This window comes from Myroides sp. 1354 (assembly GCF_030324495.1).
Lineage (GTDB): Bacteria > Bacteroidota > Bacteroidia > Flavobacteriales > Flavobacteriaceae > Flavobacterium.
Genome location: NZ_JACAGN010000013.1, coordinates 1 through 57,671, shown reverse-complemented (window position 1 = coordinate 57,671; position 57,671 = coordinate 1). Strand labels below are relative to the sequence as shown.

Below are 57,671 nucleotides of genomic sequence, written 5' to 3'. Positions count from 1 at the left end.
CAACTTCTGTCTGATCGTTATTGATATAGGTAATCACCGCATTGGGAGGAATACTTCCCGTTACAGCTAAACTTTTGATTGTTCCGTCATAGACGAAAGTTCGAGGTAAGAATTGAATATCTTCTATCCCTTCAAATTCTGCCTTTCTAATTTCAAAATCTGCGGAAGTAAAGTCTGTCAGGTAATAGTTTGGTCCCCCAATTAAGGTACCGATAGTAATGGGGTAGAAACCAAGGTCTTCTCCCTCTTCTCTACCTAAACGACCTCGTGTAGCTTGGAAGTTTGTGTCATTAAACTGAAGCCCCACGCCTATGAATGATAGAATAGGGTCTGCACTACCATAGTATTTGTAGTGATTAGGATTAGCTATGATGGCAAGAGGAGCGGGTTTAATTTCAAATTGATCTCCTATAATGTTCAAGGAATAGTTTGGAGAGGACATCGAAAAAGAAACCACGCGGTAATAATAAAATCCAACATCTTCTCCACCTATTGTACCTAGTACTACTTCGCGAATTAAATCAATAGTATCATCAAATTTGAATCCCACAATTGAGTCATAGGTTATAATTGGAAAAGGTTGTCCATAAGTTTTCCATTGACCAGGAGTTGGATAAAGGTCTAACTGTGCTGGAGCAATCTCGAAGTTAGTCGTAATAAAATGAACGATATAGTTGTTAGAGTTAACAGTTAAATCATTTTGATGAATAGCATAAAACCCTACATTTTCACCTGGATCACGTAATAATTGACCTGTAATTATAGCGCTAGTATCACCATTTTTTAGTCCATTAACTTGGTAACTAAATGGTGGATCATCAAAACCATAATTTTTTGCATTTATACCATAAAATACGTTAGCAGCATTTAACTTGATATACAAATCACTACGTACAATAGTTAAGGTATTGTCGATAAAAATAATAGTATAATTGGAATTGCGTAAACTACCTTGTAAAAATCGATATATACCTACGTCTTCCCCTAGTTCTCTTGTAATATTTCCTGTTAAAGAACTTATTGTATCAGAAAATTTAAAACCTTCGGCAGTATAACTGTATTGCGGTTCTCTATCTCCATAAATTTTTGTTTGTGCATCTACTGTTATGATTAAAGGAGCTGGTGTTATACTAAACTTGGTGGGTACAAGATCAAAAATATAATTAGGCACTGGGGTAAGTGATCCTAATGTAATATCATACAGGCCTACGTTTTCACCAGGTAAACGATAAAGACTTCCACGAAGAGGAACTATATCTTCTGGGTTAATAAATCCTGTAATTGTATAGGTTAAAACAGGGTCAGCTTCTCCATATACTTTCGTTAGTGCATCAGGAATGATTGTTAATTTAGCAGGTTTTACTTGTACTTTTAGAGCTAAACGCTCGCTTTCACAACCGTTAGGGCTTCTCTGACTTACCCAATACGAAAAAGTTTGAACAGCATTAGTTGGAATTATTGGAGTAGTGGTAGTCCCTTGACCTCCTGTATGACTTGTATACCATACTAATACATTATTGGCTTCTATTCCAATATTGAAAGGCGTAGAAGAATCTCCATAGGTAAATGAAATTAAATTACTATCAACATTTGGTATAGGAATACTTTCTAGTCGAACGGTTACAGCTGTTCTTGTTGTACTTTCGCAGTTTTGAACGGTTTGGGATGCATAATAAGTTTTATTGTTAAGTAGTAAGGTTGACGTTGCTAAAGGCGTGTTATCTTGCGGTGTGTTATACCATTTGATTGAACTTCCTGTTACTTCTAAGTCTGAAATTGTCGAACGACTTCCAGAACAAAAGTATTGCTCCGCTTCAGCAGTTGGAGCTGCTGTATTTATTGTGGTAACAGTTATGGGAATCCTTGTTGATTCACATCCAGTGATCAAGTGATAACTAGAGGTGTAATAAGTAGTTCCACTAACTACTAGTGTATTGGCTGCTAAAGGTGTTGTTGAGGTTGCTGTAGAATACCAACGGGGCACATAGCCAATTTCTGTAGCGATTGGTATAGACGATAAGGTGGATGCTTGACATACTGTTTGCCTCTCATTTGTACTTGGAGGAATCGGAGTTAGAATAACTATTTCTATAGCATGCCGTTCTACTTTACAATCTCCGTTAATAAATTCTACGTAGTACGTTCCTGATTGATTGATTGTCGATATTTCAGTTGTGCTTGTTGGTGAGGCATACCATTTTGGTTGTCCACTACAATTGGACCGAAGTCGAATGGCTGTAACAGTGGTAGGTCCACAGAACATCGGGTTTTCAACTGTTACCTCATTTAGATCGAAAGAGGGAGTTGTTGTTTGTATTGAAGGTAATTCAAAGGTTTGGTGATAAAAAAAATAGGAAGCTTTATTGAATGGGAACACTAAGAGTGAACAACATACAAAAAGCAATCCTGTGAGCAGTGGTTTTATATTCATTACTTTGATTTTAGTTGGGTTGGTGTATAATTCTTCTTTAAGGGAATCCTGTTTTAAAATTAAGAAAAATATAACATAAATAAGTAATGAAAATATTTAAAAAAAAATAAAAAAAAAGAAATTTTATATGGATTATTTTATTTTTTAATTAAAAAAAAGGGTGAATGAAAACGATATTGAGGTTTATGATGAAATACAAGAGGTGTAAATAATGAAATAGAAGTAGTAAATAAAAAAGGGAAAGTACATTGTACTTTCCCTTTTTTATTCGTCTCAGAATTAAGATTATCCTCTTCTTTCTTTGATTTTTGCTTTTTTACCAGTAAGTTCTCTGAAGTAGAAAATACGAGCTCTACGAACTTTACCTCTTTGATTTAATTCGATTTTTTCTAAAGCAGGCATATTGATTGGGAAGATACGCTCTACACCAACGTTACCAGACATTTTACGGATAGTAAAAGTCTCAGTAGCACCTGAACCTCTTCTTTGGATAACTACTCCTTTAAAGAACTGTGTTCTTTTTTTGTCACCCTCTTTAATTTCGTAGTACACAGTGATTGTGTCTCCAGCTTTAAATGCTGGGAAGTCTTTTTTTGCAACTAATTCGTCTTGAACGAATTTCATTAAATCTGCCATTTCTGAAAAAAATAATTAATTAATTTAAACCAACATACACGGACCTCGCCAGAGGTTAGTTTAAAGCGAGTGCAAATATATGAAAAACCAATAAAATAATCCTAATTTTTTGGGCTAAATAATTGGAATATTGTTTATTACTAAATGAGAGAAACACAAAAAAAGCTTTGACTACCAAAATGAGACAAAACTAATTCAAAATGAGAGTCTTAGTTTTATTTATTTTTTTCTTCTAAAAGATCGGGTCTTCTTGTTTTAGTGTGTTCATAAGCCATGTCCTCTCTCCATTTGTCAATAGCAGCGAAATTACCACTTAGCAACACATCCGGAACTTTCCATCCTTTGTATTCAGAAGGTCTAGTATAAATAGGAGGAGCAAGTAAATTATCTTGAAAACTATCTGTTAAAGCTGAAGTTTCATCATTTAATACTCCAGGGATTAAGCGAATTAGAGCATCACATAGAATAACAGCTCCTAGTTCTCCACCCGATAATACGTAATCACCTATGGAAATTTCTTTCGTAATAAAATGGTCGCGTACACGTTGATCTACTCCTTTGTAATGCCCACATAAAATGATGATATTTTTTAACAAGGACATACTATTGGCCATGGATTGATTTAAGGTCTCTCCATCGGGAGACATATAAATAATCTCATCGTACTCGCGCTCTTCTTTTAATTTACTGATACAGCGATCAATTGGTTCAATGCTCATAACCATTCCAGCGCCACCTCCAAATTGATAATCGTCCACATTTTTGTGCTTATTGGTACTGTAATCACGTAAATTGTGGAAGTGTACTTCTACTAGTCCTTTGGCAATTGCTCGTTTTAAAATAGAAGCTTGAAAAGGACTTTCAATTAATTCGGGAACAACAGAAATGATGTCTATACGCATGGGTTCTAAATTTGTACAAAGGTACAATCCTATTTTGTACAATCCAATGCTTATCTCTGGATCAATCCAAGATCAAGGTGAATTTTTTACTCCAGACGAATGTGGTTTATCATTTATTTCTTGTAGAAATCATTTCTTTATTTGGATGGAAATAAAGGAGATGTTTACTTTTGTATTCATGAGTTTATCTAGAGCAAATGTATTGTTTATGGCTGCAGTTACAGGGTTAATTGTTGCTAATTTATATTATTGTCAACCCCTAATCCCCTTGATTGCCGATGAGTTTGGCGTGTCTGAAGCTTCGGCAGGGACATTGACATACCTCACTCAAGCGGGGTATGCAATAGGCATGTTTTTGATGATTCCTTTGGGTGATCGATTGGAGCGAAAAAAACAAATCACTATAACGACTATTTGTGCGATTATTGCTTTGGGGTTAACGGCAAGTGTGACGAATTTCTTTTGGCTACAAGTCATTAGTTTTATGTTGGGAGCGACTTCCATTATCCCTCAGTTGGTTCTGCCCATGGCAGCTAGTTTGGCGGGGGAAGAACAGAGAGGAAAAGTAATTGGAACAGTGGTGAGTGGTTTGTTAATTGGAATTTTATTTTCTCGTACTTTAAGTGGTTTTGTTGGCATATGGCTAGGGTGGAGAGGCATGTTTTGGATTGCAACTGCTATTTGTGTGCTACTTGTTGTGTTAATTCAATTCAGACTTCCTGTTAATAAACCTACCTATCAAGGAACAATTTCCAGTTTATATCGTTCGCTTTTTGTCTTAATTAAAGAACAACCTGTGCTCCGAGAAGCTACTTGGATTACGAGTTTGGCGTTTGCCCAATTTGGTGCTTTTTGGACGACAATGGTTTTATTGTTGCACAATCAGCCCTTTGGTTATGATAGTGCTTTAATTGGTTCTTTTGGATTGATTGGCGCTTGTGGCGCTTTTGCTGCCCCATTAGTTGGGAAAATTGGAGGAGCAGGTGGGGCTCAAAAATTAATTTTATATGGCATAAGTATGACATTTTTGAGTTTTGTTATTTTTGCACTATCTGCCACTTCTATTGTAGGAATTATTATCGGAATAGTCCTGATTGATTTGGGATTACAGACGATTCACGTATCCAATCAAACGCGTATTTATTCCTTGTTGCCTGAAGCACGCAATCGACTGAATACTGTCTATATGTCATTTAGTTTTCTCGGAACTGCTTTTGGCTCGGCTTTTGGTTTATATTTGTGGAAGTATTTTGGATGGGTAGGTGTCTGTGTAGGTGGCATGGCTTTGGCCTTTTTGTCACTCGTAATATACCTGCGTACCAATAAAAAGAATAGTAAAAATTAATAACATAAGAAGAATGGAAAACGGTATTTACGCAAAATTTAATACGTCAAAAGGCGAAATTTTAGTTAAACTAACTGAAGATAAAACACCTGGAACGGTAGGTAACTTTGTTGCATTAGCAGAAGGGAAATTAGAAAATTCAGCACGTCCACAAGGAAAACCTTACTATGATGGATTAAAGTTTCATAGAGTTATACCCGATTTTATGATTCAAGGTGGATGTCCTCAAGGAATTGGATCAGGTGGACCAGGTTACACATTTGATGATGAATTCGATGCTAGCTTGAAACACGACGGACCAGGAGTATTGTCTATGGCAAACGCAGGACCAGGCACAAATGGATCTCAATTCTTTATCACCCACGTAGCTACACCATGGTTAGACGGGAAACACACTGTTTTTGGTCACGTTGTTAAAGGACAAGATGTTGTTGACGCCATTGCACAAGATGATTTACTTGAGTCTATTGAAATTGTAAGAGAAGGTGAAGTAGCGCAAAAATGGAATGCAGTAGAAGCGTTTAGAACGTTTGAAGGAGCAAGAGAAAAAAGAATTGTTGAGCAGAAAAAAGCGGCAGAAGAAGCTTTAGAAAAAGTAGCTGCTGGTTTTGAACGTACAGAAAGCGGATTGCGTTACCAAATGATTGTAAATGGATCAGGTAAACAAGCTGAAAAAGGAAAAACAGTAGCGGTTCACTATAAAGGAGCGCTAGATAATGGAATGGAGTTTGACAACTCATACAAACGCAAAAAACCAATCGAGTTTCCTTTGGGAATGGGACATGTAATTGAAGGATGGGACGAAGGTATTGCTTTGTTAAAAGTGGGAGATAAAGCGCGTTTTGTTATTCCTCCTTACTTAGGATACGGAGAAAGAGGTGCAGGTGGAGTTATTCCTCCAAATGCAATTCTAGTATTTGACGTAGAATTAATGGACGTGAAGTAATAAAAAATAGGCTCCCAAACTGATGAGGTTTGGGAGTTTTTTATCTAATGTAATTCTTTATGAAAGAGAAAATCAATACGTGTTACGAAAAAATTAAGCCTTATGTTCATCATACACCCATTATGGAATCTGGGCATATAGAGAATTTTTTAGGAAGTGATTTGTATTTTAAATGCGAAAACTTTCAACGCGCTGGGGCTTTTAAAATGAGAGGGGCAACGAATGCAATATTGCATTTAACTACAGAGCAAAAAGAAAAAGGAGTAGTGACACATTCGTCTGGGAATTTTGCGCAAGCACTTGCTTTAGCAGCTCGTACGTTTGGAGTGAAATGTTATATTGTTATGCCCTTTAACGCACCGAATGTGAAAAAAGATGCTGTGGTGATGTATGGTGGAGAAATTGTTGAATGTGCACCGACGATGGAGTCTAGAGAACGGGTGTGTAATCAAGTGATTGAAGAAACAGGGGCGACATTTATTCATCCTTCGAATGAAATCAACGTAATTATTGGAAACAGCACGACTGCTAAGGAGTTGTTAGAAACAGAACCTGATTTAGATGCATTAATAGTTCCAGTTGGTGGTGGAGGTCTCTTGGCAGGAACAATTTTGGCTGCTCAAGCTTTTGGAAAGCAAGGAATTGAAGTCTATGCAGGAGAACCCTACGAAGTAGATGATGCCTTTCGCTCTTTAGAAAGTGGTAAAATTGAGTCTAATCTATCGGTTGATACCATTGCAGATGGTTTGCGTACTCAATTGGGAGATGTTAATTTCCCAATTATTCAAGAAGGAGTAAAAGCAATTATTCGCGTTCGCGAAAATGAAATTATCAGCGCCATGCGATTAATTTGGCAGCGTATGAAAATAATTGTAGAGCCTAGTAGTGCCGTAGCTTTGGCTGTTTTGATTAAAGAACGCCCTTTGTTTGAAGGCAAAAAAGTAGGAATTATTTTATCTGGAGGAAATGTCGATTTAGATAATTTACCCTTTTAAAAGGTTTAGTTTTAGGCTAAACCTTTTTTTATTGCATCAATCGAACAATTGTTGGTAGGTATCACTGTACTTTTTCTTTAAACGCTGTTTCGTCTTTTTTACCGCATCTATGGTAATTCCTAAAATATTAGCCGTTTCCTGATTGGTCAAATTTAAACGCTGTAGTAAAATAACACGTAAATTTGAATCCGTTAAATCTGGAAATGCCTTCATTAAATTTGCATAATATTCGGGTTGTTCTGTTTGAAAGGTTTTTTTAAAGACCAACCAACTTTCATCCGTCATCAAGTGAGAAGAAATGGTTTGTTCCAGTTTCATTCGTTCTGCTTGTGACTTTACACTCGTGGAATCTTTAATTTTATTTAATTCAACCTCTAGAATGTTGATTTGTTTGGTCTTTTCAGCTAAGTATTCTTTATAGGAATCTAATGAGTGATTGGTATCCTGCCATCTTTTTTCTGATTCAGCCATTTCTTGCTCAATCTTTTGAATATTTGATTCATACATAGATGCCTGTTTAGATAATTGTTTGCGATATACTTTATATACAAATATCAAGACACAGACAAGGGAAAAAGATAAAGAAATAAAAAGCAAGCGTTGGTAGTTGATTTTTTCATAGTGATAACGCTGTGATTCCAACTGCAGGTTGATGAGTTCTATCTCGGCGTCCCAATTGATTTGATCAATAGCTTTTTGCCCTTCTGTTTCACTAATATACTCATTAAGTGTAGTAAGGTTTCTTCTGTAAAGCAGTTCGCGTTTTTCATCTTTTTCTGCAATTGAAACCTCCAAAAGCAATTTCATGATGTCGTATTCAAAACCTTTGACATAGTTTAAGGTTTGTGTATAAGAAAAAGCTTCTAATGCTGTTTTTTTTGTGTTTTCAACATCGTTTTTATCCCAATACACTTGGGCAAGCGATAATAAAGCGAACATGGTATTCTTTTTGTCATCTACTTTTTTGGAAAGTGCAATATCTTCTTCTAGATAACTAATCGCTTTTTCCCAATTTTGTTTATTGTTTTCTATTACAGCTAAATCACCTAGTATTTTGGCATAACGCAAAAAATCTCCTTGACTTTCCGCTAGGTTTTTAGCTTGTATTAAATAAGGATAAGCTAAAGCTTCTTGCTTGTCTTTAATAGCAAAATTGCCTATAGCATTTAAAAGACTTGTATAATTGATGTTGTCTTTAGAGGTGAATTGAAGTGCTTTGGTTAGATAAGTAATTCCTTGTTTGTATTTTCCGATAGTGCCATAGAAGTAACCAATCTTTCGATAGATATCTGTTGGTTGAATCGTTATTTCTTCTGGATGATGATCCAAGACGTAGGCCACCTCACTATAGTAATTAGCTGCTTCTATGTAGTGATTATACGTATAATAGTAAAAGCCAATTTGGGTATTAAACCAATGGGTTAGATTCGGAAAATTTAGATTTTTTATTTGTACTTCTACTTCCTTCAACAAAAGGGTTGTCTGTTCGTTAAAAGCACCTAGTTCTTCTGCTTTAATTTGCGCTTTTTTAACTTTTGAAATGATGTTGAGAATATCCTTATTTAGTGGATGTTCACCAGATGATTGGGTGTGGACAATCTCCTCAAGCTTAATTACATCTTCTACTTTGTGTAATTCGGTAAGCAATTGATTGATATGGATAGAGGTGTTTTCTCTCGTATTGCTACAAGAATACAAGCATAATATAATAAGAAAGTATATTATTTTTTTCATAAATACTCTTTTTTGCGGAAGGAATAGGGAATATAGTTAAATTTTTATATGTCCACCCTTTTGTCCACCCTATTGTCCACCCCAAAGATAATGTTTTTTTAACAGAATGTTATATTTTGCTTAAGTTTTTGTATAGACACTTTATCGCTTCAAAAACAAGAAACAATTAAATCAATTATTAATCATTATTTACTCTATTAATTTATGAAGCAGAAATTACTCTTAACGTGGCTGTTCTTACTCAGCTTTTCGTTATCGATGTTCTCCCAGATCCAAATTGGCTCCGGTACATCAACTAATAATTTTATGCCCATCAATACGAATTGGGATTACAGTATCAGTCAACAAATTGTACTGAAATCAGAATATGCCAATGATGGAGGGGCAACAGGGGATATTACCAAAATAAGATGGTTTGTTACAACAAATTCAGCCAATAGTAATTTGTGGAACCAATGGGATGTTTATATTGGTCACACTAGTAAAACAAGTTTTACTGGTAGTTCCGATTGGATTGATTTAAATACAGGAACATTAGTCTACAGCGGAACGATTACTCCTGTTGATGGACAATGGATGGAAATCGTATTAACTACTCCATTTCCTTATAATGGAACAGATAACTTTTTTGTTACAGTAATTGATAAGAAGGTTGGATTTACTAGTAATTTTCCTGCATTTAGAAGCTATAATGCTCCAAATCAGGGATTATATGCCTATCAAGATGGTACGGTAATTAATACAACAAACTTAGGAGCAAATTCGAATAAAACTAGAACAAGTACAGTTCCTCAATTACAGCTAATAGGTGCTTTGAATCCATGTCAAAAACCGACGAATTTAGTTGTTTCTGGACTTACTTCAACTACTGCTACGGTAAACTGGGTGAATAATTCAGTTAGTATTCTATCACAAGAGTATGAGTTGCGTACGAATACAAATGTAGGGACTGCAACAGGAAGAGTTAGTTTTGGTTCTGTATCGAATGCGGAAGAACAAGTAGATTTGACTGCTCTGACACCTGACACACAATATTATTTCTATATCAAAACAAGTTGTGACGATGATTTTAATTCGCCTTGGGCTATGATTAACTTCAAAACCCTATGCGGAGCGGTAGATATTCCATATGTAATGACGATGGCATCCTCTTCTGTTGTGCCAAGTTGTGTTAGTGTACAAGATGTAAACAATGACGGGAGAACTTGGACAGCTTCGAGTAAACCTTCTTCATCAGGATTTGTAGATGCGAATGTAATGAAATACAATATGCATGCTACGAACGAAGCCAATGATTGGTTTTTTACACAAGGATTAAATTTAGTTGCAGGTCAGCGATATCGCATCCTATTTAAATATAGAGATGCTGGACAAGTTGAAAAATTGAGAGTAAGTTATGGTTCATTAGCAGTTAACACAGCGATGACGAATGAATTGCTAACAGTTGAAACGGGAACAACAAATGCAACAGTTAGTAGATTTATTGATTTTACACCCGCAACAAGTGGGGTATATTATATTGGTTTTCAGTCTTATTCTGATGCGAATAAGGGATCTTGGTTTTTAGGAGATGTTAAAGTGAATTTATCTCCTAGTTGTGCAGAACCTGCAGAGACTGCTCTTACAAGTGTGACAGAAAATAGTGCTGTTTTCAGATGGACGCCTTCTACTAATTTACCCGCGAATGGGTACGCCTATGAGGTTCGTACTACGGGTAATCCAGGAGATACTGCTGGATTGGTACAAAGTGGAACAACTGCTGCCGGTGTGGTAACAGCAACGGTAAACGGATTGGCAGCGAACACGGCTTATAAATTTTATGTGAAAGCGGTGTGTTCAGGGACAGATTCTAGTGCGTGGACAGAAGTACTTGATTTTAGAACAGAATGTGGCATTGCAAATCTACCTTACGTAATGGACATTAATTATGTAACTGCACCGGATGTTCCTTTCTGTTTAACGGTTCAGGATTTAAATACGGATGATAGAACATGGAGATCATATGCTAAACCATCTGGTTCTCGTTTTGTGGGGACGAAGGTAATGGGATACCCATTCCATGGTACTAACGTAGCAAATGATTGGTTTTTTACACAAGGAATTAATTTAGTGGCGGGTCAGAGTTACCGTTTGAAATTTAAATATGCAGATTCAGCTTGGGTTGAAAAATTACGTGTAAGTTATGGTAATTCAGCTGTGAATACAGCCATGACTGTAGAATTATTCACTGTAACAACAGGTACTAATAGTGAAACAGTAGAGAAAGTAATTGACTTTACACCAGCTACAAGTGGGGTATTTTATATTGGTTTTCAGGCCTATTCAGACGCGAATAAAAATATACTTTATGTAGGTGATATTGAACTTAGCACTACACCAACTTGTTTTGTACCAGAAACAATAACGGTTAATGCACTGACATTGAGTCATGAAAGTGTTACTTTTACATGGGGAATACCAGAACAAGCTCCAGCTAATGGATATGAATATGAAGTACGTACATCGGGTAATCCAGGTGAAGTAACAGGACGCGTAGCTACAGGGACTACTGCAGCAGGTGTTTTAACTGCTACTGTAAATGGTTTAGTACCAGAAACAGAATATAAGATTTATGTTCGATCTGTATGTGTAGGAAGTGATAGAAGTTTATGGACGGTAGGAAAAGTGTTTAAAACAAAATGTTTACCTCCTTTGATGACATCAAGCACAGGTGGAACTATTTGTGGTGTCGGACAAACAACATTACAAGCAGTATACAATAGTGGTATAATTAAATGGTATGAAACGCAAACAAGTACGACTGTTTTAGGAACAGGCAGTACATTTGTTACTCCTGAAGTTTCTCAAACCACTTCTTTTTGGGTTGCTGCTACTGGAGAAGACCTTGTTGAAGGTGCTTCAGGAAAAGTAAGACCTGAAGCTAGTGCAGGTGCATCAGGATTTGATAATTGGGGAATCATATTTAACGCTGTTGAAGAAATTAATTTACTATCAACAGATGTGTTTGCAAATACCAATGGAGCTACAATTAATGTGAAAGTGTTAAGTCCTACTGGAGTTGAACTCTATGCAACAGGTGTAATTAATCTTACTAATGGAGGAACAACAACACCTAATGTGATTCCATTAAATGTGGTATTACCACCAGGAAATGGTTATAAAATATTAATTAAGAGTTATTCAGGAGGTATTATTAGAGATTCAGGTGTTTCTGGATTCCCTTATCTTGATCCAAATAACATATTAAACGTAATGTCTTCGGAATGGGGCGGATCAACCACATCAAGCTATTATTATTTTTATAACTTAAAATATGAAAAAGGTTGTACAGGTGTACGTAAAGAAGTAATTGCTACAGTAAATGAAGCACCAACATTAAACTTGTCAACGAATCAGGTAGAGATTTGTAAACTTCAAACAACTAATACGATAACGATTACTGAAGGAGTAGCAAATTACGATACATATGAATGGTTACCAGCTACAGGTGTAACAGGAAATACTACTACAGGGTGGACATTTTCACCAACGGAAACCACAGAGTATGTCTTAACAGCTTCTCAATCGAATGGGAATTGTAAAATTAGAAAAACACTAAAAGTGATAGTAAACCCTATTGCTGAAATAAATGATGCGTTAAATAATGTAGAAGTATGTCCTGACGCAATAGGGACAATGGTGGCAGGAACAACTGAAGATATAGGGCTTGTTTTTGGAACAGGTACATTGAGTACAGGAACAACATCTTATCCAAATCCTTTATCTGGTTTTTATGGTGGAGTGAAAACGCAAATATTGTATACGAAGGAAGAATTAATAGCGAAAGGATTAACTGTAGGAAGTAAGATTCAAAGTCTAGCGTTTGAATTAGGTGCTTTTTCTGCTCGTGAATGTAAAGATTTTACGATTCGTATGGGACATACAACCAATACAACGATGATCGTGGCTAATTTAGCAACATCGTCAACGTTGACTACGGTTTATAGTCAATCTTTTACTCCTTCAGCTGCAGGTTATGTATCCTTTACATTAACGACACCATTTGTTTGGGATGGTACAAGTAATTTAATTATTGAAACGGTACACAATGCTGGAAATGGAGGAAATGGAGCAGGTACAACTCATCGTTATACCGCTACTACTTTTGATAGTGTTGTTTATGGGGCGATAGATAATACACCTGCACCAGGTATTCCTAGTATAGATGCAGTTACCTCTTTTGGAACAAGTGGGGTTTCTAAGAATAGACCAAATATTAAATTTGGAGTAAAAAATCCTAATTTATTTACTTGGGCTCCTTTAACTGGATTGTATACTAACCCAGAGGGAACTACCCCTTATACAGGAGACTCACAAGGAACAATATATGTGAAAGTTACGAATCCAATCGTGTATACAGTTACTGCAAAACACGAGTTTTCTTTATGTACGCTTACGAAAGAAATCTCAGTTAGTGTAGTAAATTACGGTAGTTTAGAAGTGAATCAGACTATTTTCTGTGAAACGGTAAATGTAGCTGATATTCCAGTTACAATAAGAACAGGAGCAACTACTAAATGGTATAGTTCATTGGCTAGTACTGAGGCGATAACGTCAATTACACAAACGGGTACTTACTATGTAGAAATAATTGTTGGAGATTGTCATTCTGAACGTCAACCGGTTCAAATAGAAATTATTAGACCAATTCTTCCAGTTGCAGTTGCGAATCAATCACTATGTGAGGATACGACATTAGCAGATTTAGTGGTAACAATTGCTAATCGTTATGAAAGAAAATGGTATGCTTCTGAAACAGCAACGGAAGTTTTACCAGAAACAACGGTATTAACTAATGGTACTACTTATTATGTAGCTAGTCATTTCCCTCAAGTAGGATGTGAATCAGGTAGAGTAGCAGTAACCGTTCATTTATCACGTACTGCAGCTCCAGTGGCTCCAGCAGAACAAAAATTCTGTTTAATTAATCAGCCAACGATTGCTAGTTTATCGGTAGAAGGAACCGCAGTTAAATGGTATAACGCTCCTGTAGGAGGAACGGTGTACGCAAGTACAACACCATTACAAGATGGAAATACTTATTATGCTTCACAAAAATTAAACAACTGTGAAAGCGAAGTTAGAACAGCAGTAGAAGTTGTAGTTGAAGATATATTGGCAGCACCAACTGTTGCTACAACAGATATTTATTATCAGTATGGTGATTCTGCAGTTGCTCTTGAGGCTTCATTGACAACAGGAGATGAGCTAGTATGGTATATAGGCGATGCAACTACAGGAACTACAACTGCACCAACACCTTTAACAAATGCGATTGGAACAACAACGTATTGGGTGAGCCAACGCATTATTAATGGATGTGAAAGTGCAAGAACAGAAGTTAAGGTACATGTAACAGCTGCTGTATTAACTGTTGTTGCTCATGACAAAACAAAAGTATATGGACCAACAGATCCAGCCTTGACATATACGGTAACTGGTTTTAAATTAGCAGATGATGCAAGTGTATTAACAGGAAGATTAACTAGAGTAGTAGGTGAAAATGTTGGAGAGTATGCAATCAATATTGGTAGTTTAAGAGCTGCTAATTATACGTTCGATTTTACTCCTGCAACGTTTACAATTACGCCAGCACCATTACGTGTGAAAGCTAATTCATTGACGAAAGTATACGGACAAGTTGATCCTACCTTATCGTTTGTAGGAGAAGGATATAAATTTAACGATGGTAATCAGTCATTACTAGGTACTTTAGTAAGAGAAGTAGGAGAGAATATAGGTACGTATGCAATTACACAAGGTACTTTAAACTCTACAAACTATACGATTGCTTTTACAGGAGATATGTTTACAATTACACCTGCCGAGTTGAAAATTACGTATACAGATCAAACGAAAGTGTATGGAGAGGCTGATCCTGCTTTGAATTACCAAGTAGAAGGATTAGCTAACGGTGATACGAATGCTGTTATTACAGGAGCATTAACACGTCAGTCAGGAGAGAATGTAGGAGTATATACGTATCAACAAGGTACTATTGCAACGACAACAAACTATGAATTACAATTTGAATTAGGTAGTTTGACAATTACGCCAGCTAATTTGATGATTCTGCCTGTAAGCGGTCAACATAAAATTTACGGACAAGATGATTCAGTATTAAACTATACAGCAACTGGATTTAAATTTACGGATACAACGGCTGTGATTAGTGGTTTATTAGGAAGAGTAGAAGGAGAGAATGTACGTTTATATCGTTATACTTTAGGTACATTAACTTCACTTCACAATAACTATGTGTTTGTTGTGGATGCAGCAAGTACGTTTGAGATTAAACCAGCACCATTAAATGTTATTGTTGATGCCAATCAACGCAAAATATTTGGAGCTGCAGATCCAATCTTCACTTATACGCTTCAAGGATTGCAGTTTAATGATAGAAATGTGAATGCAATCGGAGGAAATTTAGGTAGAGTAGCGGGTGAGGCTGTAGGAATTTATGCGATCAATCAAGGCACACTTGCAGCAAGAACAAATTACTATATTGATTCATTCACTCCTTCAACATTTGAAATTGTTAGAAATCAAGTGGGGAATGTCACACTACCTTCTAAAACATTTACTTATGATGGTACGGTGAAAAGTTTAGCTATTACTGGAGATTTATCACCAAATGCAACAGTAACTTATGTCAATAATAACCAAACAGAAGTAGGTGTTTACAGCGTAAAAGCAATTATTGATTATGGTCCAAATTTTGAAACGAAAGAACTTGTAGCGCTATTGACTATCGTGAAAGCAGAACAAGTAATTACTTTCGATGAGTTGAGTGTTGTAATTCTAGACGAAACAACTTCATTCCAATTAGAAGCTAGAGCAAGTTCTAGATTGCCAATTCGCTATGAAGTAACTTTTGAAGATGAACCAATATTGACGTTGACACCTTCAGGATTAGTAACGCCTTTACAAGTAGGTATTGCAACTATTACAGCGTATCAAGATGGGAATGCAAATTATCTACCTGCTATGCCTGTGTCAAGAAAACTAATCATTAAGAGTAATGGAACAGAAATATCAGAATTAATTGTAGATGGTGTTTCTTATGGCAAAATACAAGAGGAAACCTATGTTGTTTTAGATTGTACTACAAGCACAAATAAGGTAACATTAGATGTGATTGTGCCAACAGGTACAACAGTAAAACCAGGGAAGCGTATTGTAGTTGATGTTCCTACCTATGGTTTACATAAACAGGAAATTGAAGTGATTTCCGAGGATGGTACGAAGAGCAAAATTTATACTGTAATTATCGATAAACGTTTAACTACGGAGAATGTAATTTATCAGAAATACGAAAATGTATTATTGGTGAACAATGATCCAACAACAAACGGAGGGTATAACTTTGTGAAATTTGAATGGTATAAAAATGACGAATTGATTGGTACACAACAAGCATATTCTGCAGGAAATGAATATGGTATGAAGTTAGATCCTACTGCAAGCTATTATGCGGTTCTTACTTTGAAAAATGGAACTAAGCTTACGACTTGTCCAATCGAGTTAGGATTTGAATCGGCAGAACAATTGCAAGTTTATCCAAACCCAGTTCGCAAAACAGAGACGTTAAACATTGTATTAGATTCTAAAACAGATTATGAAAACTCTTACTTTATTTATAATGTATTAGGACAAGTAGTCGGTAAAGGATCGTTTAACGGCAATAGAAAAGAAGTGAATTTACCAACTACAATGACTACGGGTTCTTATTTCTTAGTATTGAAATCAGAAGGCAAACACCGCTCTGTTCAATTTATTGTAAGAGAATAGTAGGATAAAGTAGGTTTATTAATTTTAAATAGTTGTCAGGCGGTAGTACCGCTACCGTCTGATTTTTTTAAAACGAATTTTATGAGAAAAGTTATATATGCATTAAGTCTGTTTGGGCTGTGTTTCATTACTCAAAAGGCAACCGCTCAGTTCAGTCCTTATTATTATAATAAACACGAAGTAGGTGTTAGCGTTCAAGGAGGGTATTTGGGTCTCCAAAATAGCATGCCTTACGGTATGAAATCCGATGGAGGAACTTCGCTTGGGGTTGGACTTCATTATGATTACCATTTATCACGCAAATTTAGTGTTGGAATTGGGGGTGTTTATACCATGAGTAACGCCAAATATCAAACGAGTCGCTTAGAAGGAAGTACCCCTGCAACGGATTGGGAAGGAGAGAAGTTTATCTTCAAATACAGAGCTAGTTCAGTCAATGAGAAAGTAATGTTGAATCAAGTGAATATTCCGCTTACAGTGGCTTATACGATGGACAATAATCTGTATTTTAGAACGGGGGTTCAATTCGGTTTAAGTATGACAAGCGAAGTGGAAACAACATTTAACCAATTGGAAACAGAAGGTTATTTTCCTCAATATGAAGTAACCTTACCCTTTCCTGAATATAGTGCATTCGGTTCTTTTGGAACGCAAAAAGAAAAAAGAGATATTGATGTCAATACAAGAATCGCTTGGGTAGGAGAAGTAGGATACAAGTATGAATTAGCCGAAAGACAAAATTTGTACTTCGGATTGTACTTTGATTTGGGATTAAATGATATCAAAAAGTCGGATAAGGCTGCAAATACGGCATCTTTAGTTTGGTACAAACCCATACCTGAAGAAAGTAGAGCAGAAGTAGTAAAGAATGCAGCTTACCACAATGAAGCGTACAAATTAAAATCCTACGCTATCGGTATTAAAGTAAAATATGGTTTTGGTCTATAATTGATTTTTTGTTTTAATTGTTTTAAGCACTCAATTCTTAGAGTTGAGTGCTTTTTTTAGGGAAAAGAGGAGGGCGACTTTTTTAAGTCGCCCTCTCTTATTTTAGAAATGTTTTTGAATTGATCCTTGGTTGATTGTATACTTTCAAAATGATACTTGTCTTTAATTCTTGTCTACTTCATTTAGCGAGATTGACATTGCTCAGTTTCATTCAATTCGTTATACTCTATAAAAAAAGGCTATCTCTATGAGACAGCCTTTCTGTTTATCGTTGTGCATGAATTATGCTTTTTTACGCGTATCTAATTCTCCAAAATACATTTCTTGGAAACTTTTGTTTACACCGTGATCCACTCGTTTATGGAAGGTTCTAGGGTCAATTTCGTTTGGTTTTTCATAACCTACTGCGCTAATGAATTCTCCTAAAGCTTTCATCGTGTTTTTGTGGAAATTAGCTACACGCATTCTCTTATCTGTAACATCTAATGCTTTGTATAAAGTTTCATCTTGTGTTGCAATACCTACAGGACAATGTCCACTGTCACACTGTAACGCTTGGATGCAACCCAAAGCAAACATCATACCTCTCGCACTATAACATGCATCAGCACCAAGCGCAATCGTTTTAGCAATATCAAAGGCAGAAATGATTCTTCCTGAAGCTAAAAGTCTAATTTTTCCTCTTAATCCGTTTTCAATTAATGTTTTATTTGCAAATACTAAAGCATCATTCAACGCCATTCCCATATAGTCAATAAATTCTAATGGAGCAGCTCCTGTTCCTCCTTCAGCACCGTCAATTGTGATGAAATCTGGTGTGATACCTGTTTGTTTCATTGCATCTATAATAGCTAAGAACTCATCTTTGCGACCAATACAGATTTTAAATCCAACTGGTTTTCCGTTCGATAATTTTCGAAGTTTAGCTAAGAAATGAACTAACTCAACTGGGTTGCTGAATGCTGTATGTCCAGATGGTGAGTGTACTGTTGTATGAGGTGTGATACTTCTAATTGCAGCAATCTCTACTGTGTTTTTTTCTGCTGGTAATAAACCTCCATGTCCAGGTTTTGCTCCTTGAGAAAGTTTTAACTCAATCATTTTTACCTCTGGATAATTAGAACGCTCTTCAAATAATATATCACTGAAGAATCCTTTTTCATCACGACACCCAAAGTATCCTGTACCAATTTGCCAAATCAAATCTCCTCCTGAACGGTGGTATTGACTAATTCCTCCCTCACCAGTGTTATGCGCAAAACCACCAATCTTAGCTCCTTCATTTAAAGCGGTAATTGCTTTTTTACTCAAAGCACCATAACTCATTGCACTAATATTATAAATACTTGCACTATAAGGTTGTTTACAGTCATCTCCTCCAATTAAGGTTCTGAAATTTGTATCTGTCACATGTTTTGGATATACAGAGTGAGCAGCCCATTCGTAACCAATGCGATTTGGATCATCTTGCATACCAAAAGAAACCGTTTGCTTCTCGTTTTTAGCTCGTTGGTAAACAATTGAACGCTCACGACGGTTGAAGGGTTTTCCATCTAATTCTCCTTCCCAAAAATACTGACGCATCTCTGGACGAATAGATTCAAACATATATCTAAAACGCGCAAATAAAGGGTAGTTTCTTCGAATCGTATGTTTGTTTTGAATTAAATCATAGATTGTTAAGTATGTTAGAATTCCGGAGAGTACAAGATTAACTATGCTAGCTGTTGATTGGTAAAGAACAAAAGTAGTAATAGAGTACAATACGTATATCACAACTAATGCAATGGTCAATTGTCCAAATGTGAATCGATTAAAAAACTTTTTGTGAAACATAAATCTAAAATTTAGTGCAATCTTTTTGTTGTCTAGTTTGTAATGTTAATAGTTTAAAAATAGGGTGAATAGAGCGAATTTTCTAGCTTTTCTACTTCAAAATAAACAGAAAATAAAATCACTTCTATCGAAAGCAAAGGTAGTAAAGATTTTGAATTTAAAAGATTTTTATAATTATTATTTTGACAAGATTCGGCTGTAAAAATGCTAATATGATAATTTTATTGGGGATGAATAATTATTTTTTATATATTTTAATTAATTAGTGCTTAAAATGTAATCTTTGCTCTTTTTTTTTGGTATAAAAGCGCATGGAGGCATTGTTTTATAGGTATAATTGAAATTTATAAATACTGTGTTTCCCACTAATTAAATAAGCTATAACACAACATAGGGCGGTATAGATAAGTGTTTCACTTCCAAATAATTCAATAGCCATAAAGATACAAGCGAAAGGGGTTTTTGTGGCACCTGCAAAAACAGCAACAAAACCCAAACTTGCTACAAATCCAATAGGCAATTGTAGATATACCGCTAAAAAACTACCCAATGTAGCTCCAATATAGAATAGTGGGGTTACTTCTCCTCCTTTAAAGCCTGAACCTAAGGTAATAGCTGTAAATGCTATTTTGAGTAAAAATACGGTGGCAGCTTGTGAGATTGTAAAGGACTCAACAATGGTTTCTACGCCTAATCCTAAGAATTTTGAATCTTGAATGAAGTAAAAGAGTACAATGAAGAATAGTCCCCCAAAAAAAGGACGCAAAGGAGGGTAGTTGATGTATTTGGAGGCAAAATGTGAAACTGTATCTGTTGATTTAACGAATAAAATAGCTGTTAATCCAAATAAAACACCTGCTACACTCACTTTAAATAAGGTATATAAGTCAAGAGAAGGAACCAAGTCTAAGGTGTAAACTGTATGGTGAATGCCCCACATCAAACAAACATAATGCGATATAATAGCGGTGATTAGCAAGGGAAAAATATAGTTGTATTTGTTTCGACCCACTATCATTAGTTCAATTGCAAATAAGGTTCCTGCAAGAGGAGTGCCAAAAACAGAGGCAAATCCTCCGGCAATTCCCATCAATAGGATGGCTTGTCTATCTTTTTCGTTTAGCTTAAACCATTTTGTGAATTGATCTGCAAGGGCTCCTCCCATTTGAACAGCTGTCCCCTCTCTCCCGGCAGATCCCCCAAATAAGTGGGTAACCCAAGTACCTAACAATACAAAAGGAGCCATTTTGAACGGTATTTTAGCTATAGGATGGTGATATTCTTGAATCAATAAGTTATTTCCTTTGTTTGCACTTCCTCCAAAATAATGGTATAAGTAACCAATGAGTAAACCACCAAATGGCAACCCAAATAATAACGCAGGATTTGCATGGCGTAAGTTTGTAACGTATTCAAGAACAAATAAGAATAATGCAGAGGCACTACCGATTAAACTACCAAGAAGTAAACTTAAAACTGCCCAAATAAAGGGTTTACTAGGAAAAGGAAAAAAGATTGTTTTTTTACTTGTATTCATAACAGCACTGTATAGATGATAAAAACTATATTCGTCAGACGTCATCAGCTCCAGGGCGGTTCGAGGCAGACATCATTGCCTATTATGATGAGACAAAGATAAAAAAAAAGTTCAACCCAAAGAGTTGAACTTTCTATTATTTTTATGTAAAAGATTAAATATCATCAAATTCTACGTCTGTAAAATTGTTTAATGAATCATCTTCTTCTTTTTGATATTCTTTTTTGAAGTCTTTTTGGTGTCTTTCAGAAATAACTTCCTCACCTTTGTGATTTACTACGTATTCTGTCATCTCATCTAAGATGTCTTTAAAAGCAGCAAAATCTTCTTTGTATAAATAGATTTTGTGTTTTTTAAAGTGGAAAGATCCATCGTCTTCTGTGAATTTTTTACTTTCAGTTACGGTTATGTAGTAATCATCAGCCTTTGTAGCTCTTACATCAAAGAAATAAGTTCTTCTACCCGCTCTTAATACTTTCGAGAAAATCTCTTCTTTTTCTAACATTTCGTTATCTCTCATAATCCTTCTATCAATTAATTGATTTGTATATATAGCTTTCAAAAGTCTAAAAAAAATCCTAATAAACCAACTTTTTACACTATTTCTTTTTCTTTCAATTGTTTTTCATGTAACTCCGCATAATATCCTTGTTGAGCAATCAAAGTTTCATGCGTTCCAGCCTGTATAATTGCCCCTTGATCAAGCACGATAATTTGGTCTGCATTTTTAGCTGAAGACACGCGATGCGTGACGATCAGGGTTGTAATATGCTTGCTGTGTTCTTCTAAATGTTTTAAGATACGTTCTTCTGTTTCTGTGTCTACTGCAGATAAAGCATCGTCCAAGAGAAGGATAGGCGCATTTTTAATCAAGGCTCTCGCAATGGAAACACGTTGCTTTTGCCCTCCAGATAAGGTCAAACCTCGTTCTCCTAATACGGTATCATAGCCTTTCTCAAACTGTTCAATATTGTGGTGTACAACAGCCTTTTTAGCCGCTTCCATGATTTCTTCGATGGTCGCATCTTCTTTTCCAAAACGAATGTTATTGCTGATTGTATCTGAAAATAAAAAAGAATCTTGTGGAACTACAGCAACACCTTTTCTAAGATCTGTCAAATTACAATCTTCAATAGGAGTGTTATCGAATAAGATACGACCTGAGTCAATCGTATACATGCGACTGATTAGAGATAATAATGTACTTTTTCCCGATCCTGTTTTCCCTAAAATAGCTAAGGTTTCTCCTTTTTTCAAATTAAAGCTAACATTGCGCAATGCTTGAATTCCCGTATCTGCATAAGTAAAAGATACCTGATCAAAGGTAATATTTCCTTTAATTTCTGTAGGATTCGGATTGGTATTGAAAATTTCAGGTTGTACGTCTAAAAACTCATTGATGCGTTTTTGTGAAGCTTCTGCTTCTTGTATCATGGAGGAAATCCATCCCAAAGAGGCTACTGGCCATGTTAACATGTTGATGTAGAGAATGAATTGTGCAATCACCCCAATATCAGGAAGCTTTCCATTGAAATACAAGAGAGAACCAATCGTAATAACCAGTAAATTGCTCAAGCCAATTAATAAAATCATCAAAGGACCAATTAACGCCCCTGTTTTGGCTAATTTTAAAGATTTTTCCTTGCTACTTTGCGTTAGTTCTTCAAACTCAGCTACCTTTTTATTTTCAATTGCATAGGCTTTAATCACGCGCATTCCCGAAAAAATCTCTTGTGTAAACGTAGATAAAACCGATAAATTTTGTTGAAAAATTAAACTGCGTTCGTTGATTTGTCTACTTAATTTAAAAATAAAATAACCTAATAGGGGTAAAGGGAGAAGGGAATAAAAGGTTAACTGAGGCGAAATGATATACATTTGTGTCAATACCACCGCGAAACGAATCAAGGTATTGATGGAGTACATCACTGCTGGTCCTACATATTGCCTCACTTTTCCTACATCCTCACTGATGCGATTCATTAAATCCCCTGTGCGGTTTTGCTTGTAAAAACTTTGTGTCAGCACTTCGTAATGCTTGAAAATATCATTTTTTAAGTCAAATTCAATATGACGAGACATGACAATTAACGTTTGACGCATTAAAAATGTCAGAAAACCAGCGATTAACGTCGTAACTAAAATCCAAAAAATGTTGGATAACAACAGTTCTGTTACTTTTTCCTTGTCAAAGGTATTTAGTTGTTCTAAAATACGAATGGAATCCCCAACTAATTTCGGCGTATAAAGCGTGAAAATTTGAGCGACTATCGTAATAATAACTCCCGTTAAGAAGTGGTATTTATACTTGAAAAAATATTTATTTAAGGACTGTAAAGCGCGCATAGTTTGTTTGTCTAGTCTTGCAAAGTAAAGAAAATGACGGAGATAAAACCATTTTTTTCTAACTTTAAAAAGTATGGTGCAAATATAAACTATTATTCTTTTTTCTCCTTCATCTGATCTTTCATTTCACCTAAATAGAAGAATAAATCAATTGTACATCGGTTTGCTGAACTTGTATGAAAAGAAGTTTTTTTCTTAAAAATAAACTAACTAAAAGTTAATAAAAAATTAAATAAATAAATGATAAGGAGAAAGTAAATATATTTGCTGTGTTATAAAAAACAAGAAAAATGTATTTAATCGTTATAAAAAAGGGAAAGAAGGTAAACTTACGTCAATCATCGTGAGCAATCTCCTTATTTTTTATAATGTAATAAAATAGCAAAGGGTTTGTCGCGAAGACAAACCCTTTTTTTTGTGGATAAAAGAAAGAGATGAAAGTATTAAAATTTGGAGGTACTTCTGTGGGAAGTCCGGAGAGACTCGAAAAGTTATGGTCTATTATTCAGTCGCAAGAGAGTGATCGACATGTGGTTGTATTATCTGCAGTTGCGGGTACGACGAATGCTTTAGTTGAGATTGCTTTACACTATACGCAAGGAGAAGTGGCTCAGGCACGAAATTTGATTCAACAATTACGACAATTTTATGAAGGATTTGTTGATACTCTTTTTGCTACTGAAGAGGGAAAAGAAAAGGGAAATACGCTAATTCGCAGTCATTTTGCTCTGTTGAAAGAATTAGGTAATGATTTATTTACTACAGTAGAAGAGCGTTTGGTTTTAGCCCAAGGAGAGTTGTTGTCTACCGCGCTTTTTCATCTGTATCTCACAACAAAAGGAATTCCGTCTGTTTGGCTTCCTGCTTTGGATTTTATGCGAATCAATGAAGATCAAGAACCTGATATGGTTCATATCCAACAGCATCTAAATAAATTGCTTTCTCGATGGCCAACCGAGACTTTATTTATTACTCAGGGGTATATTTGCAGAAATGCTTTTGGTGAAATCGACAACCTGAGACGAGGGGGATCTGATTATACAGCTTCTTTGATTGGTGGAGCTTTATCGGTAGAAGAAATTCAAATTTGGACGGATATTGATGGTTTTCACAACAATGATCCACGTTGTGTATCCAATACCAAACCCATTGCACATCTCAGTTTTGATGAAGCAGCAGAATTAGCTTATTTTGGTGCGAAAATACTACATCCTCAAAGTGTATTTCCCGCTCAGAAAGCAAATATTCCCGTTCGATTACTCGATACCTTAGATATGCAAGCACCTGGTACATTAATTTCGGCTACTTTTGATCATTCGGATGAAATTGTAGCTGTTGCGGCTAAAGATGATATTACGGCTATTCGCATTCATTCATCACGTATGTTGTTGGCCTATGGTTTTTTAAGAAGAGTGTTCGAAGTTTTCGAGCGCTATAAAACTCCAATAGACATGATCACAACGTCAGAAGTAGCCGTTTCTCTCACCCTAGATGACCGAACGCATTTAAGTGAAATTATTGCGGAACTGACTCATTTTGGTGCGGTGGAAGTGGATGATAATCAAACCATCATCTGTATTGTAGGAGATTTTAAACGCAATAAGAATGGATATGCTACGATTGTTTCTGAGGCAGTGAAACACATGCCCATTCGCATGATTTCTTATGGAGGAAGTGAACATAATATTTCTCTCTTACTTCCATCTAAATACAAAATTGAGGCTTTACGAGCTTTACATCATCGCTTATTTTAATGTTAGAACTATGATTTCAACTGCTATATTAGAACAAATACAAAAGGAAGAAACGCCTTTGTACTATTATGACTTGCCCTTACTTAGAACTACAGTATCTACTGCAAAAACAGCAGCAGATCAATGGGGGTACCAGATTCACTATGCTGTAAAAGCAAATAATAATCCAAGAATACTTCAGGAAATTAGTGCCTTAGGATTGGGAGCGGACTGTGTAAGCGGTTTGGAAATTGAAACGGCAATTGCCCACGGATTTGATGCGGAATCGATTGTTTTTGCTGGTGTGGGAAAAACAGAAAAGGAAATTCGCTTAGCGTTGAGTCAAGGTATATTGGCTTTTAATGTAGAATCCCTAGAAGAATTGCAAGTCATTAGTACCCTAGCCCAAACGATGAATGTGTCTGCTTCGGTCGCTTTGCGTATAAATCCGAATATTGATGCGAATACCCATCATTATATTACCACAGGATTGGATGAAAATAAATTTGGTATTATGATGCATGAATTAGAAGATTGCTTGTCGTTAATTCACGCGAAAGAGAGTGCTTTGACTTTGGTTGGTTTGCACTTTCACGTAGGTTCTCAAATTACTGACTGGAGTGTTTTTAAACGATTATGTCTCAAAGTTAACGAGTGGAATACTTGGTTTATTGAAAGGGGAATTACCGTACCTATTCTCAATGTTGGAGGAGGAGTAGGAATTAATTATCAAAATCCAGACGAAGAGGCTGTTGTTGATTTTGCTGATTTTTTCGCCTTATTTCATCGTTTTTTAGAACCTAAACCCGGGCAACAGGTTCACTTTGAATTGGGGCGATCTTTAGTGGCTAATTGCGGGAGTCTACTTAGTCGAGTGTTGTATATCAAACGAGGATTGAATAAGAATTTTGCTATACTTGATGCCGGAATGACAGAGCTATTGCGACCTGCACTTTATCAGGCGTATCACCACATACAATGTTTAAGGCCTTCTGATAGTCCATCAGAAGAGACTGAAACCTATGATGTAGTAGGGCCTATTTGCGAAAGTAGTGACTGTTTTGGAAAAAATGTAATCCTCCCAACCTTAGTGCGAGGTGATTTGATTGCAATTCGCTCTGCTGGTGCTTATGGTGAAGTGATGTCTTCTCGTTATAATTTGCGCCAACCCCTGCAATTTTATTTTGAAGAATAAAGGCTTTTGTAGTAGATATTAGAAATACTTTGTTAAATTTGGTTGAGATAAAAACGAAACTTTAATTTAACACCAGTAAGATGAAACTAGGAGATATCGACGTAGCAGGAGAATTAATCGATTTAAACTTTCAATTATTAAGAACACAAATCTTATTAGAAGAAGTATTAAAACACAATGCAGAAACATTAAAATTACCTTCACCAGAAGCAATGAATGAAATAAATGAATTTGCCTTGCAATCTATTCAAAAGAAATTTCCAAATATGAATATCGCTAAGAGAGACGATGAACAACCTCAAGCGGAATAAAAAATAAAAAAGTCGTGATTTCTTCACGACTTTTTTTATGTTAATTGCAATAGGAGGAACTCCAATTGGTATGCCCTCGTCCTTCCCAGCATTGATAGCTTTGTTTAATCTGTGTTACTTGGTTTTTACCGTCTTTTGCTTTTATAGTCATGACTACTTTTTTTGCTCGCATGGAATCATCATTGATGCCGTCCTCAATTAAAGTTACCAAAGTCAGTGATGAGTTTGACATTTGTAAAACAGTGATGTCATAGCTATATTTTCCTTCCGCAGCTTTATCTTCAGGAGCGTAAAATCGCATAATTCCCTCTATTGAAGTTATCTTCTCTCGTTGAATAGCCTCGTTGAGTTTATCTACCTTTTCTTGCGGAATTAATTCATACTCTTCAATTGCGGAATCAATTTTTACTTGATCTATTGGAGTACTTGTCTCTACATCAGATGAAATTGGAGCTGTCGCTTTGTCTTTACAGCCTATCACGCTTACTCCAACAAGTATCATGCTGCAATAATAAAATAATCTGTTCATAGCTAATTAGTTAAGATTGTACTCTTATAAATATATAGAAAAAAAACAGAATATTGTAATTTTTTTTGGATTTACATGAGGTAAAGCTAATCTTTGTTTATAAACTCATGATAAAAAGGGCAATTAAATACCAATTTCGAATTGCATTCTAAAATACCAGTTGTTTTTATTAGATCCTTGGTAAAAATCTAACTTATCATAAGTGACCTCTGCTTGAAGTTTAAAAGCATGTTCCCATAAATATTTGGTTACTCCTAAAGTAAATTCAGTTGTATTGGGCAGATTCAATTGCTCATATAATTGGGTTTTCATTTTTTGAGTTGAAACACGACCAATTAATTCGTAATTGCTAGGGAATAAATAACTTAGTTGGTAGTCCATTCCGTGGCCAGCATATACATAACTACTGCGTTTGTTGCCATCTGGATCTAGACCATAGGTGATTGCGTCGTCTACATTTCGGTTCATGAAGGAAACCATTCCTGCCCATCCGTCGTATTTTAGAATAGCATCAGCCATAAAGGAGTTTAGGTTTCTTGTTTCGTATAATTTACTTCCCGTTTGTCCTTGAGAGTTTTCAGCATTGTTGTTGTGTGAGAAAGTACCGGCTAACATTAATTTAGGGGTAGCTTCTCGAGCGATATCTCCTTCAAAATAGGCTCCATTGTTTTTGAAACTTCCCATGGGAAATAATTCAACGCGTCCAGTTAAAGCATAACTATCACTTTCAGATCCTTGGAAATTTCTTCCACGTCCTGTTGAAACCGCTGTTTTGATTACATAGCCGAATTTGTTTTTTCGCTCTTGGTGATAGTATGCTTGTAAACCAAAATCGCGATCGATATTAAATTTAGAGTTGTTGATTGAACGGTCTGTCAATTGTAGAGCCCCAGAAGAGTTGATACGTTGTCTGTTTCCAGGTAGTTTGGTTTGACCAAAAATGAAACTCCAATTCTCATTCGGACGATACGTCATTGCCGCATCGCGAATGATATTAACCGATTCTCCTTCTACTGTTTTTCCCATGTCTTTAGGGGCAAAAGATAACTGAATGACATATAAAAACTTAGGATTTCCTACATAACCGTCGAAACGCAAACGCAAACGACGAATCTCTCCCTCATATTTTGTTTTTTCTCCTTCATTCTCCATGAAAGTTAAACGGTTTTGCATGCGAAAACGCAAGTTTAACTGAAAAATACTGTCGGAAGAAGTAATTCCAACGCCTTTTCCGAAGTTGTAATAAGGAAGTTGAGCTAATTTAATATCGTTATTAGCTGTCTCAATCTTTTGTGCTATTGCGTTAAGTGATAGTAACGACAATATTAATAAATAGATTTTTTTCATGTGTACGTGTGTTGAGATTGCAAAAATAAGATTAGTTTTGTTTCCACATTTAGATCGTTGTTATTGAAATGTAAGGGCAATGTTATTAAATGGTTAACTAAAGATAGTAAAGAAAAAACAGCATGTCATATATTGGATATCATTTTACAGTAGAGCCTTTAGTGCCTGGTGTAGAGATTCTTATCGCAGAATTGGGAGAAAAAGCATTTGAAAGTTTTGAAGAAACGGCTATAGGTGTTAGCGCTTATGTTCAGCAAGACTTGTGGACAGAGGATATTTTAGAGGATATTTTTATTCTACAATCCAATCAGTTTACTATTACCTATAGAAAAGAGGAAATAGAACAAGTAAATTGGAATGAGGAATGGGAGAAGAATTTTGATCCAATTGACGTGGATGGTGTATGTTATATACGAGCGCCTTTTCACGAAAAAACACAAGCGCAATACGATATCGTAATTGAACCTAAGATGAGTTTTGGAACAGGACACCACGAAACCACTTATATGATGGTACGCCAAATTTTAACCAACGAGATGCAAGATAAGGTGGTTTTGGATATGGGATGTGGAACGGCAATCTTAGCAATCTTAGCTTCCATGCGCGGTGCAAAACAAGTAGATGCCATTGATATTGACAATTGGTGTTACCTCAATTCAATTGAAAATGCAGAACGCAATGCTTGTACCAATGTGGAAGTATTTGAAGGAGATGCATCCATTTTGACAAAAGAACCGAAATACGATGTCGTATTAGCTAACATTAATCGCAATATCCTATTGAATGATATGGATCACTATATCAAAACAATGAAGGAAAATGGGGAGATTTACTTCAGTGGATTCTATACAGAAGATGTTGCAAGTATTAAAAAAGCAGCAGAAGAAAAAGGTTTAACCTTTGAAAATCAATTAGAAAAAAATAATTGGGTATCTTTGAAGTTTAAAAAACGTTAGTCATATTAAAATGCGAATAGTATGAGTACAAAGGAAATAGTTGAAGAAAAAATTGAGGTGTCCGAATTGCTCAGCGGTCAAAGTGAAATTATCTTATACAACGATGATGTTAATACTTTTGATCATGTAATCGAGACCTTAATTAAGGTATGTAACCATACAGCAGAACAAGCAGAACAATGTGCTATTTTAGTGCATTATACTGGAAAATGTACGGTTAAGACTGGTGAGTTTAAAAAATTAAAACCACAATGCCTGCAATTGTTAGATGCAGGGTTAAGTGCTGAGATACAATAAAAAAAGGGAGCTATACGCTCCCTTTTTGTTTAAACAGAGGTCCCACAAAGATACGTGTGGGATTTCCTCTTTCGATTTGTGTTTGGTTTAGCCAGGTTCGTTTTTCCATAAGCGCTGCATCATGTACTTTGGATTGCTCTAATTTAAGCAGCAATCGTTCCTTGGCTAGTTTTTTGTTTTGATGTTGAGATCGACTATCCATAGCAATCACTTGTAATCCTGTAGGGAGATGAGTCACACGTACAGCTGAACTCACCTTATTGACATGTTGTCCTCCTGCACCTGAACTGCGAATAGCTTGATATTCTAAATCGTTCTCTTCTAAAACAAAGGCAGTATCCATCTCTGTGGTTTCAAAAATTCCAATAAACCAGTTTTTTCGCTTGTGCTTCGAGCGGAATGGACTTGGACATATCCATTGTATACTCCCCAGCCAAGATTGCATAAAAGACTCAAGTTTATGTTCTTGCGTACTATTTAGTTCAATAAAAATTGAATCTGAATCTCGCTCCTTTGACTCTTGGTAACAGACAGTAAACTGTAATTTATTCGCTTCTTTATGTAGAATAGCTGCGATTTTACCAACGGCAAATCCACATTCAGCGGGACCTCTTCCCGATGTAATTTGTATAATCTTCTTCATCTTACTTATCCATTCTCACAAATTTAGGCGTAAACGTTCCCAATACTTTTACTAAATCCTCTTGGGCTTGCATGACAGCGTTAATATCTTTATACGCCATGGGCGCTTCGTCAACGCTTCCGCCAATCAGTTGAACACCTGCTGTTTTTAACTCCGTTTTGATATCACTCTTCGTGAATTTGCTCTTGCAAACATTTCGCGAATGCAAGCGGCCCGCGCCATGAGAGGCTGAATGTAAACTCGCCTCATTTCCCAAACCTTCCACGATGAACCCATTGGTGGTCATCGAACCCGGGATAATGCCCAATTGACCAACGGCTGCAGGGGTTGCTCCTTTGCGGTGTACAATGAGTTCTTGACCGTTGATGGTTTCTTTCCATGCAAAATTGTGGTGATTCTCAATGGTAAACGCAATCTGTTTTCCTAAGGCTTTGGCAATTCGACGGTGAATATCGTCGTGACAAGCTTTGGCATAATCCCCTGCTAAATTCATCGCCAACCAGTATTCTTGTCCATCATGTGTATTGAGATCTAGCCAAGCTAGATGCTGGGCATTACTCGGTAGTGGACATTGTTTGGTTGCTAAATAGGTGTAGTGCTTGGCTATATTCGCTCCTAATCCTCTGGATCCACTGTGTGATAGAACTGCAATATAATCCCCAGGTATTAATTTCCATTCTGGTTTAGTTTCCGTTAATCGAACAATGCCAATTTCGACGAAGTGATTCCCACTTCCCGAAGTTCCCAATTGTTTATACGCCTTGTCTAACAACCCTTTTATAAAGGGAATGTTTTTAAATTCATCGCGATAGAATACTTCGTGATCAGCCTTGTTTTGATGGGTTTCATACATACCAAATTTGGTGTGATCCGATAAAATATTCAACAATTGGTGGTCTTTTCCCTTGAGAAAACTAGCGGGTAAATTGAATACGGATAAACTCATTCTACAACCAATATCCACTCCAACCCCATAGGGAATTACCGCATTATGTGTAGCTAAAACACCACCTATAGGTAATCCGTATCCATAATGGGCGTCAGGCATTAAAGCCCCTGCCGCTGCTACGGGTAATTTTAAAGCCGTATAGAGTTGATATTTGGTTTGTTCATCTATCGCATCTTCTCCAAAAATAGAGAATGGTGCTCTTGTATGGGTCAACTCGTGTCGTTTGATTTCTACTTGTTTTACCATACTTTCGGCTACTTTTCCCCAAATGCCATCACCTAAATAGGACTCGGGGTTTTGTAACACTTGTTTCGCTTCTCTTAGCACGGCATCTTTGTTTTCTTTCTTCTTATAACGACTGATGGTGCCTAAAGCAATATTGATTGTATTGTTTTGAGGAAAACCCAATTGAATTAAGTCTTTCCCTGAAAGTTTCCTTCCCATGATTTCTTGTTTAATTGACAATAAAGGCCATGCTGTAAATAACATAGCTTAAAAAATAGTTGGCGTTCGACCAACGCGTCAATTCGGGTTTTTGTAAAGGGTCCGGAATAAACAAAAAAAGCCCGAATTTACATCTTCGGGCTTTTCATATATAAAAGTAATTGATTTACTAAAAAGAAGTAGCACGAAGATACACCCTTGCACCTTGTGCTAGTGTGAACAATGTCGATGTAGAATTTTGTACAAACATTTTTTCTTCGTTTTAATGTGTTAAACGTATTTGAATGCAAATTTTGCAAAAACTTTTTGATATAAACAACAAAAAATGAATTTTTATTTTTTTAGAAGAAAAATATTGAAAAATATGCAGAATGGTGTCGAAGGGAGAATTGATGCGTTAAATCATTACGGTTGTGTAGATTTGTCTATTTTTGTAAATAAAATTATAAATGATGAAAAAAGTAATTGGATTAATAGTAGCCTTTGGTTTTTTATTTCAGTCGTGTGTAACAACAGAAGAAGTAACCGTAAAAAAAGAAGGAGCAATCACATATGGCTTGGAGATGAATTTCTCTGAATTACTACAAGCAATGCCCAATTCAAACGGCATGTCAAAAGATGTGAAAAAAGCATTAGATTTAATTAATGGAGAAGAATTAACGGTAGAACAATTGTTGGATCTCAGTTTGTTAGAAAGTAAGAAACCAGAACAAAAGAAAGATAGTATTTTAAAAGCAAATCCCAATTTATTGAAGAAAACAGAAAATCTTCGCGCTAGAGTGATGATGAATGATTCTGTTGGAAATATTGCGTTAAAAATTATTGCTAAAAATGCTTCGGATCTCAATACATCCTTGATAAATTTAGAAGAATTAAGCGCATTAGGAGAAGGAAATACCAAGAAATTAGATACGCCTGAGTTTGTGAAAAATTCTAAATTTGAGTGGAAGAAAAAAACCTTACAACGCACTATTTCCGTTAAACCAGAAGATTTACAGAAAGGTTTAGGTGAACTAGGACAAATGGCAGGGATGTTTACGTACAGAATTAAAGTGAATTTTGAACAACCCATTCAATCTGTTTCTTATGCTGATGCATTAATTGCGCAAGATGGGAAGTCTTTTGTCAAAGAGTTTAAGATGTCAGAAGTTGTTGCCAATCCTAAAATATTAGAATATAAAGTAGAATTAAAATAAAAAAAAAGAGCTTGATTTAATCAAGCTCTTTTTTTTTATAATTTATTCATGTTTCCAGCTAAAGCTTCGATGAATTTACCAATAGGTCCTTTCACCATCATTGCCATCATCGGATTGAAATTTCCTTCAAAGTGAAGTTGAATTTCCGTATTGTTCCCATCTACTTCTGTGATATCTCCTGTTAATGTAAAAGGAAGTTTATCACTTGCCGCACCTAAAACAATTTTAGAATTTGGTGTTGCTTCTTTCTTTTTTAATTTGATTTCAGGCATTCCTTTCAATGCAAAGATGAACGAATCATCTCCTGTTACTTCAAATTTAGCAATCGATTCAGGCATTAACTTTTCAAAGTTTTTTACGTCAGATAATGCGTTAAATATATATTCAGCAGATTGCGCCACTTTTACTTTTGGACTTTCTAATTGCATACTTTTATTTCTTTAATTATTGATTCCATTCGGATGGATTAACTCTCCATTCTTGTAGTGTTTCTAAATCGGAAGCAGAAATATAGTTTTGTTTTACTGCGTTTTCCAACAAAGAAGTATAATTACTCAAAGTAGTTAATTCAACTCCTGCTTGAGCAAAGTTGTCTTTAGATACTTGAAATTCATAGGTGAAGATTGCAGCCATTCCTAAAATTTCAGCTCCGTTTTCTTTTAAAGCTTCTACCGCTTGTAAGCTACTTTTTCCTGTGCTGATTAAATCTTCAATTACAACTACTTTTTTTCCTGGTTCTAATTGTCCTTCAATTTGATTTTGTCTTCCGTGTTTTTTAGGTTCAGGGCGAACATAAACGAAAGGCAATTCCAAAGCTTCAGCGACTAATAAACCGATTCCAATAGCTCCTGTTGCTACACCTGCAATTACTTCAGGCTTACCATATTTTTCTACAATGTGTTTGGCAAACTCTTCTTTTAAGTATTTTCTTATCTCTGGATAAGACAAAGTAATACGGTTATCGCAATAAATGGGTGATTTCCATCCAGAAGCCCATGTAAAAGGATTTTTTGGATTTAATTTAATTGCGTTAATTTGCAGAAGTAATTCGGCCGTTTGTTGAGCTGTTTCTTTAGTAAAAATCATAATACAAATGTATAAAGTTTTTGTAAACGATAAACCGTTGTTTCTAACTGATAAAATTGAGAAAGAAACCGATTTTCAGTTGTTCTTGTTAGACAGTGTTGATATTGACAAAATTATCATTAAATATTTTCAAAATAAAATTGATAAGGCATTTTTATATCATCCAGACGAAAAAGCCATGATGAAAAGGCTAAAAGAGAAAATTCCCGTTCAAAAAGCAGGAGGAGGAGTGGTGTATAATACAGAAGGGAAAGTACTTTTTATCAAACGCAATGGCAAATGGGATTTGCCTAAAGGAGGAATTGAAAAATACGAAGAAATTGAGGAGACTGCTGTAAGAGAAGTAGAAGAGGAAACAGGAGTGCGTCAGTTGAAAGTAACCAAAAAGCTACCAAAAACCTACCATATTTTTAAGCGAAACGGAAAATATCGACTGAAGATTACCAGTTGGTTTGAAATGACAACCACATATGATGGAGCGTTAATGGGACAGGCAGAGGAAGGAATTGAAGAAGTAGTTTGGTTTGATAAACAGCAAATCAAAGAAGCGATGTCCAATTCTTATGAGAATATCAAACTTTTAGTAGAAGAAGCAGGTTTGCTTAGTGAATAATAAAAAAAGTCGCTCTTGAGCGACTTTTTTATATTAGATGCGTACGGGTTGTGGTACTAATTTGGTATAATCTCCATGGTTGCGAATCACATCGCGTACAATACTTGAACTGATAAAAGAAGTACTTGCTGCAGTCAGTAAAAATACCGTTTCGATTTTAGTCAAGAAGCGATTGGTGTGAGCAATGGCCTTTTCAAATTCGAAATCTGCCGGATTTCGCAAGCCTCTTAAAATAAATTGTGCTTTTTTCTGGTGACAAAAATCAGTGGTTAATCCTTGATAGGTTTCTACTTTTATTTTGGGCTCATCAGCAAAAGTTTTTTCAATAAAAACCTTGCGTTCTTCTAAGCTAAACATATATTTTTTATCTGCATTGACACCAATAGCAATGATAATTTCATCAAAAAGAGGCAACGCTCGCTTGATAATGTCGTAATGCCCATTCGTTATGGGATCAAATGATCCCGGAAAAACAGCTCTTCTCATAGTTTGGGAGTCTTTATTTTTGCAAAGCTAAAACTATTGCATTGTCAAACAAATCAGGTAATGATATTTTCGCTTCTGCCGCTTGTTGAGGTAAAATACTCTCTCTAGTTAATCCGGGTACGGTATTCATTTCGAGTAAGAAAGGAGTGTCTCCAACAATAATAAATTCACTTCTCGAAAATCCATCCATTTTTAATATGCGGTAAATTTTAATCGCTACCTCTTCAATTTTTGCTTTAATTACATCATCAATGCGCGCTGGAGTAATCTCTTGAGATTTACCCAAGTATTTTGCTTCATAATCAAAAAAGTCATTTTCGCTGACAATTTCTGTAATAGGTAAGACAATTACTTCTCCCTTGTACTTGATGACACCGACAGAAACTTCCGTACCTTTTAAGAAACTCTCAATTAAGATTTCATTGTCTTCTTGGTAAGCGACTTCTATGGCTTTTATTAATTCTTCTGTTGTATGGGCTTTAGAGATTCCAAAGCTTGATCCTGAACGGTTGGGTTTAACAAAACAAGGTAATCCTACGCGTTGAATAATTTCTTCCGGGTTGATGTCCTCTCCTTCATTTAAATAATAGGAGATAGCCGTCTTAATTCCATAAGGCTTTAATACAGATAACATATCTCGTTTATTCATCGTTAAGGCTGCTTGGTAAGCATTACACGAAGTATGAGGCATGTGGATTAACTCAAAATATGCTTGTAATAAACCATCCTCACCTGGTGTTCCGTGGATGGCATTGAAAACAACATCAAATGTTATTTTTTGTCCTTTGTACAATACTGAAAAATCGTTTCTATCTACTGGAAACTCATCGTTATTCTCATCTACATATACCCATTTATCGCGAAAAATATGGATTTTATACGGGGTGTATTTTGTGCGATCCAAGGTGTCAAATACAACTTGACCACTTTTGAGTGAAATTTCAAATTCACTTGAATAGCCTCCCATAATTATTGCTACTTGCTTCATATGTCCAGAATGTTGAGGTTAGATTTATAAAAGAATTGTTTCAAACAAATTTATAATAAAACACAGAAACAAAAAATCTTTTCGATTTTATATCTTTGTCAAAAATCTAACCCTATGAAATTAGTTCAATTTTTTAAAAGTAAGAGCTTTTTAATTTCTTTGGCAGCGGCCATTGTAATCTCTATTGTGGGTGTTCTAGGCCTATTGAAATGGTTGAAAATTACAACAAATCACGGACAACACATCGAAGTACCTAATTTACTGAAGCTAGATACGTATCAAGCCGAACAGACTTTAGATCAAAAAGACTTGCGTATGATTGTTTTGGATACATTAGATTACAATAAAAATTTCCCTCCTCTAACCATCTTAGAGCAAGATCCTATGCCAGGTTCTAGTGTGAAGGAGAATAGAAAAATCTACGTTAAAATTAATGCTTCTGGGTATGGTAAAGTAATTTTACCAGAATTGGAACAGTTAACTTTTAGACAAGCTAGTGCTACAATCGCTTCTATGGGATTGAAAGAAGGAACCAAATCATACGCTACTTTTATTGGTAAAGATGTGGTTTTGGAAGTACATCAAAATGGGAAAAAATTGAAAAAAGGAGATTTAGTAGTAAAAAACTCTAAAATCGATTTCATTTTAGGCGATGGAAAAGCGGGACTTTCTGCAGAGCAATTAGATGTAGCACCCGATATTGATTAAGAAAAATAACTTATGCAAGACAATGTAAATGAAGTGTTCGACGATTTAGAAGATGAATTATATGAACATTTTAGATTTGAAGCAGGAAAAGGACAAGCACCTTTACGTGTAGATAAATTTTTGATGAACTTGGTTGAAAATGCAACGCGCAATAAGATTCAACAAGCGGCATCAAACGGAAATATTTTTGTCAATGATGTAGCGGTAAAATCCAATCACAAGGTGAAAGCATTAGACGTGGTTCGCGTTTTAATGAAGCAACCTCCTTTTGAGAATATCATCATTCCGGAGAATATTCCATTAAACATCGTGTATGAAGACGATGCTTTGTTGATTGTCAACAAAGAACCAGGGTTGGTTGTACATCCTGGACATGGTAACTATACAGGAACCTTGGTTAATGCGTTAGCCTATCACTTTGATAATTTGCCGTTAAACAGTAGTGAACGCCCAGGATTAGTACATCGTATTGACAAGGATACTAGTGGATTATTAGTGGTTGCTAAAACAGAATGGGCGATGACAGAGTTACAACGTCAATTTGCAGAGAAAACAACGGAAAGAGAATACGTTGCCTTAGTATGGGGGAATGTAGTGGAAGATCAAGGAACTATAGAAAGCTATATTGGAAGACATGTGAAAGATCGTATGCAAATGGCTGCCTTTGATGATGAAGAGAAGGGAAAATGGGCCGTTACGCATTATAAAGTATTGGAGCGATTTGGCTATGTTACTTTAGTTTCATGTCGTTTAGAAACAGGGCGTACCCACCAAATTAGAGTGCACATGAAACACATCGGGCATACGTTGTTTAACGATGAACGTTATGGAGGAAATTTAATTTTGAAAGGAACTACCTTTACCAAGTACAAACAATTTATTGAAAATTGTTTTCAACTCTTACCAAGACAAGCTTTGCACGCCAAAACTTTGGGATTTGAACATCCAATAACCAAAGAATATATGCGCTTTGATTCGGAAGTACCTCAAGATATGGTTGCTTGTATTGAAAAATGGAGAACTTATTCGCAAAATTCATCTCTCGAGTTAGAATAAAAGTAAACCACAAAGTAAAATTTGTGGTTTTTTTATGCACAGAAATGAACTTGGAATAAGGGTTTTTCGCGAAAAAAAAGGTATTTTTGGAGTTTGCTAGACAATTGTGAATAAAGATTAACATTTATATACAAAGGGGTCTAGATATGTTGAGGTAATCCATGGAAAATAAGTTTAAAAAGCATATTGAATTAAATTTTGCTGAATTGACACAGCACCCTCTTTTAATAGCCGTCAGTGGCGGGGTAGATAGTGTCGTTTTATTGCATTTATGTCATCGAATAGGATTGAATGTTGCTGTTGCACATTGTAATTTTCACTTAAGAGCTGAAGACAGTAACTTAGATCAACAATTTGTAGAAGCATTAAGTGCGCAATTGAAATTGCCTTTTTTTGTAAAAGAATTCGATACGAATCGCTATGCAAGTGACAATAAAGTATCCATTCAAGTTGCTGCTAGAGAACAACGTTATCAGTGGTTTGAAGAAATTTTAAAACAAAAAAAATACAAGTTTTTACTAACAGCTCATCATTTAGATGATTCTATGGAAACTTTTTTTATCAATTTTTCGAGAGGAACAGGAATCGAAGGATTATTGGGAATACCAGAGAAAGTAGACTATATTCGGCGGCCATTGTTAGTGTTTACAAGACAAGATATAGAAGAGTATGCCAATCAAAATCAACTTCTTTGGAGAGAAGATTATACCAATGCACAAACAAAATATTTGCGAAATAAGATAAGAAAAAATATCTTGCCTGTTTTTAAGGAAATTAATTCACAAATAGATCAAACCTTTCAGCAAACTATCGGTTTCTTGAAAGAAGCCCATCAGATGAGCGAGGACGCGAGTCAAATGATGTTTGAAAAAGTGGTGCTTAAACAAGGAGATGATTTGTTATTTCCTTTAAAAGAACTAAGTGAATTGTCTTTGCCCAAAGCGTATTTGTATAAATGGTTAGAGCCGTATGGCTTTAAAGCATGGAATGATATAGCAGACTTGGTCACGGCAGAAACAGGAAAGAAAATTTTGGCAGAAGATTATTGTTTAATCAAAGATAGAGGCTATCTCTTGTTGCGATTGAAAAGCAAAATGGTCGAAGAGTCGGAGGATTCTTTCTATTTACAAGAAAACCAAACTATTACACAACCAATACACTTAACTGCAACAAATTATGAAAGAAATGAAATTGAATTAACTACGGATGCGTTATGCGCTTATCTCGATCGAGATAAATTGCAGTTTCCACTGCTCATTCGCAAACCTAAAAAAGGAGATTATTTTGTGCCTTTTGGAATGAAAGGAACGAAGCGAATCTCTAAATATGTAAAAGATGAGAAAATGACCCAAATAGAAAAAGAAAATATTTGGTTATTGTGCTCAGGTGATACTATTGTATGGATTATTGGAAGTCGAATGGATGAACGATTTAAGGTAAGAGATACAACTATTAATGTTTTAAAAATTAAATTAACCGTATGAAAAAATTAGCTTATTTGCTATTTTTCTTTATGTCTATTTTCACAGTTCATGCGCAGATGATGGAAAATCCTGCCAAATGGACAACGAAAATCGAAAAGAAATCCGATACAGAATATACCATTACTTGGAATGGAATTATTCAAGATGGATGGCATATGTACTCTCAATATACAGCTGAAGGAGGACCCCTGCCAACCGAATTTATATACAACAATATAGAAGGAAATTACGAACTCGTTGGAGCTGCCAAAGAGAGTGAAACGAAAACCGTTTACAACGATATCTTTGAAGTGGATGAGACCTATTTTGTAGGACCAGTTCAATTGGTTCAAGAAATTAAATTGACCAATGCTGATACACCGAATATACAAGTAGAATTAGGCTATCAAGTATGTTTAGACGTTTGTATTAGCCAAAGTAATTTGTTTGTATACGATTTGAAAACGCTTCAAGTTACTGAAGTTGAAAACTTCGAAGCCTATGAAAACAAAACAATTACAGCGAAAGAAGATACAAAAACAACAGATTCTGCTGTAAATGCGCCTAAATCTGAGGAAAAAAGAGGGTTGTTTACCATCTTTATTTTGGCGTTCTTCTCTGGATTTGCTGCCTTGTTGACACCTTGTGTGTTTCCCATGATTCCCATGACCGTGAGTTTCTTTACAAAACAAAGTAAAACTCGTGCAAAGGGAATTAAAAATGCAATTATTTATGGCCTCTCAATCATCTTGATTTATGTGGTTCTAGGAACAATTGTAACTGCAATTTTCGGAGCAGATTCGTTAAATGCCTTATCGACCAATGTGTATTTTAATATCATTTTCTTCTTGTTGTTAGTCGTTTTTGCAACGTCTTTCCTAGGAGCATTTGAGATTATGTTGCCAAATTCATGGGCCAATAAAGTAGATTCACAAGCAGATCGAGGAGGTATTATCGGTATCTTATTTATGGCTTTAGCCTTGGCTATTGTTTCTTTCTCTTGTACAGGCCCAATTGTTGGAACCTTATTAGTAGAAGCGGCTTCTAAAGGAGGAATTGCCCCAATCGTTGGAATGCTGGGATTCTCTCTAGCATTAGCTCTTCCATTTATGTTGTTCGCAATGTTCCCAGGATGGTTAAATTCAATGCCGCGTTCTGGAGGATGGTTAAATACAGTAAAAGTGTCTTTGGGATTCTTAGAATTAGCGTTAGCCTTTAAATTCTTATCTAATGCGGATCTTGTATTACAAGCGCATTGGTTAGAAAGAGAAGTATTCTTAGCAATTTGGATTACGATATTTGGAGCTTGGGCCTTGTATTTATTTGGTAAGATTCGATTGCCTCATGATAGCCCAATGGATAGTATATCAGTAGGTCGTTTATTCATGGGGTTATTCGTTACAACGTTTACTATCTATATGGTACCTGGATTATGGGGAGCACCGTTGAAAATTATCTCTGGTTTCCCTCCTCCAATGACTTACTCTGAAAGCCCTTATGGTGTTGGTGGTAAAGGAGGTTCTGGAGGTGCTTCTACTGCAGAAGTATTACCAGAAGGAGCAAAATATGGAGCACATGATATTATAGCTTTTACCGATTATGAAAAAGGAATGGCTTATGCAAAATCGGTGAACAAACCTGTATTACTCGATTTTACTGGATTCGCTTGTGTGAATTGTCGTAAGATGGAAGATTATGTTTGGTCAGATCCAGCTATCTTAGCTTTGTTGAAAAATGAAGTCGTATTGATCTCTCTTTATGTGGATGACAAAAAAGAATTGCCAGAAAATGAGCAATATATTTCTGAAACAACAGGGAAGAAAATCAAAACCATCGGAAACAAATGGAGTGATTTCCAAATGAAACACTACCATGCCAATGCCCAACCTTACTATATTGTACTGGATGGAGAAGGACAACGTTTATCGGAGCCTGTGGGATATACCCCAGATGTAGAAGAATATAAAACGTGGCTTGAAGGCGGTATTCAAAAAGGAAAATAATGCATAAACAAAAAAGCGATCGAAAATTTCGGTCGCTTTTTTTTGTTTATTTTAAGACTAAATCAACGGATTAATTAATAAATTGTAAGCTTTAAAACTCAAAATAAAATTGACCATTAAATACAAGTAGATATGATCAAAAAGTTTGTTATTACCGGTTTGGCTGTATTTGCGCTATCAGCTGCTCAAGCACAAGTGCAAACCCCGCCAACGAGTACAAAATCAGAAGTGCATCAGGTAGTGGGGTTAACGGATGTCAAGATTGACTATTCTAGGCCTAATATGCGCGGACGTTTGGTGTTTGGTGATTTAGTTCCCTATGGACGTTTATGGCGCACAGGAGCCAATATGAATACGGTTGTTTCTTTCGCCAATGATGTAGAAATTGACGGAAAAACACTAAAAAAAGGATCGTATGCTATTTATACTATTCCCAAAGTAGAAGAATGGGAAGTGATTTTTTATAAAGACACTAATAATTGGGGGGTGCCTGATAAATGGGAGGAATCTAAAATTGCTTTATCAACGAAAGTAAAAGTACAAAATCTCGATCGAAAATTTGAAACTTTCACTATAGCAGTCAATAATGTGAATATTGATTATGCTGATTTGGAAATCATGTGGGAACGCACTTTAATCCCGGTTCGATTTAAAGTGCCAACAGATCATTTAGCAATGGAAAGCATTGCAGAAACTTTTGAAGGTCCGAAAATCGTCGATTACTATGCCGCTGCAGAGTATTTTTATCTGACAGGGAAAGATCTCTCAAAAGCGCTAACATGGATCAATAATGCAATTGACAAATCTGGAGAGAAAGTGCCTTATTATTTTGTTCGATTGAAATCTCAAATTCAAGCGAAAGCAGGAGACAAAGTAGGAGCAGTGGCTACTGCAAAAGTAGCACTTGATTTAGCTGAAAAAGCAAATAATCTCGACTATGTAAAAATGAATAAAGACGCAATCAAAGAGTGGTCTAAAGCGATTTAATGTGAGAGGAGAATAAAAGGTAAATAACAACGAATGCTATTTATCTGTCGTACAAACTCACAAAAAAACGAAAACACAAAAAAACGAAAACACAAAAAAACGAAAACACAAAAAACATTATCTTTGTCCCTTAACAACACAATCTAAATGATACTGACAGAATTGAATGCTATTTCGCCAATTGATGGACGTTATAGAAGTAAAACCCAATCCTTAGCACAATATTTCTCAGAAGAAGCTTTAATCAAGTATAGAGTTTTAGTTGAGGTGGAATATTTTATTGCGTTATGTGAATATAATCTTCCGCAATTAAGTGGGATTTCTCCTAGCTTATTTCCAGAGTTACGAAAATTATACAAAGATTTTACGGCAGAAGATGCACTTTGGATTAAAGAAAAAGAAAAGGTAACCAATCACGATGTAAAAGCCGTTGAATATTTTATTAAAGATGCTTTTGACCGTTTGGGATTAGAATCATATAAGGAATTTATTCACTTTGGATTAACTTCTCAAGATATCAATAACACCTCTATACCCTTATTGACTAAAGAAGCATTTCATGAGGTTTATATGCCTTTATTTGTTTCAGTAGTTAATAAATTGAAAGAATTAAGTCAAGAGTGGAGCGATGTTCCTATGTTGGCCAGAACGCATGGACAACCAGCTTCTCCGACGCGATTAGGAAAGGAAATTAATGTCTTTGTACAGCGTTTGGAAGAGCAGTTACGTTTGCTAAATAATGTGCCTTTTGCTGCGAAATTTGGTGGTGCAACAGGAAATTTTAATGCACACCATGTGGCTTATCCAAAAAATGATTGGAAGCAATTTGGAGAAGATTTTGTAGAATTGAGTTTAGGACTGAAATATTCATTCCCAACGACACAAATCGAACATTATGATCACTTTGCTGCTTTCTTTGATGCATTGAAACGCATTAATACCATCTTAATTGATTTAGATCGCGATATTTGGACATATGTTTCCATGGATTACTTTAAGCAAAAAATTAAAGCAGGGGAGATTGGATCTTCTGCTATGCCACATAAAGTAAATCCGATTGATTTTGAAAATTCAGAAGGAAACTTGGGAATTGCCAATGCTATTTTTGAACATTTGGCGGCGAAATTGCCTTTGTCTAGATTGCAACGCGATTTAACGGATAGTACGGTTTTGAGAAATGTAGGTGTTCCTATTGGACATACAATCATCGCTTTTGAATCGACCTTGAAAGGACTGAATAAGCTTTTGTTAAACGCAGATAAATTTGCTGAAGACTTAGACAAGAACTGGGCTGTTGTGGCGGAGGCAATTCAAACCATTTTAAGAAGAGAAGGATATCCAAATCCGTATGAAGCATTAAAGGATTTAACACGTACGAATACAGTAATTAACAGAGATTCAATTCACAACTTTATTGAAACACTTATGGTGAGTGATGCGATAAAAGAAGAGTTAAAACAAATTACACCAAGTAATTATTTGGGAGTTAAATAATATAAAAAGGACTGTTTAAAACAGTCCTTTTTTTTATGATAAGCATAAAAAAAGGCTGTCTTTTGGGACAGCCTTTTTATGTATAAGCTATTGATTAAATTGCATCAATGATAGCGTTTAATGTAGTACTTGGACGCATTGCTTTCGAAGTAGCTGCTGCGTTTGTTTGGTAGTATCCACCAATTTCTTGTGCTTTACCTTGAGCGCCAATTAACTCTTCGTTAATTTTTGCTTCATTTTCACTCATCGCTTTGGCAATAGGAGCAAATTTAGCTTTTAATTCAGCATCTTTCGATTGAGCAGCCAATGCTTCAGCCCAATACATTGCCAAGTAGAAATGTGATCCACGATTGTCAATTGATCCAACTTTACGCGCTGGTGATTTATCGTTGTCTAAAAATTTAGCTGTAGCTTCATCTAATGTTTCAGCTAATACTAAAGCTCTTGCATTATTTTGTGTTTGACTTAAATGTTCAAAAGAAGCACCTAAAGCTAAGAATTCTCCTAGTGAATCCCAACGTAAATATCCTTCTTCGATGAATTGTTCAATGTGTTTTGGAGCTGATCCACCTGCACCTGTTTCGAATAATCCTCCTCCGTTCATTAAAGGAACAATAGAAAGCATTTTTGCTGAAGTACCTACTTCTAAAATAGGGAATAAATCAGTTAAGTAATCGCGTAATACGTTTCCTGTTACAGAGATTGTATCTAACCCTTGGCGGATGCGCTCAACGGTAACTTTCGTTGCTTCGATTGGACTTAAAATACGGATATCTAAACCAGTTGTATCGTATTGTTTTAAGTATTCATTTACTTTGTTGATTAACTCTCTGTCGTGAGCTCTGTTTTCATCCAACCAGAAAATAGCTGGTGTCTCAGATAAACGTGCGCGGTTTACTGCTAATTTAACCCAATCTTGGATTGGAGCATCTTTAGTTTGACACATTCTGAAAATATCTCCAGCTTCAACAGCTTGTTCAAAGAATACCGTGTTGTTTTCGTCAGAAACACGGATTACTCCAGTTGCATCTGCTTGGAAAGTTTTATCATGAGAACCGTATTCTTCCGCTTTTTGAGCCATTAAACCAACGTTTGGAACAGATCCCATAGTCGTAGGGTTGTAAGCACCATTTGCTTTACAATCCTCGATTACAGTTTCGTATACACCCGCATAGCAACGGTCTGGAATAATTGCTAATGTATCTTGTTGTTTTCCTTCTTTGTTCCACATTTGTCCTGATGTACGAATCATAGCAGGCATAGAAGCATCTACAATCACATCTGAAGGAACGTGTAAGTTTGTAATTCCCTTGTCTGAGTTTACCATAGCAATTGCTGGTCCTTGTGCAATTGCAGTATCGATAGCCGCTTTGATTTCAGCTTCTAAAGCATGTCCTGCAATTTTAGCATACAAGTCTCCTAAACCATTGTTTGGACTAATTCCTAATTCAGCAAATACAGTAGCGTATTTCGCGTAAACATCGGCAAAGTATCCTTCTACAACAGCACCAAAAATGATAGGATCTGATACCTTCATCATAGTTGCTTTTAAGTGTGTAGAGAATAAGATATTTTTAGCTTTCGCTTCTTCCTTACATTCAGAAACAAATGCTTTTAATTTAGTTAAGTTTAATACTGTTGAATCAATAACTTCTCCTTGTAAAAGAGGAGCATAGTCTTTCAATAATTTTGTAGTTCCATCAGCACCAACAAATTCAATTTTGAATTTTGCATTTTGTGCAACAGTTACTGATTTTTCAGAACCATAAAAATCACCATCATTCATTGATGCTACTCTTGTCTGTGAGTTTGCAGCCCAAGCTCCCATCGAATGTGGGTGTTTTTTTGCGTAGTTTTTTACTGCTTTTGGTGCTCTACGATCCGAGTTACCTTCGCGTAATACAGGGTTTACAGCAGATCCTAAAATTTTAGCATATTTAGCCTTGATTTCTTTTTCTTCGTCATTTTTAGGCTCAGCAGGATAATTAGGAACAGCAAAGCCATGCGCTTGAAGTTCTTTAATCGCTGCGTTTAACTGAGGGATTGAAGCAGAAATATTCGGTAATTTGATAATGTTTGCTTCAGGGCTTTTTGCCAATTCTCCTAATTCAGCTAAAGCATCGCCAATGCGTTGTTCTTCTTTTAAGAACTCAGGGAAATTTGCTAAAATACGTCCAGCTAAAGAAATGTCTCTTGTTTCTACATCAATACCTGCTGTTTGAGCAAAAGCCTGAACCATCGGTAAGAAAGAATACGTAGCTAACATCGGAGCTTCGTCTGTAAACGTGTAAAGGATTTTAGAATTTTGTGTCATTTTTATTCAATTTAAATGATAACAATATAATTGTTGTATGTGTTGAGTCTAAATAGTAAAATTATAAAGCAAATATAAGCATAAGCATTGAAAAAAACGCGCTATTTCAGCGATATAACAGTAGAATTGTTAAGTTTATAATATGCCTTAGTAAAATTGCTTTATTGTTATTTTTGACGGTTTTAAAACGTGATATTGCTAAAAAGGCTGACATATTTCTATGCCAGCCTTTTGTATTTTACTTTATTATTTTAAATTCAATAGTTTTTTCCACCACGGACGATTATCTTCTAATACGTCATGTCCGTATCCGTATCCATAACCGTATCCATAACCATAACCACCATATCCTTTCATGGTTGTTGTGTCATTTAATATGATAGACATATTTTTCAATTTGCCTTCTCGATGTAAATCCGTCGGAAGTTTTAACATGCGTTTGTCTAAGTAGTTTGCACGCGTTACATAAATGAAGGTATCTGCAAATTTGCTTACTAATAAGGTATCTGTTACTAAACTAACAGGAGCCGTATCTACCACAATATAGTCGTATTCTGCTTTTAGTTTGGTAAACATGGCCTGAATAGCGCTACCCATTAATAATTCAGCAGGGTTTGGAGGAATGGTTCCAGCTGGTAAAGCATAGAAGTTCTCATACCCATCCACTTTAACGATAAATTGGTCAATATCAATGTTCTTTCTCAACAAGTAATCAGATACCCCTTTTGATGGTAGCGATAAGTAATCATCCAATCGCGGATTACGCAAGTCCATTCCGATCAAAAGTGTACGCTTTCCTGAAAGAGCAATCGTTGCAGCTAGATTTACAGAGGTAAATGTTTTTCCTTCTTTTGGAAAGGTAGAAGTAAGGAAAATTGTTTTAGCAACTCCTTCTTTTACGTTACCCAACATAAACTCTAAGTTCGTACGAATAATACGCAAAGCTTCAGCTGAACTTGAACGACTTGTTAAGTCAATGATGTTTTCGTGATCATCTGAATGTGGAATATCACCCAAGAACGGAACATCCGTATTGTTTTCAATATCCAAGCGATTCTTCACTTTTGTATCTAAAAGCAAGCGTAAGTAAATGACAGCAAAAGGAATCAATCCACCTAAAATTAAAGCCGCTAATAAAATAATTGCTTTTTTCGGTGAAACAGGTTTATCCGAACTTTTCGCTGTATCGATGACTTTGGCATTTAAATCCGTTGCAGCTAATGTAATGGCTGTCTCTTCTCTTTTTTGGAATAAATATAAGTAAATCGCTTCTTTTACCTTTTGTTGTCTATCTATAATTCTAAACTCTCGTTCTTGTCTTGGAACTTGTGAAAGTTTAGTGCGTAATTCATTTTCTTTGCTATTTAACTCTTTCTGAGTAATTTTTAAAGAACTTTCTAAACGCAATAGACTTTCTAAAACAGAAGCTTTCATAGAAGCAATTTGATCGTCTAGTTTAATTACTGCAGGGTTTAAATCTGTTGTACTTGAACTGATTTTATTGCGTTCTAGAACTAAGGTATTGTATTGGTTAATTAATGCATTAGAACCAATATCTGAAGAAATGATATTTCCTGGTAATAGTTCATTGACTTTGCTTCGTTTTAAGAAATCAATCACAGAAGAAACAACTTTTAGCTCTGTTTCATTTTCAATGATTTGTTTTTCATATACATTAGCATTTTGTAGATACAAGCCTAATTCAGTAGGAATATCTGTAATGCTATTTTTGGATTTATATCCTTCTACCGTTTTTTCAACATCACTTAATTCATCTGTAATTAGCTTTAAACGGCTATCGATAAATTCGGATGTTTTTTCTGAAATATAACGCTTATCGGCAATAGCAGCGTCGTTGTATAAGGTAATTAGGTTGTCTAAATAATCCACCGCTTTTGCTGGAGTTGGACTCAATAAAGACAAATCTAAAATACTAGAAAACTTATCTGTAGGAGCAATTTGAACATTTTTTACAAAATAATCTGTCACTTGTTCAATTGGTTTGATTTCAACCGTAATATTGCTGACATCTTCCATTTCCTCGCTATCTTCTGTTTCTCCTTCTGTAACTTTTTTCAAAGTCGAAACAGGTTTAGGTTGATTTCTAGTGACAATTAACTTACCTAAAATTGTTTCAATAGGCGTATTGTACTCGAAAGTACCTAAATCAACTTTTTGTTTATCTAAAAGCGTAAAAGAAGTATCTGAGATATTTTTGACAAAGAACGTATAGCTCAATTGATCAAAATCAAATACACGTTCGATAAAGTTAAAGTCGATTGGACTGTTATTGTAAAGCTCGCTGTTGATTACGCGTCCTTCATTGATATAAGAAATATTCAATTGTAAACGACGCACCGTTCGCTCTGCTAAAGTGCGAGAAGATAAAATTTGCGTTTCATTTTCTAGATTACTCTTACCTCCAGATAGCATACCTAAGTCGGCAAAAGCAGAAAGTTCTGTAGAAATACCTCCTCCTCTTTTTTCGTCTTTTACTATAATAGTTGTATTGACCTTATAGGTTTTTTCTGTATAACGAAGATAGATAAAAGCTAAGACTAGCGTTACAAAAACACTTAAAACAAACCACCTCCAGTGTACAATATATTTCTCTAATTCTTCGCGAATATTAATATTTGTATTTTCACTATTGTCGAATTTTCCTTCCATTTCTTTTATTTAGTTGACAACGCAATTATAGTTACTAATAAGGATAATGCCGAAAGACCTAAGGTAAGGTTCGGACCAACAACAGAAGAATTGACTCTTGTTTTATTTGGTTCGACATATACAATATCGTTCTGGTTTAAGTAATAGTAAGGGGAGGTAATGAAGTCAGCTTGGGTCATATCGACGCGATAAGGGATGCGTTTTCCTTCGATTTCGCGAATTACGAGAACGTTGTCTCTTTTTCCATATACGGTCATGTCTCCTGAAAGTGCAATTGCATCAGATAATGTTAAACGCTCACTAACTACCGTGTGAATTCCAGGACGATTCACTTCACCTTGTACGGTAACTTTGAAGTTCATGATTCTCATGTTAACAATAGGGCGAATAATGTATTTGCTGATTTCAGTCGTTAAATAATCAATAGCTTCTTTTTTCGTTAAGCCACTAATTTTAATTGTTCCAAGCACTGGAAATTCAATATTACCCTTATTGTCTACTAAGTACAATTGCTGTTGCATTTGACCTGTTCCAGCAGGATTATTCGGGTTGGTAGTCATAGTGTTTACCAAATTGAATGGAGCCGCAGCCTCTCGATCTTGAGCTGATACAATAATCATCAGTAAATCATCTGGTTGTAGATGAGTTTCAAAATTGGTAACTGTATTATTCTTCGCTAATACGTCTTCTACATTTTGGTAGAAAACCACTGTTTTTCTCGACGCACAAGACGTGAAAAATACAGCTGCTAAGAGTAATAATACAGCAAATGAGCTTCTTAATTTCATTGTTAATTTTTTTGCAAAAGTAGAACTTTGTTAAGTCGAATAAAAGTAAAAGTAGCAATATTTTACAAATTAGAATAAAAGAGCACTAAATTTTATCTTCTTCCTCTTGGATCTAATCAAAGTCTAATTTCTTTTTACGTAATTCAAAGTTTTGACCTAAATATACTTTTCTAACCATCTCATCCTCTGCAAGTTCTTCTGGTATTCCAGCCTTGAGGATCCCTCCTTCGAACATCAAATAAGTCTTGTCTGTGATGGCTAATGTTTCTTGTACGTTGTGATCTGTAATTAAGATTCCGATGTTTTTGTTCTTTAATTTAGCAACAATACGTTGGATATCTTCTACTGCAACGGGGTCAACACCAGCAAAAGGCTCATCGAGTAAGATGAACTTTGGATCGGTAGCTAACGCACGAGCAATTTCTGTTCTTCTGCGCTCTCCTCCTGATAACAAATCTCCGCGGTTTGTGCGAATGTGTTCTAAGTTGAATTCCGCAATTAAAGACTCCATTTTTGCTACTTGCTCTTCTTTTGAAAGCTTCGTAAGTTGAAGTACACTTAAAATATTATCCTCAATACTCAATTTTCGGAATACGGATGGTTCTTGGGCTAAATAACCAATACCATGTTGTCCTCTTTTGTACATCGGAAAATTTGTAATGTCCATATTGTCCAAGTAAATATGACCAAAGTTTGGCTTTACCAATCCTACAATCATATAAAAAGAGGTTGTTTTTCCAGCTCCATTAGGACCTAATAATCCTACAATTTCTCCCTGATTTACTTCCACAGAAACGCCTTTTACAACCTTTCTCTTTTTGTACATCTTGACAATATTATCTGCTCTTAATTTCATAATTAGTCCTTGTTGTTTGGTGCTATAACTTCTGTTTTAGGCTTCTTTTGAACAAATTTAGAGATATAAATACTAATTTCATATAAAATCAATAAAGGGATTGATACTATAATTTGACTAATCACATCCGGAGGCGTGATAATAGCCGCTAAAATTAGAATTAATACAATGGCATATTTTCGATATTCTCTTAAAAATTGAGGTGTTACTAAACCGAGAACAGACAAGAAATACATGATGATAGGCAACTCGAAAATGAGTCCACAAGCCAAAGAAGTTGTTTTGACTAAACCAATATAGGAATTGATGTCAATGTCGTTCTTTACAATATCACTCACTTGTAAGTTGACTAAGAAATTTACCGATAACGGCGTAATTACATAATAGCCAAATAAAACACCCAAGAAGAATAAGAAAGACGAAACAACAATAAAGAGCTTAGCGTATTTCTTTTCTTTGGAGTATAAAGCAGGGCTAATGAATTTCCAGATTTCCCATAAGATGAAAGGAACTGAAATGATGAAACCCGCTGTAATACACGTCCACATCATAACAGAGAACTGACCGTCCATGGTTCTGTTTTGAATTTCGAAGGGAAGTTCTTGTTGACAAAAACTATCGTCAAAATCAAAATATTGCGCAATTTTACAAAAGAATTGATAGGTAACGAAGTCGCTGTTTTTTGGGCCGAAAATTATTTTATTGAATATAAAATCCCTGAAAAAGAAAGCGATGATTCCTCCTCCTAAAATAAAAACGGAAGCGCGGATTAATAGCCATCTTAATTCTTCTAAATGGTCTAAAAAGGACATTGCCTTTTCTGAGTTTTTTTGTTTTGCCATTTTGTTATACTATTCCTTCTTTTAAAATATCGTGTAAATGGATAATGCCTTGATATTCTCCTTTTTGGGTTACAATTAATTGGGTAATTGAATTGTCTTCCAATAGAGATAGGGCGCGAGAAACCAATTGATCGGATTCGATTGTTTTGGGATTCGCACTCATGATATCTTTGGCTTTGATGTTTTCAAAACTAGTATTATTTTGCAACATTCTGCGCAAATCTCCGTCTGTAATAATGCCAATTAACGTATTATTATCAATTACAGCTGTTACACCCAATCTTTTTTGTGAGATTTCTACGATTACGTCTTTGATGGAAGAAGTAGGAGATACCATGGGTTTGTTCTGACCGTTTAGGATATCTCGGACTAATAAAAGCAACTTTTTTCCCAACGCTCCTCCAGGGTGATAGAGTGCAAAGTCATTGGCCGTGAAGTTTCTACATTCAATTAAGCAGGCTGCTAGTGCGTCGCCTAAGGCCAATTGAGCGGTTGTACTATCCATAGGCGCTAAATTGTTTGGATCTGCTTCGCGATCTACTTTAGACAGTAAGACATAATCTGCATTTTTGCCTAAAAAAGAAGTTTCATTTGCCGTTATAGCAATTAACGTATTGCCAAAACGCTTCAGTAAAGGCGTTAAAACTTTTATTTCTGGACTATTTCCACTGTTTGAAATGCAAATAACACAATCTTGAGGTTGAAGTAAACCTAAATCTCCGTGTACCGCTTCCGCTGCATGCATGAAGAGGGAAGGAGTCCCTGTTGAGTTAAATGTTGCGACAATTTTACTTCCGATTAACGCACTTTTTCCAATCCCTGTCACAACGACACGTCCCTTGCAATTTAAAATGGCTTGAACAGCTGCTGAGAAATCTTCCGTAAGGTAATCGATGAGCTTTTTAATGCTTTCACTTTCAGAGAGTAAAGTTTTTTTTGCTCGGTCTAATATAGTTATAGATGTATTCAAAATGACGAGAATGTTAAATATTAGGATTGCACCAAAGAAAATGTGTATCTTTAGGTACTGCAAATTTATGTAAAATACCATACAAAAATAATGAAATCAATTGAAATTGACTTGCACAAAGAGTTAAAGAGATTTTTTGGCTTCTCCCAGTTTAAAGGTCTCCAAGAGGACGTGGTGAAAAGTATTATCTCCGGGCACAACACATTTGTGATTATGCCTACAGGTGGTGGTAAATCACTTTGCTATCAATTACCTGCGTTGGTTTTAGACGGAACAGCCATCGTTGTATCTCCGTTGATCGCTCTGATGAAAAATCAAGTTGACGCTATTCGTAGCTTGTCTACAGAGCAAGGAATTGCCCATGTTTTAAATTCTTCTCTGACGAAAACAGAAGTAAATCAGGTTAAAGAAGATATTAAGCAAGGAATAACAAAATTGTTATATGTCGCCCCAGAATCATTAACCAAAGAGGAATATGTCAACTTCTTGCAAGAAGTGAAACTGTCCTTTGTTGCCATTGACGAAGCACACTGTATCTCTGAATGGGGACATGATTTTAGGCCAGAATATAGAAATTTAAGAAATATAATTCGACAATTAGGAGATATTCCTATCATTGGTTTAACTGCTACAGCAACGCCAAAAGTACAAGAGGATATCTTAAAGAACCTGGAAATCCCAAATGCCAATGTTTTTAAAGCCTCATTTAATAGACCCAATCTATACTATGAGATAAAACTCAAAACAAAAAACATTGAAAGTGATATTATTCGCTTTATTAAGCAACGCAAGGGGAAATCAGGTGTGATTTATTGTCTGAGTAGAAAAAAAGTAGAGGAAATTGCCAATGTGTTGCAAGTGAATGGAATTAGTGCTGTTCCATATCACGCGGGATTAGATGCTAAAACCAGAGCCAAACACCAAGATATGTTCTTAATGGAGGATGTCGATGTTGTAGTGGCTACCATCGCATTTGGAATGGGAATTGACAAACCCGATGTGCGTTATGTAATTCACCATGATATTCCAAAATCACTGGAGAGTTATTACCAAGAAACAGGTAGAGCCGGTAGAGATGGTGGAGAAGGGTATTGCTTGGCGTATTATTCGTATAAGGATATTGAAAAGCTTGAAAAGTTCATGGCAGGTAAGCCAATAGCGGAACAAGAAATCGGTATTGCCTTGCTGCAAGAAGTAGTTGCCTATGCCGAAACATCCATGTCAAGAAGAAAATTCTTACTTCATTATTTTGGAGAAGAATTCGATGAAGTACAGGGTGAGGGAGCAGATATGGATGATAATGTCCGAAATCCAAAAAAGAAAAGTGAAGCCAAAGAAGAACTTCAAAAAGTGTTGAAAATTATTGGTGAAACCAAACAAGTATATAAAACCAAGGAGATTGTTTTTGTTCTTTTAGGAAAGTTAAATGCTTTGTTGAAAGTGAATAAAACAGATACGCAAGCTTTTTTTGGATCAGGGAAACACCAAGACGAACGCTTTTGGCTAGCCTTGATTCGACAAGCGACTGTTGCGGGATACCTAAAGAAAGATATCGAAACTTATGGAGTTTTGAAGTTGACGGAATTAGGGGAGCGTTTTATCGTAGAGCCTGTTTCGTTTATGATGACAGAAGATCATGAATATGCGGAAGGAGATGCTGTTGTTGAAAGTGATGCTCCAAAGGCGGAAGCTATTATTGATCAAGTGTTGATCAATTTATTAAAAGATTTACGCAAAAAAGTAGCCAAAAAAGCGAGTGTCCCTCCGTTTGTTGTGTTTCAAGACCCATCTTTAGAAGAAATGTGTCTGAAATATCCTATTACGCTGGAGGAAATGGCCAATATTATTGGAGTGAGTGATGGAAAGGCTAAAAAGTTTGGAAAGGATTTTGTTGATCTTATTAAAAATTATGTAGAAGAAAATGACATCATCCGACCAGATGATTTAGTCGTGAAATCTACAGGAGCAAATTCAGCATTGAAATTGTATATTATTCAAAGTGTTGACCGTAAGTTGTCTTTGGATGATATTGCAAAAGCCAAAGGATTGGATATGGATGCTCTATTAAAAGAAATGGAGCAAATTGTTTATTCTGGAACGAAATTAAATATCGATTATTGGTTGGATGAAGTATTAGATGAGGATCAACAAGAAGAAATCTATGATTACTTCATGGATTCTGAATCGGATAATATCAAAACAGCTATGGCAGAATTTGATGGAGAATATGATACGGATGAATTGAGATTGATGCGTATTCAGTTTATTACCAAAGAAGCAAACTAGAAGTTTAGATTGAGCATTATAACTACATCTTTACAATAGAGAATAATAAAAAAATCCAGAGTATTTGCTCTGGATTTTTTTATTGCTCGTATAACTCTCCTCGATGAGGTTTTAAAACATCTCTTAGTTCTTTCATCTGTTGGTCGTTGACCACTAAGTATGCCGTACAGTGAACTTCATTGATAACTTGTTTCTCTATAATCGTTAAAGGTAACTTTTCTAAAGCGACAAATTCACGTAAATGTATAACATGATGATCGGCTATTTTTTCAGCATCAGGACCTCTAAAATCCCAAATCAATTTGATTAATCTTTCCATGATTCAAAATTAAAGTACCAAAGGTAGAAAAATGAAATCGATATCATAGCTAATCTATGGAATCTTTGGGGTAGTGGAAAAACTATGAAGAGTTTTAAACTCTTACTGGTCGTTGGTTTCCTCTTTTGTTTTTTGTACTTTTGGGAGTAAAATAAATTTGACACTAGGTATGATTGAAGAGCAAGTGATTTTAGTTAATGAGCAAGATGAGCCAATAGGTACCATGGGCAAACAAGAAGCCCATGAAAAAGCTTTGTTGCATCGAGCGTTTTCTGTATTCATTTTAAATGACAAAAATGAGATTATGTTACAGCAACGTGCGGCAGAGAAGTACCATTCACCTTTATTATGGGCAAACACTTGTTGTAGTCACCAAAGAGTTGGAGAAACTAATATTGAAGCGGGCAAACGCCGCTTGAAAGAGGAAATGGGATTTGAGGTAGAATTGAAAGAAGTGTTTCATTTTATTTATCATGCACCTTTTGATAATGGATTAACCGAACATGAATTTGATCATGTGATGGTTGGCTATTACAATGAAGCACCTGTAATCAATCCAGAAGAAGTAGAAGCGTGGAAATGGATGGGCATTGAAGCTGTAAAAAAAGATATGGAGGTGAATCCTCAATTGTATACGGCTTGGTTTAAGATTATTTTTGCTAAATTCTATCCTCATATCGAAGCACATAAAATCTAAGACAACATGAGATTAACAGTTAGTCGTAAAGCGCATTTTAATGCAGCACATCGCCTGCATCGTCCCGATTGGTCTGATGAGCAAAATCAAACGGTATTTGGCAAATGCAATAACCCTAATTTTCACGGACACAATTACGAGTTGATTGTCCATGTAACTGGAGAAGTAGATCCAGAAACGGGGTTTGTGATGGATTTGAAAATCTTATCGGATTTGATAAAAGCAGAGATTGAAGAGGCATTTGATCATAAAAACTTAAACCTAGATGTTATCGAATTTAAAAATCTAATTCCAACAGCAGAGTATATTGCCGTAGTGATTTGGCAAAAATTGAGACCTTTTATTGAGAAAGATAAAGATTTAGAGGTGGTTTTATATGAAACTTCGAGAAACTTTGTAACTTTTAAAGGGGAGGGGATTTAACATACTTAGTATTCATTAAAAGTTGTACATTTGCGTCTTGTTTTATGCAGTATTCCTTTTGTGGATTAGTGCAAAATGAGGAAGAAGTTAAGCCTATGAGTTTTATACAATATCCAATGATGTTTGAACCCATCCTGAAAGATCGAATTTGGGGGGGGACGAAATTGCACACTGTTTTAGGTAAACAGCAGATTTCTGATTCAATTGGAGAAAGTTGGGAGATTTCCAATGTCCCAGAAAATGTCAGCCTTGTTTCCAATGGCGGTTATAAAGGACAAAGCTTAGAAGAACTGATTAAAGCGTATCCAGAAGATATTTTGGGAGCGTATATTGTAAAGACGTTTGGATACCAATTCCCTTTGTTATTTAAATTTTTAGATGCAAAGGAGGATTTATCGATTCAATTACATCCCAATGATGAGTTAGCGCGAGCAAGACACAATTCGTTAGGAAAAACGGAGATGTGGTATGTCATGCAAGCGGATCCTGGTGCTAGAGTGGTCGTAGATTTTAAAGAGGGAGTGACTCCAGAAGATTATTTACAACATTTACACTCCAAAACACTTCCTGCTATTTTAAATGAAATTCCCGTTAAAAAGGGCGATGCATTTTTTATACAGACAGGAACGGTTCACGCAATTGGAGGTGGTGTTTTATTAGCCGAAATTCAACAAACATCGGATATTACGTATCGTGTATACGATTGGGACCGAATGGATAGCGAAGGTCAAACGAGAACATTGCACGTAGATTTAGCATTAGAGGCAATTAATTACGAGAAAAAGCAGGTGGTACTTTCGTATAGCAAGGAAGAGAATCAAGCCAATCCTTTAGTGGCTTGCCCGTTTTTTACTGTTAATTTAATCCCTTTAGTTGAACGATATGAAATAGAGAAGCCACTAGATCGCTTTTACCTTTATGTTTGTACAGAAGGAGCGTGTGAGCTTCAGATTAATACATTGACGTGTGGAATTAAACAAGGACAAACCGTTTTAATACCCGCATCAGTGCAAAATTTAGTTGCAACTGGTCATGCAACGTTGTTAGAAATATATATCGACTAGACCACCGATATAGCAAAGATAATATGTACTTTTGTTTAAATTTTAAATAAATTATTATGGCAAGTGTAAGAGGACTTAAAAAGGATGTTCACCAAGTATTAGGAGATATCATTGAAGCAATTTATATTCATGAATTGACAACAGGTGGAGCAACAGAGCAAACATCTGCATTGATTGAAGAAGCATTGACAAGTTTCGACGAATTGATCGTTGACATCAATGCAAAAGGAGTAGAAAACAAAAAAGCACATTTTAAAGGTGTTTTTGTAAAATTGGAAAATATTGCAGGTCAATTAGTTGAAAAAATAAACAACTTGTAATTAAAATAAAGCGAAAAAAAACACGCAGAATCAGTTGGAAGATTGAAAAAGCGTGTTATATTTGCACTCGAAAAATGAGTCGCCGGTGTAGCTCAGCTGGCTAGAGCAGCTGATTTGTAATCAGCAGGTCGTGGGTTCGAGTCCCTCCATCG

Annotated in this window: 46 protein-coding genes and 1 riboswitch (1 of these 47 running past the window's edge); of the genes, 23 read left to right on the top strand and 23 right to left on the bottom strand. The window is 35.7% G+C overall.

The features are described 5' to 3' along the window. The 3 genes from HX004_RS13100 to trmD form a co-directional block, all read right to left on the bottom strand. Positions 1–2,431 carry the 5' portion of an MBG domain-containing protein gene (locus tag HX004_RS13100; RefSeq protein WP_286443037.1) on the bottom strand. It extends 1,118 nt beyond the left edge of the window, so only the first 2,431 of its 3,549 coding nucleotides appear in the window; its start codon is at positions 2,429–2,431; the stop codon falls past the left edge of the window. 285 nt (positions 2,432–2,716) lie between these two features. Beyond that, positions 2,717–3,067, bottom strand: a complete 351-nt coding sequence (gene rplS / locus HX004_RS13095) for a 50S ribosomal protein L19 (RefSeq protein WP_002987216.1) — start codon at positions 3,065–3,067, stop codon at positions 2,717–2,719. Between the two features lie 215 nt (positions 3,068–3,282). Beyond that, a complete protein-coding gene (gene trmD, locus HX004_RS13090; protein ID WP_286443036.1) occupies positions 3,283–3,969 on the bottom strand; it encodes a tRNA (guanosine(37)-N1)-methyltransferase TrmD in 687 nt (228 codons plus the stop codon). Positions 3,970–4,147: 178 nt separating this feature from the next. Here trmD and HX004_RS13085 point away from each other — a divergent pair, with 178 nt between their 5' ends. Genes HX004_RS13085 through HX004_RS13075 form a run of 3 tightly spaced genes read left to right on the top strand, consistent with a single transcriptional unit; the run spans position 4,148 to position 7,255 of the window. Continuing rightward, positions 4,148–5,314, top strand: coding sequence for an MFS transporter (locus HX004_RS13085; RefSeq protein ID WP_286443095.1), 1,167 nt, complete (start codon positions 4,148–4,150; stop codon positions 5,312–5,314). Between the two features lie 13 nt (positions 5,315–5,327). Continuing rightward, the gene (locus tag HX004_RS13080) at positions 5,328–6,260 is read left to right on the top strand and encodes a peptidylprolyl isomerase (protein WP_286443035.1); all 933 of its coding nucleotides are present in this window, start codon (positions 5,328–5,330) and stop codon (positions 6,258–6,260) included. A gap of 59 nt (positions 6,261–6,319) precedes the next feature. Then, positions 6,320–7,255: a pyridoxal-phosphate dependent enzyme gene (locus HX004_RS13075; protein ID WP_286443034.1), complete on the top strand. Its 936-nt coding sequence runs from the start codon at positions 6,320–6,322 to the stop codon at positions 7,253–7,255. Between the two features lie 36 nt (positions 7,256–7,291). On the opposite strand, the gene HX004_RS13070 is transcribed toward HX004_RS13075, so the two are convergent. After that, the gene (locus HX004_RS13070) at positions 7,292–8,989 is read right to left on the bottom strand and encodes a tetratricopeptide repeat protein (protein ID WP_286443033.1); all 1,698 of its coding nucleotides are present in this window, start codon (positions 8,987–8,989) and stop codon (positions 7,292–7,294) included. A 204-nt stretch (positions 8,990–9,193) separates the two neighbouring features. Here HX004_RS13070 and HX004_RS13065 point away from each other — a divergent pair, with 204 nt between their 5' ends. Together HX004_RS13065 and HX004_RS13060 are read left to right on the top strand one after the other, a co-directional pair. Beyond that, positions 9,194–16,819, top strand: a complete 7,626-nt coding sequence (locus HX004_RS13065) for an MBG domain-containing protein (RefSeq protein WP_286443032.1) — start codon at positions 9,194–9,196, stop codon at positions 16,817–16,819. A gap of 81 nt (positions 16,820–16,900) precedes the next feature. Next, the gene (locus tag HX004_RS13060) at positions 16,901–17,767 is read left to right on the top strand and encodes an outer membrane beta-barrel protein (protein WP_286443031.1); all 867 of its coding nucleotides are present in this window, start codon (positions 16,901–16,903) and stop codon (positions 17,765–17,767) included. Between the two features lie 282 nt (positions 17,768–18,049). Here the strand turns inward: HX004_RS13060 and HX004_RS13055 are convergent, their stop codons facing one another. From HX004_RS13055 to HX004_RS13040, 4 genes are all read right to left on the bottom strand, one after another. After that, positions 18,050–19,603, bottom strand: coding sequence for an FMN-binding glutamate synthase family protein (locus tag HX004_RS13055; RefSeq protein ID WP_286443030.1), 1,554 nt, complete (start codon positions 19,601–19,603; stop codon positions 18,050–18,052). A gap of 325 nt (positions 19,604–19,928) precedes the next feature. After that, positions 19,929–21,140, bottom strand: a complete 1,212-nt coding sequence (locus HX004_RS13050; protein ID WP_286443028.1) for a chloride channel protein — start codon at positions 21,138–21,140, stop codon at positions 19,929–19,931. 28 nt (positions 21,141–21,168) lie between these two features. Then, a riboswitch (Fluoride riboswitch) is annotated at positions 21,169–21,229 on the bottom strand. Positions 21,230–21,294: 65 nt separating this feature from the next. Then, positions 21,295–21,660, bottom strand: a complete 366-nt coding sequence (locus HX004_RS13045; RefSeq protein WP_286443027.1) for a PUR family DNA/RNA-binding protein — start codon at positions 21,658–21,660, stop codon at positions 21,295–21,297. 74 nt (positions 21,661–21,734) lie between these two features. Next, entirely contained in the window at positions 21,735–23,486 is a 1,752-nt protein-coding gene (locus HX004_RS13040; RefSeq protein ID WP_286443025.1) for an ABC transporter ATP-binding protein, read from the bottom strand. A 434-nt stretch (positions 23,487–23,920) separates the two neighbouring features. Between HX004_RS13040 and HX004_RS13035 the strand changes: the two genes are divergently transcribed. From HX004_RS13035 to HX004_RS13025, 3 genes are all read left to right on the top strand, one after another. Continuing rightward, entirely contained in the window at positions 23,921–25,240 is a 1,320-nt protein-coding gene (locus HX004_RS13035; protein ID WP_286443024.1) for an aspartate kinase, read from the top strand. A 10-nt stretch (positions 25,241–25,250) separates the two neighbouring features. Continuing rightward, positions 25,251–26,414: a diaminopimelate decarboxylase gene (gene lysA, locus HX004_RS13030; protein WP_286443023.1), complete on the top strand. Its 1,164-nt coding sequence runs from the start codon at positions 25,251–25,253 to the stop codon at positions 26,412–26,414. An 80-nt stretch (positions 26,415–26,494) separates the two neighbouring features. After that, positions 26,495–26,725 (top strand): hypothetical protein, encoded by a 231-nt coding sequence (locus tag HX004_RS13025; protein WP_286443022.1) that lies wholly within the window; start codon positions 26,495–26,497, stop codon positions 26,723–26,725. Between the two features lie 40 nt (positions 26,726–26,765). On the opposite strand, the gene HX004_RS13020 is transcribed toward HX004_RS13025, so the two are convergent. Beyond that, complete coding sequence (locus tag HX004_RS13020) at positions 26,766–27,254, bottom strand: hypothetical protein (protein ID WP_286443021.1); 489 nt, start codon at positions 27,252–27,254, stop codon at positions 26,766–26,768. A 123-nt stretch (positions 27,255–27,377) separates the two neighbouring features. Next, complete coding sequence (locus HX004_RS13015; protein ID WP_286443020.1) at positions 27,378–28,601, bottom strand: porin; 1,224 nt, start codon at positions 28,599–28,601, stop codon at positions 27,378–27,380. A 122-nt stretch (positions 28,602–28,723) separates the two neighbouring features. Between HX004_RS13015 and prmA the strand changes: the two genes are divergently transcribed. Next, entirely contained in the window at positions 28,724–29,557 is an 834-nt protein-coding gene (gene prmA / locus HX004_RS13010; RefSeq protein ID WP_286443019.1) for a 50S ribosomal protein L11 methyltransferase, read from the top strand. A gap of 21 nt (positions 29,558–29,578) precedes the next feature. Continuing rightward, positions 29,579–29,854, top strand: a complete 276-nt coding sequence (locus HX004_RS13005) for an ATP-dependent Clp protease adaptor ClpS (RefSeq protein ID WP_286443018.1) — start codon at positions 29,579–29,581, stop codon at positions 29,852–29,854. Between the two features lie 10 nt (positions 29,855–29,864). Here HX004_RS13005 and prfH read toward each other — a convergent pair whose 3' ends face one another. Then, positions 29,865–30,497 carry a peptide chain release factor H gene (gene prfH, locus HX004_RS13000; RefSeq protein WP_286443017.1) on the bottom strand — a complete coding sequence of 211 codons (633 nt, stop codon included), beginning with the start codon at positions 30,495–30,497 and terminating at the stop codon, positions 29,865–29,867. Position 30,498: 1 nt separating this feature from the next. Next, a complete protein-coding gene (locus tag HX004_RS12995; RefSeq protein ID WP_286443015.1) occupies positions 30,499–31,890 on the bottom strand; it encodes an RtcB family protein in 1,392 nt (463 codons plus the stop codon). A 449-nt stretch (positions 31,891–32,339) separates the two neighbouring features. Between HX004_RS12995 and HX004_RS12990 the strand changes: the two genes are divergently transcribed. Beyond that, positions 32,340–33,086, top strand: a complete 747-nt coding sequence (locus HX004_RS12990) for a hypothetical protein (RefSeq protein ID WP_286443014.1) — start codon at positions 32,340–32,342, stop codon at positions 33,084–33,086. A gap of 35 nt (positions 33,087–33,121) precedes the next feature. On the opposite strand, the gene HX004_RS12985 is transcribed toward HX004_RS12990, so the two are convergent. Then, complete coding sequence (locus tag HX004_RS12985; RefSeq protein ID WP_286443013.1) at positions 33,122–33,514, bottom strand: SRPBCC family protein; 393 nt, start codon at positions 33,512–33,514, stop codon at positions 33,122–33,124. 16 nt (positions 33,515–33,530) lie between these two features. Next, the gene (pyrE, locus tag HX004_RS12980) at positions 33,531–34,172 is read right to left on the bottom strand and encodes an orotate phosphoribosyltransferase (protein WP_286443012.1); all 642 of its coding nucleotides are present in this window, start codon (positions 34,170–34,172) and stop codon (positions 33,531–33,533) included. Positions 34,173–34,179: 7 nt separating this feature from the next. On the opposite strand from pyrE, the gene HX004_RS12975 reads away from it, so the two are divergent. Next, positions 34,180–34,785: an NUDIX hydrolase gene (locus HX004_RS12975; protein ID WP_286443011.1), complete on the top strand. Its 606-nt coding sequence runs from the start codon at positions 34,180–34,182 to the stop codon at positions 34,783–34,785. A gap of 33 nt (positions 34,786–34,818) precedes the next feature. Here the strand turns inward: HX004_RS12975 and coaD are convergent, their stop codons facing one another. Beyond that, on the bottom strand, positions 34,819–35,271 hold the full coding sequence (coaD, locus tag HX004_RS12970) for a pantetheine-phosphate adenylyltransferase (RefSeq protein WP_286443010.1): 453 nt from the start codon (positions 35,269–35,271) through the stop codon (positions 34,819–34,821). Positions 35,272–35,284: 13 nt separating this feature from the next. Beyond that, entirely contained in the window at positions 35,285–36,259 is a 975-nt protein-coding gene (locus HX004_RS12965) for a D-alanine--D-alanine ligase (RefSeq protein WP_286443009.1), read from the bottom strand. 114 nt (positions 36,260–36,373) lie between these two features. Here HX004_RS12965 and HX004_RS12960 point away from each other — a divergent pair, with 114 nt between their 5' ends. The 6 genes from HX004_RS12960 to purB all read left to right on the top strand — a co-directional run bounded on the left by HX004_RS12960 (position 36,374) and on the right by purB (position 43,970). Further along, positions 36,374–36,967, top strand: coding sequence for a PASTA domain-containing protein (locus HX004_RS12960; RefSeq protein WP_286443008.1), 594 nt, complete (start codon positions 36,374–36,376; stop codon positions 36,965–36,967). A 12-nt stretch (positions 36,968–36,979) separates the two neighbouring features. Then, entirely contained in the window at positions 36,980–38,023 is a 1,044-nt protein-coding gene (locus HX004_RS12955; protein WP_286443006.1) for an RluA family pseudouridine synthase, read from the top strand. Between the two features lie 161 nt (positions 38,024–38,184). Then, entirely contained in the window at positions 38,185–39,507 is a 1,323-nt protein-coding gene (tilS, locus tag HX004_RS12950) for a tRNA lysidine(34) synthetase TilS (RefSeq protein ID WP_286443005.1), read from the top strand. After that, positions 39,504–41,489, top strand: a complete 1,986-nt coding sequence (locus HX004_RS12945; protein WP_286443004.1) for a protein-disulfide reductase DsbD family protein — start codon at positions 39,504–39,506, stop codon at positions 41,487–41,489. The genes tilS and HX004_RS12945 overlap by 4 nt, the downstream gene beginning before the upstream one ends. 132 nt (positions 41,490–41,621) lie before the next feature. After that, positions 41,622–42,476, top strand: coding sequence for a DUF2911 domain-containing protein (locus tag HX004_RS12940; protein ID WP_286443003.1), 855 nt, complete (start codon positions 41,622–41,624; stop codon positions 42,474–42,476). 147 nt (positions 42,477–42,623) lie between these two features. Beyond that, on the top strand, positions 42,624–43,970 hold the full coding sequence (purB, locus tag HX004_RS12935; RefSeq protein ID WP_286443002.1) for an adenylosuccinate lyase: 1,347 nt from the start codon (positions 42,624–42,626) through the stop codon (positions 43,968–43,970). A 94-nt stretch (positions 43,971–44,064) separates the two neighbouring features. On the opposite strand, the gene HX004_RS12930 is transcribed toward purB, so the two are convergent. The 6 genes from HX004_RS12930 to HX004_RS12905 all read right to left on the bottom strand — a co-directional run bounded on the left by HX004_RS12930 (position 44,065) and on the right by HX004_RS12905 (position 52,410). Continuing rightward, entirely contained in the window at positions 44,065–46,284 is a 2,220-nt protein-coding gene (locus HX004_RS12930; RefSeq protein ID WP_286443001.1) for an NADP-dependent isocitrate dehydrogenase, read from the bottom strand. 246 nt (positions 46,285–46,530) lie between these two features. Further along, positions 46,531–48,954, bottom strand: coding sequence for a GumC family protein (locus HX004_RS12925; protein ID WP_286443000.1), 2,424 nt, complete (start codon positions 48,952–48,954; stop codon positions 46,531–46,533). Positions 48,955–48,959: 5 nt separating this feature from the next. After that, positions 48,960–49,742 (bottom strand): polysaccharide biosynthesis/export family protein, encoded by a 783-nt coding sequence (locus tag HX004_RS12920; RefSeq protein ID WP_286442998.1) that lies wholly within the window; start codon positions 49,740–49,742, stop codon positions 48,960–48,962. A 112-nt stretch (positions 49,743–49,854) separates the two neighbouring features. Then, positions 49,855–50,598, bottom strand: coding sequence for an LPS export ABC transporter ATP-binding protein (gene lptB, locus HX004_RS12915; protein ID WP_286442997.1), 744 nt, complete (start codon positions 50,596–50,598; stop codon positions 49,855–49,857). Between the two features lie 2 nt (positions 50,599–50,600). Then, complete coding sequence (tatC, locus tag HX004_RS12910; protein ID WP_286442996.1) at positions 50,601–51,440, bottom strand: twin-arginine translocase subunit TatC; 840 nt, start codon at positions 51,438–51,440, stop codon at positions 50,601–50,603. A 4-nt stretch (positions 51,441–51,444) separates the two neighbouring features. After that, entirely contained in the window at positions 51,445–52,410 is a 966-nt protein-coding gene (locus HX004_RS12905; RefSeq protein WP_286442994.1) for a KpsF/GutQ family sugar-phosphate isomerase, read from the bottom strand. A gap of 90 nt (positions 52,411–52,500) precedes the next feature. Between HX004_RS12905 and HX004_RS12900 the strand changes: the two genes are divergently transcribed. Next, entirely contained in the window at positions 52,501–54,696 is a 2,196-nt protein-coding gene (locus HX004_RS12900; protein ID WP_286442993.1) for an ATP-dependent DNA helicase RecQ, read from the top strand. A 79-nt stretch (positions 54,697–54,775) separates the two neighbouring features. On the opposite strand, the gene HX004_RS12895 is transcribed toward HX004_RS12900, so the two are convergent. Next, entirely contained in the window at positions 54,776–55,015 is a 240-nt protein-coding gene (locus tag HX004_RS12895) for a hypothetical protein (RefSeq protein WP_286442992.1), read from the bottom strand. Positions 55,016–55,184: 169 nt separating this feature from the next. On the opposite strand from HX004_RS12895, the gene idi reads away from it, so the two are divergent. From idi to HX004_RS12875, 4 genes are all read left to right on the top strand, one after another. After that, the gene (gene idi, locus HX004_RS12890; protein WP_286442991.1) at positions 55,185–55,712 is read left to right on the top strand and encodes an isopentenyl-diphosphate Delta-isomerase; all 528 of its coding nucleotides are present in this window, start codon (positions 55,185–55,187) and stop codon (positions 55,710–55,712) included. A gap of 6 nt (positions 55,713–55,718) precedes the next feature. Continuing rightward, positions 55,719–56,135, top strand: a complete 417-nt coding sequence (locus HX004_RS12885; RefSeq protein ID WP_286442990.1) for a 6-pyruvoyl trahydropterin synthase family protein — start codon at positions 55,719–55,721, stop codon at positions 56,133–56,135. A gap of 95 nt (positions 56,136–56,230) precedes the next feature. Further along, positions 56,231–57,199 carry a type I phosphomannose isomerase catalytic subunit gene (locus HX004_RS12880; protein ID WP_286442989.1) on the top strand — a complete coding sequence of 323 codons (969 nt, stop codon included), beginning with the start codon at positions 56,231–56,233 and terminating at the stop codon, positions 57,197–57,199. 56 nt (positions 57,200–57,255) lie between these two features. Beyond that, the gene (locus tag HX004_RS12875) at positions 57,256–57,519 is read left to right on the top strand and encodes a hypothetical protein (protein ID WP_002987118.1); all 264 of its coding nucleotides are present in this window, start codon (positions 57,256–57,258) and stop codon (positions 57,517–57,519) included. Positions 57,520–57,671 lie beyond the last annotated feature (152 nt).

Coding starts and splice junctions, on each gene's coding strand:
- rplS (WP_002987216.1), bottom strand. CDS start 3,067: ATGGCAGATTTAATGAAATTCGTTCAAGACGAATTAGTTGCAAAAAAA.
- trmD (WP_286443036.1), bottom strand. CDS start 3,969: ATGCGTATAGACATCATTTCTGTTGTTCCCGAATTAATTGAAAGTCCT.
- HX004_RS13085 (WP_286443095.1), top strand. CDS start 4,148: ATGAGTTTATCTAGAGCAAATGTATTGTTTATGGCTGCAGTTACAGGG.
- HX004_RS13080 (WP_286443035.1), top strand. CDS start 5,328: ATGGAAAACGGTATTTACGCAAAATTTAATACGTCAAAAGGCGAAATT.
- HX004_RS13075 (WP_286443034.1), top strand. CDS start 6,320: ATGAAAGAGAAAATCAATACGTGTTACGAAAAAATTAAGCCTTATGTT.
- HX004_RS13070 (WP_286443033.1), bottom strand. CDS start 8,989: ATGAAAAAAATAATATACTTTCTTATTATATTATGCTTGTATTCTTGT.
- HX004_RS13065 (WP_286443032.1), top strand. CDS start 9,194: ATGAAGCAGAAATTACTCTTAACGTGGCTGTTCTTACTCAGCTTTTCG.
- HX004_RS13060 (WP_286443031.1), top strand. CDS start 16,901: ATGAGAAAAGTTATATATGCATTAAGTCTGTTTGGGCTGTGTTTCATT.
- HX004_RS13055 (WP_286443030.1), bottom strand. CDS start 19,603: ATGTTTCACAAAAAGTTTTTTAATCGATTCACATTTGGACAATTGACC.
- HX004_RS13050 (WP_286443028.1), bottom strand. CDS start 21,140: ATGAATACAAGTAAAAAAACAATCTTTTTTCCTTTTCCTAGTAAACCC.
- HX004_RS13045 (WP_286443027.1), bottom strand. CDS start 21,660: ATGAGAGATAACGAAATGTTAGAAAAAGAAGAGATTTTCTCGAAAGTA.
- HX004_RS13040 (WP_286443025.1), bottom strand. CDS start 23,486: ATGCGCGCTTTACAGTCCTTAAATAAATATTTTTTCAAGTATAAATAC.
- HX004_RS13035 (WP_286443024.1), top strand. CDS start 23,921: ATGAAAGTATTAAAATTTGGAGGTACTTCTGTGGGAAGTCCGGAGAGA.
- lysA (WP_286443023.1), top strand. CDS start 25,251: ATGATTTCAACTGCTATATTAGAACAAATACAAAAGGAAGAAACGCCT.
- HX004_RS13025 (WP_286443022.1), top strand. CDS start 26,495: ATGAAACTAGGAGATATCGACGTAGCAGGAGAATTAATCGATTTAAAC.
- HX004_RS13020 (WP_286443021.1), bottom strand. CDS start 27,254: ATGAACAGATTATTTTATTATTGCAGCATGATACTTGTTGGAGTAAGC.
- HX004_RS13015 (WP_286443020.1), bottom strand. CDS start 28,601: ATGAAAAAAATCTATTTATTAATATTGTCGTTACTATCACTTAACGCA.
- prmA (WP_286443019.1), top strand. CDS start 28,724: ATGTCATATATTGGATATCATTTTACAGTAGAGCCTTTAGTGCCTGGT.
- HX004_RS13005 (WP_286443018.1), top strand. CDS start 29,579: ATGAGTACAAAGGAAATAGTTGAAGAAAAAATTGAGGTGTCCGAATTG.
- prfH (WP_286443017.1), bottom strand. CDS start 30,497: ATGAAGAAGATTATACAAATTACATCGGGAAGAGGTCCCGCTGAATGT.
- HX004_RS12995 (WP_286443015.1), bottom strand. CDS start 31,890: ATGGGAAGGAAACTTTCAGGGAAAGACTTAATTCAATTGGGTTTTCCT.
- HX004_RS12990 (WP_286443014.1), top strand. CDS start 32,340: ATGATGAAAAAAGTAATTGGATTAATAGTAGCCTTTGGTTTTTTATTT.
- HX004_RS12985 (WP_286443013.1), bottom strand. CDS start 33,514: ATGCAATTAGAAAGTCCAAAAGTAAAAGTGGCGCAATCTGCTGAATAT.
- pyrE (WP_286443012.1), bottom strand. CDS start 34,172: ATGATTTTTACTAAAGAAACAGCTCAACAAACGGCCGAATTACTTCTG.
- HX004_RS12975 (WP_286443011.1), top strand. CDS start 34,180: ATGTATAAAGTTTTTGTAAACGATAAACCGTTGTTTCTAACTGATAAA.
- coaD (WP_286443010.1), bottom strand. CDS start 35,271: ATGAGAAGAGCTGTTTTTCCGGGATCATTTGATCCCATAACGAATGGG.
- HX004_RS12965 (WP_286443009.1), bottom strand. CDS start 36,259: ATGAAGCAAGTAGCAATAATTATGGGAGGCTATTCAAGTGAATTTGAA.
- HX004_RS12960 (WP_286443008.1), top strand. CDS start 36,374: ATGAAATTAGTTCAATTTTTTAAAAGTAAGAGCTTTTTAATTTCTTTG.
- HX004_RS12955 (WP_286443006.1), top strand. CDS start 36,980: ATGCAAGACAATGTAAATGAAGTGTTCGACGATTTAGAAGATGAATTA.
- tilS (WP_286443005.1), top strand. CDS start 38,185: ATGGAAAATAAGTTTAAAAAGCATATTGAATTAAATTTTGCTGAATTG.
- HX004_RS12945 (WP_286443004.1), top strand. CDS start 39,504: ATGAAAAAATTAGCTTATTTGCTATTTTTCTTTATGTCTATTTTCACA.
- HX004_RS12940 (WP_286443003.1), top strand. CDS start 41,622: ATGATCAAAAAGTTTGTTATTACCGGTTTGGCTGTATTTGCGCTATCA.
- purB (WP_286443002.1), top strand. CDS start 42,624: ATGATACTGACAGAATTGAATGCTATTTCGCCAATTGATGGACGTTAT.
- HX004_RS12930 (WP_286443001.1), bottom strand. CDS start 46,284: ATGACACAAAATTCTAAAATCCTTTACACGTTTACAGACGAAGCTCCG.
- HX004_RS12925 (WP_286443000.1), bottom strand. CDS start 48,954: ATGGAAGGAAAATTCGACAATAGTGAAAATACAAATATTAATATTCGC.
- HX004_RS12920 (WP_286442998.1), bottom strand. CDS start 49,742: ATGAAATTAAGAAGCTCATTTGCTGTATTATTACTCTTAGCAGCTGTA.
- lptB (WP_286442997.1), bottom strand. CDS start 50,598: ATGAAATTAAGAGCAGATAATATTGTCAAGATGTACAAAAAGAGAAAG.
- tatC (WP_286442996.1), bottom strand. CDS start 51,440: ATGGCAAAACAAAAAAACTCAGAAAAGGCAATGTCCTTTTTAGACCAT.
- HX004_RS12900 (WP_286442993.1), top strand. CDS start 52,501: ATGAAATCAATTGAAATTGACTTGCACAAAGAGTTAAAGAGATTTTTT.
- HX004_RS12895 (WP_286442992.1), bottom strand. CDS start 55,015: ATGGAAAGATTAATCAAATTGATTTGGGATTTTAGAGGTCCTGATGCT.
- idi (WP_286442991.1), top strand. CDS start 55,185: ATGATTGAAGAGCAAGTGATTTTAGTTAATGAGCAAGATGAGCCAATA.
- HX004_RS12885 (WP_286442990.1), top strand. CDS start 55,719: ATGAGATTAACAGTTAGTCGTAAAGCGCATTTTAATGCAGCACATCGC.
- HX004_RS12880 (WP_286442989.1), top strand. CDS start 56,231: ATGAGTTTTATACAATATCCAATGATGTTTGAACCCATCCTGAAAGAT.
- HX004_RS12875 (WP_002987118.1), top strand. CDS start 57,256: ATGGCAAGTGTAAGAGGACTTAAAAAGGATGTTCACCAAGTATTAGGA.